The organism is Sorangium sp. KYC3313 (assembly GCF_052075895.1).
Lineage (GTDB): Bacteria > Myxococcota_A > Polyangia > Polyangiales > Polyangiaceae > Sorangium > Sorangium cellulosum_B.
Window position 1 is genome coordinate 9,315,001 of the sequence record NZ_CP197255.1, and the last position, 57,671, is coordinate 9,372,671.

The window sequence follows — 57,671 nt, forward strand, 5'->3', positions numbered from 1 at the left end:
CGTCGATAGAGCAGCCCATGCCGCGCACGCGCACAGACACGCGACGGCCGCGATCGCTCGGCGCCCAGGGCTCACGCGTTACCCCCGCGGGGACGAAGGATCTCCGTGGACGCCTTGAGCGAGAGGCCGCCGATCACGAGGAGGTAGATCGCCTTGAAATCCTGGCGATCACCGAGCGCGTGAACCCCGAAGGCGAAGGAGAACGCTGCGGCGACGAGGAGCAGAACCGCGAACACATCGACTGCGCGGGACACGCCCATGAGTGTACCGCGATTTGGCGAGGAACCGGCGGGGATGCGGGGACACCAGGGAGGGGCGGCAGCCGGGGAGCCACGGCCGCGCCGCCGCTCACCGCAGCGTCATCGCGACCGCCCCCAGGACCGCAAAGACGATCAGGACCACCAGGTGCCGAACGGCTCGGTGGGGGAGCCGCCGTCCACCGCCCGTGTGCCGGCGGCCACGAGCCACCGCGACGCCGGACGCCGCCGTGATCAGCGCGACAGCGCAGGCCACCGCGACGGCCTGGGCCAAGAGGGCGCGCTCCGGATCCCGGATGCGCCAGGCGAGCACGAGGATCGCGAGGCTCACGAGCGCTCCGAACGCGACGATCGCCGTCGCCAGCGGAGGGAGGTGGGCTCGGGCCTGCAGGAGCGGGGCGTCTGGTTCCGGCTCCGGCTGGCGCCGCACATCCCAGCGATCGCGCCAGGAAAGCGCGAAGATACCCCAGGCGATCGCGCCGATCGCCGCGCGGACCGGGTCGAGGCGGGATGGCTGAAGGGAAGGAGAAGCCAGCAGCCAGGTCAGCGTGACCAGCGCGAGGAAGACGGAGATGCCGAGGTGCCGAGCGACCCGGCGGTGCGTGGCGGCGAGCAGCGGCGCAGCGACGCCGCACAGGAAGGCGAGCGTGGCGGCGATGCTGGCGAATACGGGCGCGCCGCGACCGAAGCCCGCGGGCGCGACCGTGATCATCCAGGCGACGACGGCGGCGAGCAACGCCTGCGGGGCGCGCCCGCCGCCCTGACCCAGGTCGAAGCGCGCCGCCCCCGGCAGCGGCGCCTCCGGGGGGTCCGAGCCTGACGCCCCGTCGACTCCGCGCGTCAACGCACCGCCGCGACCGACGGAGGCCGACGCGGTGGACTCCTCTTCGCGCGGAGCGCCGATCGAGATGGCGCCGGGGGCATCCGTGCTCATGAGCGAGCGCTAGGCCAGGTTTCTCAGGAGGTTGCCCACGGGCAGCACGTCCGGCGCTGGCGCACCCACGCCCGCCGCGTCGCCTGCGCTCCCCTCTTCCCGGGCGACCTCGAGCCCGAGCCGCTTCCAAAGGCCCGTGTCAAAGAGGTGGCTCGGGCGCACATTGCCGAGGGCTGCGAGCATGTTCTGCCGCGTCCCGGGGTGGCGCGCGTCGAGATCCGCGAGGAGCTGGCTCACCGCCTTGCGCTGGAGGTTGTCCTGGGACCCGCACAGGTCGCAGGGGATGATCGGGAACCGCTCCTCCGCGGCGAACGCGGCGAGCTCGGCCTCGGCGCAGTAGATCAGCGGACGGATCACGACGTTGTCGCCGTCGTCGGAGATGAGCTTCGGCGGCATCGATTTCAGCTGCCCCGCGAAGATCAGGTTCAGGAGCAGCGTCGTCACGGCGTCATCACGGTGGTGGCCGAGGGCGATCTTCGAGCAGCCGAGCTCGCGCGCGATGCGGTACAGGATGCCCCGGCGCAGGCGGGAGCAGAGGGAGCAGTACGTCTTGTTCTCGGGGATCTTCTCGGTGACGATCGAGTAGGTGTCCTCGGAGATCATCCGGAACTCGTGGCCGCCCGCCGCCATGTAGTCGGTGAGGAGGTGTCCCGGGTAGCCAGGGTGCCCCTGGTCGATGTTGACCGCGATCACGCTGAACCGGACCGGCGCGCGCCGCGCGAGGTCGACGAGCAGCGCGTGCATCGCGTAGCTGTCCTTGCCCCCCGAGACAGCACAGAGGATCCGATCGCCGTCGGCGATCATGTCGAAGTCGGTGATGGCGCGCCCCATGGCGCGCGCGAGCTTGCGGCGGAGTTGCACGGTTTAGCCGGTGAAGCCTTCGACGAGGCGGAGGAAGGTAAGCACGCCGTGGCCCGTCCCGCCCTTGGAGAAGACGCCGTACGGCTTGTTCGCCATGGATGGGCCAGCGATATCCACGTGGACCCAGGGGACATCCCCCACGAACTCGCGCAGGAACAAGGCCGCGGTGATGGCCCCTCCCCAGCGGTCGGCCGTGTGCTTGATGTCGGCCCAGTCGCTCTTGAGGCCGTCGCGGAGCTCTTCGATGAGCGGGAGCTGCCACATCGACTCGCCCGCGGCCTTCGCGGCGCTCCGCAGGCGCTCCGCGAGCTCCTCGCGGTTCGAGAAAAAGCCGGACACGGTCGGGCCGAGGGCCACGACGCACGCGCCCGTGAGGGTCGCGTTGTCGATGATGAGGTCCGGCTTCAGCGCGCGCGCATAGGCGAGGCAGTCGGCGAGGACCAGGCGCCCCTCCGCGTCGGTGTTGATGATCTCCACCGTCCTGCCGTCCAGAGAGCCGAAGATGTCGCCGGGCCGGTATGCGGCGCCGTCGGGCATGTTCTCTGCCGCGCCAATGACGCCGTGCACCTCGACGTTCGGCTTGGCGGCCGAGACGGCGGCCATCAGCGCGATCACGTTCGCGGCGCCACCCATGTCGCCCTTCATTTCTTCCATGCCCGGAGCTGGCTTGATGCAGAGCCCGCCGCTGTCGAAGGTGAGCCCCTTGCCCACGAAGACGAGCTTCCCCTTCGGCTTCCCGGGAGGAGCGTAGACCATGTGGATCAGCCGGGGATCCCTCGCGCTCCCCTGCCCCACCGCCATGATGAGCTTCATGCCCCGCTTGGTGAGCGCGGCCTTGTCGAGCACCGTCACCTTGAGCCCGTGCTGCTTGCCCACGTCCACCGCGACACGCGCGAGCGCCTCCGGATAAACCTCGTTCGGCGGCTCGTTGACGAGGTCGCGCGCGACGCAGATCGCCTCGCCGACCTGCCGGCCGAGCGCGACGGCATCGCGCGCCGCCTTGCCCACCTTGCCCTCGATGACCACGGTGCCGCGGGAGAGCTCGACCTTCGGCAGACGATCGCCCGTGAAGTAGCGGGTGAACCGGTAGGCCCCGAGCACGAGCCCCTCCGCGGCGGCCCGCTCCGCGCGCTCGACGCCGGGAGGCACCACGACCGCGACGCTCTCGGCGCGCACGCCGTTCGCGAAGCGCGCCCCCTTCGCCGCGAGCAGCCTGCACTCGACGTCGGTGACCTTGCCCGACCCGAGCCCGATCAACAGCACCCGGCCGGGCTTCAACGCGCCGTGCGTCGCGAAATCGACGCTCTGATCCCTCTTCCCCGTGAAGTCGTCACGCTTGACCTGGTGAGTCACCGACTCGCCCAGCGCCTCCACGAGCCTCGCCAGCACGCCCTCACCCGTCGAAGCGCCCTCAGGCACGCCGATGACGACGACGTCGACGGCGATGCTCAGCGGGTCGGACGAGGCGAGGTTCACTTTGATCGGCATGCGGTCTCCTGAGCCCGGGATGTGGAGGGTGTCCAGCGCGGCATCTAAACACGAAGGGCTAACCCCGTCGACGTGGACGATGCCCGCAGGCGAACGGCCCGAGGTGCGGGCGGGAGAGCCCTCCCGCTCCCAGGCGCGCAATCCCTCGCGGTTCCTCGCGGTTCCGCGCGGTTCCGCGCGGTCCCACACGGTCCCGCGCAGGCTTCGCGCTCGGCGGCCCGCCGTCGGAGCGCCTCGCGCGACGCTGCCCTCCGGACTGCGGGTCCGAGCCGGCCCGGCCCGAGCGCCGGATCGAGGGGCGTCAGCGCGCCGAGCCGTAGATCTGGATCACGTCGGCGAGGAGCTGCAGCGCCTCGGCGCGAGGGCGCTGGAACGCGTTGCGCCCCATGATCGACCCGAAGGAGCCGCCTGCGGCCATCTCGCGCACCTCCTCCAGGACGGCGTCGGTCGCCTTGGACTCGCCGCCAGAGAAGATCACCACGCGCTTGCCGCCGAACGTCGCCTGCACGACGTGCCGGGTCCGGTCGGCGAGCGTCTGGATGGGAATGTTGTATTTCTCGTACATCTTTTTCGCCTCCTCCTGCTCGATATGAGCGGTCGGCGGCTTGACCTTGATGATGTGTGCGCCGAGCTGGGCCGCGATCGTCGCCGCATAGGCGCAGACATCGATGGCCGTCTCGCCCTGCTTCGACAGCCCGGCGCCGCGCGGATAGCTCCAGACGATGACGACCAGGCCCCTGCGCTTGGCCTCGAGGGCGATCTCGCGAAGGTCCTCGTACATCCGGTTTCTCGCGCCGGACCCGGGGTAGATCGTGTAGCCGACGCCGACGCAGCCGAGGCGGAGCGCGTCCTCGACCGAGCCGGTCACCGCCGACACGGGCTGCTCCACCTTCGCCAGCGTGTCGCTGTTGTTCAGCTTCAGGATCAGGGGCACCTGCCCCGCGAACCTGGCCGCGCCCGCCTCCAGCGATCCGAGCGGCGCCGCGTAGGCGTTGCACCCCGCGTCGATCGCGAGCTGAAAGTGGTAATCGGGGTCGTAGGCCTCGGGGTTCGGAGCGAACGATCGCACCGGACCGTGCTCGAAGCCCTGGTCCACCGGCAGGATCACCATCTTTCCGGTGCCCGCGAGCGCGCCATGGTTGAGCAGCCGGACGAGGTTCGTCAGCGTGCCTGGGTTCTCGGAGGCGTACCAGGAGAGGATCTGCTCTACACGTGTGGTGAGCGCCATGAATCACTCCGTCGAAGGTGCTGCTGCGCCAGGAAACGCGTGGCCCGCCCGGGGCGTGAACCCACCCCGTCACGCCCGCGGCGCCGTGTCAGGGTGCTCGGGCGAGCGGGCTCGGGCCGTATTTTCAGGACTTGGACGAACGTATCGAGCCCAACGCGCGCCCCGAGGAGGATGTTGTACGAAGCCATCGGATACGCAATTCTCGAAACTGCGCCGGTCCTCCCTCGGGGCCACAGCGGCGGACGCGAGCGCGAGCACGTGGCGGGGCGGTAACGTCCTCGCCGACAACGCGGAGGGATCATGTCGGACCAACGGGATCTGAGCTGGAAGCCGCCGGAGGCGCCGTCACGCATCGGGATCACGCTCGAGACGTACATCCTCGAAGGAATGCTCGGGTTCCCCTCGGCGACAGGGGTGTTCACCTCCCTCCTGAACCAGCTCGGCCTGGTGGCGAAGCTCGTGACGTCCAAGGTCCGGCGGGCCGGCCTCGCCAACGTCCTCGGATACACGGGGCAGACCAACGTCCAGGGCGAGGTCGTGCAGAAGCTCGACGAGGTCGCCAACGAGACGCTGCTCAGCGTGCTCGGAAGGCGCGGGCACTGCGCGGCCGTGGTGAGCGAGGAGCTCGGGGAAATGAGGCTCCTCTCCACGGACCCACGAGCGAAGTACATCATCGTCGTGGACCCGCTCGACGGCTCGTCCAACATCGACGTGAACATCTCGATCGGCACGATCTTCGGTGTGCTCCGAAAGAGCGACGCCAAGATGGGCGCCGATCCCTCGGACTTCCTTCGCCCCGGCCGCGATCTGGTCGCGGCCGGCTACGTGCTCTACGGCTCGTCGACGCTGCTCGTCATCACGACCGGCCTCGGCGGCGTGCACGGCTTCACCTACGACCCGACCGTGGGAGAGTTCTTTCTCTCTCACGAGAACATCCGGATCCCGGAGCGCGGCTCGACGTACTCCATCAACGAAGGCCACAGCGCGCGATGGCCGGAGGACGTGCGCCGCTGGAACGCGTGGATCAAGGAGGACAGCAAGCACGAGGGGCGGCCATACGGCGCGCGCTACGTGGGATCGCTGGTCGCGGACGCGCACCGGACGCTGCTCAAGGGCGGCATCTTCGCGTACCCCGCCGATCGTAGCGGTCAGGGCAAGCTGCGGCTGCTCTACGAGGCGAACCCGTTCGCGTTCATCTTCGAGGCCGCGGGCGGAAAGGCGAGCACGGGGGCCGAGCGCGTCCTCGACAGGGTCCCGAGGTCGCTCCACGAGCGCGTGCCGCTCGTCCTCGGCTCGCCCCGCGACGTCGAAGATTTCGAGCAGTTTGTGCGCGGCGAGCGCTGAGGCTGCGAGCGAGGGGCGCCGCCCCCACCGGCACGGGCCGCAGCGCGGAGAGGGGGGCGACCCGCGGGTCAGACCCCCTGCGCGTCGGCTCCCCAGATCACCTTGTGGAGCTGAACCTGCACCCGGACGCGGAGGCCATCGTCCAGCACCCACTGGACGAGCTCCTTCGGCGACAGCTTGCCCCACACGCACGAGGCGAGCAGCGTCACGCCGCGCGCGTCGAGGCGCCGCTCGCGGATGGTGTCCCGCATCCACGCATAGTCCGCCCGATCGGCGAGCACGAACTTGATCTCGTCGCGCGGCGTGAGGTGATCCAGGTTCGACCAGCGGTTCCGGTGGGATTCCCCCGAGCCAGGCGCCTTCAGGTCCATGATCTTGTGCACGCGCGGATCGACGCGCGAGACGTCTGCCTCACCGCTGGTCTCGACGAGGACCGTCCGGCCCGCGTCGCAGAGCTCCGCGAGGAGCGGGAACGACCCGGGCTGAAGGAGAGGCTCGCCCCCCGTGAGCTCGACGAGCGGCGTGCCGAGGGCCAGCGCGCGCTCGAGGACCTCGCCGCGGCGGATCCGCTTGCCGCCGTAGAAGGCCTGCGACGTGTCGCACCAGGCGCAGCGCAGGTTGCACCCGGTGAGCCGGACGAAGGTGCACGGCAGCCCGGCGAACGTCGATTCGCCCTGCACGCTGGCGTAGATTTCGTGGACGACGAGGGTGTCTTCTTTCAAGGAAGCGACGCCTCCGAGGCGCCTCGGTCGGCCTCGGCGGCGCCACGCCGCCGGCGACCCGAGGTGGGCGGGAGCTTTGGCCGCGCCGAGCGCGCAACGCAAGCGGCGCGGGGCGCTCAGCTGGAGATGACGCTGACCTCGCCCGCCGCCACCGCCCGGAGGATGCCGTCCGCGCCGCGGACCAGCAGGTGCCCCTCCGGATCGATCCCCGCCGCGACGCCGACCACGCCGGCGACCTCGACGCGGCGGCCGCGGAGCCAGTCCATCCGGGCGAGATCCTCCGCGAAGGGCGCGAGCTCTCCCGCCTCGAACCTCGCCGCCGCGTCGCCGATCGCCTGGAGCAGCTCCGCGGCGAGACGCTCGCGCGGGACGTCGTCGATCCCGAGCATCGCGAGCGACGTGGCCCGCGCCGACAGATCCGGCGGGAAGCTCGACGCATGGACGTTGAGCCCGACGCCGACGATCACGCTGCTCACCGACTCGCCGCGCAGCTGGGCCTCGACGAGGATCCCCGCCAGCTTGCGGCCCCCGGCGAGCACGTCGTTGGGCCACTTGAGCCGCACCTCGACGGCGGAGCCGCCGCCCGACGCGCCGCGGGACGGAAGAGGCGCGAGCCGTCGCTCGATGACGGACGCGACGGCGAGCCCCATGACCAGCGCGATGGGGGCCACTCGGCTCGCCGGCAGGCTCGGGCGCAACACCACCGACAGGTAGAGGTTCTCGCCGGGCGGAGAGTGCCAGGAGCGCCCGCCGCGCCCCCGACCCTGGGTCTGCGCGTCGGCCAGGAACGCGGCCCCATGCGGCGCGCCGGCTGCCGCCGCGCTCCGCGCGTCGTCGTTCGTCGACGCGGTCTCGGCCGCCACGGCGAGCGGCCGCCCGAACGACGCGCCCAGCCGCGAGAGCTCGCGCTCTATCGCCTCCCGGTCGAGCCGCCTCACAGCGAGAGATCCAGCGCGATGTCGGCCGCGCGCGCCGAATGCGTCAGCGCTCCGACGCTGATGATGTCGATGCCCGCCGCGACGAGCTCGGGGATGCGCTCCAGCGTGATGCCGCCGGAGACCTCGAGGAGAGGCCGGCCGTGCTGCACCGACCGCACGCGCGCGGACGCGGCCTTGACATCGGCCAGCGTGAAGTTGTCGAGCATGATGATGTCGGCGCCGGCGGCCAGCGCCTGATCGAGCTCCTGCAGCGATGCCACCTCGACCTCGACCTTCGTCGTGTGCGGGGCGCGCGCCCGCGCGCGGGCGATGGCGGTCGTGATGCCGCCCGCCGCGACGATGTGGTTGTCCTTGATGAGCACGGCGCTCCCGAGGCTGTCGCGGTGGTTGTGCGCGCCGCCCACGCGCACCGCGTAACGCTCCAGCCCGCGGAGACCGGGCGTCGTCTTGCGGGTGTCGGTGATGCGCACGCTCGACCCAGCCGGGATCGCCTCGGCGTAGCGGCGCGCCTCGGAGGCGACGCCGCTCATCCGCTGCGCGAGGTTGAGCGCGGTGCGCTCCGCGCTGAGGAGAGAGCGCGCTCGGCCGCGCACCGTCCACAGCACCGCGCCGGCGCCGACGGCGGTGCCGTCCGCGACGAGCACCTCGCCCTCCACCTGCCGATCCAGGCGCTGAAAGACGCGCAGGAACACGTCGCCCCCGCACGCGACGAGCGGCTTGCGCGCGACCGCCTTCGCGGTCGCGCGCGCGGAGGCCTCGACACACGCCTCGGTGGTGAGATCGCCTCCCGCGAGGTCTTCTTCCAGAGAGCGATCGATCAGGGCATCGAGCAACGGCGCAGCCAGCACGGGCATCTCCTCGGCGCCGCTCCCACGCGGCGCTCCCAGGTATACTCGGTCCCGCACGCGCGCATCAGCGCTGTCGCACCCACACGCGCCACGACAACGCATCGCATCATCATGCGTCCTTGTGGTGGCACGTGCGCCCTGGAGCGTACGACCTCAGCCGTATGGCGCCCTGGACGGGACGCGGGCGGACATGGATGGGGTCCGCTGCGCCGAAAAGCAGGGTGGATCGCGATCATCGCGACGCTCTGTCGCACAAATGGGGCTGACGTTCGTCTACCAGCCTGTGAGACTCTCCGAGCAACTCCAGCGCCCTCAACGGAGATCGATGCGTCCGCAGGCAGGCCAGGTCATCAACAACAAGTACCGACTCGTGCGCCTCATCGGCGATGGCGGCATGGGGAGCGTCTACGAAGCCCGCCACGAGGTGCTGGGGACGACGGTCGCCCTCAAGTTTCTCCACCCCGAGCTGTCCCGCCGCTCCGGCCTGGTGCAGCGCTTCCTTCAGGAGGCGCGCGTCTCCGCGCAGATCCAGAGCGCGCACGTGGTTCGCGTCAGCGACGTCGACCAGACGGCGTCCGGCCTGGCGTTCATCGTGATGGAGTACCTGGAGGGGAAGACGCTCCAGACCCTGTACGAGGAGCTCTACCGGGCAGGCGTTCGTCTCGGGTACCCCGACGCGCTCGAGTACACGATGCAGATGCTCGAGGGCGTCGAGGCCGCCCATCGCGCGGGCGTCGTCCACCGGGACCTCAAGCCGGACAACGTGATCATCACGAAGTCCGCCAAGGGAGAGCCGCTCATCAAGCTGCTCGACTTCGGCATCGCCAAGCTGAAGGTCACGGGCGAGCTCGATCGCGGGTTGACGCGCCCCGGCGTGATCATGGGCACCCCCGAGTACATGGCGCCCGAGCAGGCCTACTCCGCGGACTCCGTGGACGCGCGAGCCGACATCTTCTCGCTGGGCGTCATCATCTTCGAGATGCTGGCCGGCCGCCGGCCGGTCGGCGGCGACGAGCCCCAGCAGATCGCGGGAGCCTACCTTTCGGGCCAGATCTCGCGGCTCTCCGACCTGGCGCCGGAGCTCGCGCCCGGGCTCTGCGCCGCCGTCCACCGCGCCATGGCGGCCTCGCCGCCGGATCGCTTCGCGACCACCGCCGAGTTCCGCAGCGCCCTGGAGCCGTTCGCCCGAGCCGCCCGCGCCCCGTCGGCGCTCACCCCCGCGCCGGCCGAGGTCAGCCTGGCGCGGTCGTCCGGGGCCGCCCTGGCGGCAGCCCTCGCGGCGCCCGGGATGCTCACGCCTTCCGCGGCGGCGCCCGCGACCAACGCGATGGGGGACGGTCGCGCCAGCTCCGTTCCCAAGACGATTCCGCCGGAGGACGGCGGCGCGCAGCACGCGTCGAGCGGCCTCCCGGGCGGCCTCGGGCCCTCGACCCCGATGGGCGGCTTTTCCTCGGATGCCCGTGGTCCCTCGGCGTCAGCGCCAGGGTTCACGCCGAGGCCGGAGCCCTCCTCGGGCCCGTACTTCGCCCAAGGGGGCTATCCCCAGATCGCGCAGCCGGCGACCGTGAGCGCCGCCCCCTACGCTCTCCCCCAGGGGATGCCCGGAGTGCCCGCCACGAGCCACGAGCCGGGCCCCTTCGATGTGTCGCCGCGCCCGGGAGGGACGGCGGTCGGAGGCGCGCCGTTCATGGACCGGAGCGCGGCCCCGGGCGGCGGATTCAACGGCGGCCCAGCGCCCGGATACGGCGGCGCGCAGGGCTACATCCCTGGGACGGCGCCGATGGATCCGCTGCCGAGGATCTCGCAGAGCGCCTCGGCGCACGGCGCGCAGCGGCCCTCGCGAGGCGGGACTTCGCTGTTCGCCATCCTGCTGCTCGCCACGGGGATCACGGGGGCCGTCGTCGGCGGTCTGTACATCGCCAACGAGCTGGGCCGGACGGAGCAGGCCGACGTGGCGCCGGCCCTGCCGACCCTCCAGCCGGCCAGCACGGTGCCTTCGGATCCCAGCCCGCCCGCGACGACGCCCCCCGCCGTGACGCCCCCGGCGGTGACGCCACCTCCTGTCGAGCCGCCGGTGGTCGCCAAGCCGCAGCCCCGGCCGACCACGACGGCGAAGCCGCCGGCGACGCCGAGCACGACGGCAGCGCCGACGACCACGACGGCGCCGACGACACGCCCCAGCGGGACGACGATCATCCCCCAGCTTCCCTGGGTCATCCCGTCGACGCTGCCGCCGTTCCCGTTCCCCGCGCCGACCAGCGCACAGCCGCCGGCCAACCCCCAGCCGAACACGACGAGCCCGCCGACGACGAGCCCGCCGACGACGAACCCGACCACCACCACGCCGCCGGACAGGCCTCGACGGCGCGTGATCATCGTACCCAACAACTGACGCGCCCGGCGCGTACGGTAGGTAGGATGCGATCTCGATGAGCAACCAGAATAGCGGTCCGCCGCCGGGATGGCCTGCGCCCCCCAGCGGCATGTACGGCCCTGGCAAGACCGTGCCCGGCGAGCCTCCGCTCGCAGGGCTCAACTCGCCGCAAGGCGCCTTTCCCGTGCCGCCCGGCACCGCGCCGCACGATCCGAACGCCGCTGGCGCAGCCGTCCCGAGGACGCTCGTCGAAGGCGGGACCAACAGCGCGCCCCCCGGAACGCCCGGCCCGTACGGCGCTCCCGCGGGCCCGTACGGCGCGCCGCCGCCCGGTGTACCCGGCCCGTACGGGCCCGGTGCGACAGCGAATTACGGCGGACCACCTGGAGCAGGAGGCGCTTACGGGCAGCCGCCCCAGCCTCCCAGCCCGTACGGCGGCTCGCCGTTCGGGGCCCCAGGTGGCCCCGGGGCCGCCGGAGCGCCGGGGTTTCACGCCGGCGGCGCTCCCCAGCCGCCGGGCAGCGGCGCGCTGTACCCGGCGCCGGGCCCCGGGCGTCCTCGCGCGAAGAGCTCCGGCGCGACGCTCGCGCTGATCGGCATCGGCGCGTTCGTGATCATCGGCGGGCTGACGACCGTCTTCTTCGTGATGCGCGGCCGAGGATCGTCCGAAGATGCCGCAGCGCTGACACCCATCGAGGCGCCCCCGGCGCCTGCGTCGGTCGCCGGCGATCCGGCGCCTCCCCCTCCGACGGCCACCACACCCGCGGCGACCGCGCCGGAGCCGCCCGCGCCTGCCCCCGTGGCAGCCCCGAAGCCGACGGCGCAAGCACAACCCAAGCCGACGGCGACGACCCCTGCGCCCACCGCCACGTCGACCACCCCTGCGCCCACCGCCACGTCGACCACCCCTGCGCCCACCGCCACGTCGACCACCCCTGCGCCCACCGCCACATCGACCACCCCTGCCCCGACCCCTTCTACGTCCTCGACGGGCCGTCGAAGGATCGTCCTGCCGGGCAGCCGCTGAGCTGTCCTGCGCCGCCCGCTGCGCCGCTGGCAGCGGCGCGGCGGGTCCGTGCCCAGGTTCCCCCTGCCCGCTTGACAGGGCGGTCACGGTGATCAGGTTCCGATGCCATGAGCAAATCCGGGATCGCCGCAGTGCTTTCTTTCCTTATTCCGGGCGTTGGGCAGCTCTACAACGGCGCGTTCCTGCGCTGCATTTTCTGGCTGATCGTCACCCCCGGCCTGTGGATCGGCTCGGGCGGCTGGCTCGGCTGGATCTGCCACCTGATCTCCGCCTACACCGCGTACCAGTACGCGAAGCGCGCCGGCGGCTGAGCCGCGCGCCCCGGGACGGCGCGCCGGTTCGCGCGGCGCGCCCGCTCACGTCGCCTTCGCGAAGATCCGCTTCAGCACCTCGCCCGTCGCCGTCGGCTGACGCGCCACCTCGCGCGGGGTGCCCTCCGCCACGATGCGCCCGCCGCCGGAGCCGCCCTCCGGGCCGAGCTCCACCACGTGATCCGCGCACGCGATGACCGCCGGGTGGTGCTCGATGATCACCAGCGTGTCGCCGCGCTCGACGAGGCGATCGAGCACGCGGACCAGGCGCGTCACGTCCGCCAGATGCAAGCCCGTCGTGGGCTCGTCGAGCACATAGAGCGTGGGCTTCGGCCGCGCGCCGGCCGTCAGCTCCGCCGCGAGCTTGAGCCGCTGCGCTTCGCCGCCCGAGAGCGTGTGCGACCCCTGGCCGATGTGGAGATAACCGACGCCGAGATCGCACATCGTCGAGAGCGGGGCGCGGATCTTCGGGTGGGCCGCGAAGACCTCGACGGCCTCCTCCGCGGTGAGGTCCAGGAGCTCGCCGACGGACAGACCGAGGTAGCGCACGTCGAGCGTCGCCGGCTCGAAGCGCCCGCCGCCGCACGCCTCGCAAGGCGTGGTCACGTCCGGCAAGAACGACATCTCGTGCGCGATGACGCCCTGCCCCTCGCACGCGGGGCACCGCCCGCCGGAGGCCGTGTTGAAGGAGAACCGCGCAGGGCCGTAGCCGCGCACCTGCGCGTCGGGGCAGGCGGCGTAGAGCTTGCGGACCTCGTCCCAGACGCCCAGAAACGTCGCGGGGATCGAGCGCGGCGTCCGCCCGATGGGCGACTGATCGACGGCCACCGCCCGCAGGATGCTCTTCGGCAGCCGCAGCGCCTTGTGCGGGCCCGGCTCGGGCGCCTCCAGCTCCAGCGCGCGGCGCGCGGCGGGGTAGAGCACCTTCTGGATGAGCGTGCTCTTCCCCGAGCCGGACACGCCGGCGACCACCGTCATCCGGCCCGCGGGGATCCGGAGCGTGTCCCCCTGGAGGTTGTGCGCGCGGGCGCCGAGGAGCTCGATGTGCTCGCGCACGGGAGGGCGCGCCGGGCGCGCGCTGAGCAGCGCATCCTCGCCGGCGAGCGCCCGGGCGGTCGGCGAGTCGGGGTTCGCGAGCACCGCGCACGACGGCCCCGCCGCGACGATCCGGCCGCCTTTGCGACCGCCCGAGGGGCCGAGGTCGATCAGGTGATCCGCCGCGCGGATCGTGTCGGCGTCGTGCTCCACCATGAGCACGGTGCTGCCCATCGCGGCGAGCCGCCGGAGGTTGCCGAGCAGCCGGTCGGTGTCGCGCGGGTGCAGGCCGATGGTCGGCTCGTCGAGGACGTACAGCGCCCCGGTGAGGCCGCTGCCGAGCTGCGCCGCGAGCCGCAGGCGCTGCATCTCGCCGCCCGAGAGGGTGGCCGCGCGCCGATCGAGCGTGAGGTAGCCGAGGCCCACCTCGCAGACGAAGTCGAGCCTGCGGCAGAGCTCCTTGTGCGGCGCCTCGGCGATCAGCGCGCGGTCGCCCGTGAACTGTAGCCCCCTCGCCCACGCGGCCGCGGCCGCGACCGACCGGCCCGACGCCTGGTGGTAACGCTCTCCCGCGAGCCGGACCGCCCGCGGGATCGGCGCGAGGCGCGAGCCGCCGCAGGCCTCGCACGGGTCGGGCGTCTCGAGCGCGTCGTCGTCGAAATCCGAGGCGCCCGTCCCCTCGCATGACTCACACCGGCCCTGCTTCGTGTTGAAAGAGAACCAGCGGGGATCGAGCTCCGGGACACCGACGCCGCAGCGCGGGCAGGTGCGCGTGGTCGAGAGCAGCTGCTCACCGCCGCGGCCGCCGACGAGCTTGACCGCCCCCCGCCCGAACGCGAGGGCGCGATCGAAGAGGGCGCGATCCAGGCCGTCCATGCGCCCCTCGTACATCACGAGGTCGATCGAGTGCTCGCGGCGCTTGTCGAGGCGAGGCGGGCTGTCGGTTGCGCACGGCTCGCCGTCGGCGAGCGCGCGGGTGATGCCGGCCCGGGCAGCGGCGGTGAACACGTCGAGGTACGTCCCCTTGCGCGCCACGACCGCGGGGGCGAGGAGCGTCCGCGCGCCGCGCGTCGAGACGAGCGAGCGGTAGACGTCGTCCGGCGAGCGGGCCGCGATCGGCACGTCGCAGTCCGGGCAGCGCGCCTCGCCGACCTTGGCGTAAAGCAGCCGCAGGTAGTGCGCGATCTCGGTCACGGTCGCGACGGTCGAGTTGGCGCCGGAGCGCGTGGTGCGCTGCTCGAGCGCGATCGAGGGGGGGACGCCGGTGACGCGATCGACGTCCGGCCGCGGCAGCGTGGGGAGGAACTGGCGCGCGTAGGGGGTCAGCGTCTCGAGGAAGCGCCGCTGGCCCTCGGCGAAGACCACGTCGAACGCGAGCGTGCTCTTGCCAGAGCCGCTCGGGCCGGTGATGACGACGATCTTGCCGTGCGGGATCACGGTCGAGACCTCGGCGAGGTTGTGCTCGCGGGCGCCCTCGACCTCGATCCGGCCCCGGTCGAGCGACGCGCGCGCGGCGGCGCCGCCGCGCTTGCCGGGCTTCGGGGCGGCAGGGGCCGCTGCCGTACCGCGCCGCGGGCGCCGAGCGCCGCCGTCGCCCCGCTGCGCGAACCACTCGGCCAGCGAGGCGCCGGTCCGCGTCGCCGTCCGGGCCACCTCCTCGGGTGTCCCGTCCGCGACGACGCTCCCGCCCTCGCTGCCCGCGCCCGGGCCGAGATCGACGACCCAGTCCGCCGCGGCGATCACGTCGAGGTCGTGATCGACGACGATCACGGAGGCGCCCTCGGCCACGAGCACGGAGAGCGCGGCGTTGAGGTGCGTCACCTCCTCGGGGTGCAGGCCGGCGCTCGGCTCGTCGAGGAGGAAGAGCGCGCCCGCGCAGGGCTCGCCGAGCGCGCGCGCGATCTTCAGCCGCTGCGCCTCACCGCCGGAGAGCGTCGAGAGCGGCTGGCCGAGCGTGAGGTAGCCGAGGCCGAGCTGCTTGAGCGGCGCGAGCGCCCGCCGGATCGCGGGCTGCCCCACGAAGACCTCGAACGCCTCGTCGATCGAGAGGTCGAGCACGTCCGCGACCGAGCGGCCGTCGAGCTTCACCTCGAGCACCTCGTCGCGGAACCGCTTGCCCTTGCATGTCGGGCAGGTCAGCGACACGTCGGCGAGGAACTGCATCTCGATCGTCTCGCTCCCCTCGCCTGCGCACGCCTCGCAGCGCCCGAGCGCGACGTTGAACGAGAAGTGGCCGGGCCCGAGATCCCGCGCCGACGCTTCCGGCTGCTCGGCGAAGAGCGCGCGGATGCGGTTCCACGCGCCGGTGTAGGTCGCGGGGTTGCCCCGCGAGGTGCGCCCCAGCGGCGCCTGGTCGACGAGCGTGACGGCGCGGATGTCGGCCGTGCCCTCGATGCGCCTGTACAGGCCGGGCGCCTCGACGTCCTTGTAGCCGCGCGCCCTCGCGATGTGCCGGTAGAGCACGTCGGTCACCAGCGTGCTCTTGCCCGAGCCGCTCGGCCCCGTGATCGCCACGACGACGCCGAGCGGCACGTCGACCGTGACGTCGCGGAGGTTGTTCTCGCGCGCGCCGTGGATCGTGATCTTCCCGCTCGGCGCCCGGCGCTCGGCGCGCGCCGACGCCAGCGGGCCGCGCGCGGCGAGCCCGTCGGGCGGGCCGTCGAAGGTGACGCGCCCGCCCTGCTTGCCCGCGCCGGGGCCCAGCTCGACGACGCGATCGCTCGCCCGGATGACGAGGGGCTCGTGCTCGATGACGAGCACGGCATTGCCGCGATCGGCGAGCTCACGCATGGCCGCGATGAGCGGCGGGACGTCCGTCGGGTGCAGGCCGACCGTCGGCTCGTCGAGCACGAAGAGCGCGCCCGTCAGCGACGTGCCGAGCGCCGCTGTGAGCGCGACGCGCTGCGCCTCGCCGCCCGAGAGCGTGCGCGCCTGGCGGGCGAGCGAGAGGTAGCCCAGCCCGACCCGCTCGAGGTACCCGAGCCGCGCGATGAGCTCGCGGCGCGCCATCTCCCCCTGGCCCGTCTGGGGGCGCTCGGCCTCGAGGCGCGCGCGGGCGTCGCGGAGCTCGAGCTCGTGCCACGCGGCGAGATCCAGGCCGCCGACGCGGTAGAGGAGCGACTCGGGGGCGAGCCGCTTGCCGTTGCACGCGCCGCACACGTCGTAGGTGCGGTAACGCGCGAGCAGCACGCGGACGTGCATCTTGTAGGTGCGCGTCTCGAGCCAGCGGAACCAGGCCTTCACGCCGGGGTACTTCCCCTGGGTCCACGAGCCCTCGCCCTCGAGCACGAGCGCGCGCTGCGCGTCGGAGAGGTCGCGCCACGGCTTGTCGGTGCGGATGCCGTTCCGCTCGCAGAACGCGCGGAGCAGCTTCCGCTCCCACGTCGTCGAGCGGCCGTTCCAGGGCCGGATCGCGCCGCCTGCGATCGACTTCGAGGGGTCCGGGATCACCTTGTCGTAGTCGATGCCGAGGGTGCGGCCGAAGCCGCGGCACGCGGGGCACGCGCCGGTCGGGGACTGGTACGAGAACAGCCCGGGGCGCGGCGGATCGAAGGCGCGCGCGCACGAGGGGCAGGCGAGCCCGCGCACGAGCCGGAGCCGCGTGGGCCCCGCCCCCTGGCCGCCCTGCTCGTCGGCCTTGCGCTGGAGGTGGAGCGAGGCGTCGCCCCCGCTGCCCTTCCACGCCTCCTCGATGGCGGCGCCGAGGCGCCGGCGCTCCCGGGGGGCGACCCGGACGCGATCGACGATGACCTCGACCTTGTCCGCGCCGCTCATCGCCTCGGACGGCGCCACGGTGTCGATGTCGCGCGCCTCGCCGCGGACGAGGAGGCGCCGGTAGCCGGCGGCGAGCAGCGACTCGCGCACGTCGAGGAACCGCTCGGTTCCGGCGACCGCGATCGGGTACGTGACGAGCGCGGTCGCCCCCTCGTGCGCGCTCGCGGCGAGGTCGGCCGCGCGCGCCGGGTCGGTCCGCGCGGCCGGCGCCTCGCAGGACGGGCAGACAGGCACCGCCTCGCGCGCGAAGAGCGCGCAGAAATACGGCTCGAGGTCGGCCATCGTGGCGACGGTCGACCGCGAGCTCTTGACCGGCGCGCGTCGATCGACGGCGACGCCGGCCGCCACCGGCTCGAGCGCGTCGATCGGCGGACGCTCGAGCCGCTCGAGGAACTGGCGAGCGTACGGGCTGAAGCTCTCGACGAACCGGCGCTGTCCCTCGGAATAGAGCGTGTCGAGCGCGAGCGACGATTTGCCGGCGCCCGAGACGCCGGCGATGGCCACGAGCTCGCCGGGCCGGAAATCGAGGTCGATGCCCTGGAGGTTGTGCGTGCGGGCGCCGCGGAGACAGATCGAGTGCATAGGACGCGCGGTAGGGTGAACCCGCGGGGACGCCGTCCGGAGTGGACACGGCCGCGTGAAAACCGCGAGTGTTTAGCCCCCTTTCAGCCCATCGTCGCGAACGATCGTACGTGGGCGGCGTGCCGACCCAGCGTGCTGCGGCATTGCGTTCTGTGCCGTCGAATTATCACGGTCGGTGGCGAGGGGTGCGGGCGCGGGTGCGCACGACGCTCGGACGACCCGGCAAGCCGAGCGCGGCAGGCGCGCCGGCAGGCGCGGCGGCCAGCTCTACTGCGGGACGTCGGCCGGGGAAGCGAACCGCCAAGGGCCCATGGGACCTTCCGCGTCATGGCAGGCTCCCGTCGGCTCCGATGAGCCCTCCTCGCATCCGCACCTTGGGTGAGGTCGACGTCCCCTGGTTCTGCGTCGGCTGCCCGAGCGTGAACACCATGCGGTAGCGCGAGCTCCTCGCGACCTCGCCGGCCGTCACCGTCTCGGTCGCCCCGACGCGCCTGGGCGTCTGCGCGCCCCCGCCCTGCCCGCCGCCGTGCCCATCGCCGCCCTGCCCGCCGCCGCCGTGCCCATCGCCGCCCTGCCCGCCGCCGCCCCACCCCCCATCGCCGTCCACGGTGCCGCCGTCCGCGGCGACGCCGCAGCTGCAGCTGCACCCGGGGAGCAGCGCAGAGCTCACCACGATCGCCCCGAGCCAGGCCGAAAAGCGCAGTCCGCGATTCACTGAGTCCTCCAGGCTGACGGCAGGTCGTGCGAAAGGACCATTGGACGAGCGGCGGCGATCGGCGTCAAGCGAGGACGCCGCCACCGCCGCGGGACGCGCCGCGCGAGCGGCGCGCCGCAGCGGCGCCGCTCGCGCAGCCCTGTGAAGCGGTGTGGACAGGCGGCGGCGCGCGCGCTATGCGGCCGCGTGAGCCGCGCTGGCAAAGAGAAGGAGCGAGAGGGGGAGAAGCTCATCGTGCGCAACAAGCGCGCGACGTTCGACTACACCCTCGACGATCGGTTCGAGGCAGGGTTGGTGCTGCTCGGCAGCGAGGTGAAGATGCTCCGCGACGGCGCGGCCGAGCTCACCGACAGCTGGTGCGCCATCGAGAACGGGGAGGCGTTCCTGAAAGGGGTCAACATCCCCGTGATGTCCGGCGCCGCCTTCGGGCACGAGGCGAAGCGCCCGCGCAAGCTGCTGCTGCACGAGAGCGAGATCGAGGCGATCCGCAAGAGCGTGGAGCGGGAGGGCATGACCGTGATCGCGACCCGCCTCTACTTCAAGAACGGGCGCGTGAAGGCCGAGATCGCCCTCGCGAAGGGGAAGAAGACCGTCGACAAGCGCGAGAGCCTGAAAGAGAAGGACGCCACCCGCGAAGCCCGCGCGGCGATGGAGCGGGCCCGCGGCGGCGCCGCCCGCGCGCGGAGCGCCGGGCTGCGGAGGCCGGAATGACGTCGCACCTCACCTGGTCCAAGGGCGGCGAGGCAGAGCTCGTCGAGATCGACGACGATCGCGTCCGGCTCCACTCGACTGCCTCCTCGGCGCCCGGAGCGCGCGTCGAGGGCTCGCTCCAGCCGACAGGGACGGCGATCCGGGTGAAGGTCGCCCGGTGCCGCCTGCGCACATCCACCGAGCCCAGCGACACGGCGCCCGGTGAGCGCACCTACGAGATCGAAGGCCGGCTCATCGATGCGACGCGCGAGGTCCGCGCCGAGCTGGCGCGGCTCGTCGGCGGCGAACGCACGGGCTGAGCCACGACGATCCGTCCAACAGCGAACGCCCAGGCTGTTCTGTAGCGGCGGCGCGGCGCGGCCCGTCCAGCGTCGCGTGTTGCGATGGCTCAGCGCCACCCATACGCTGGCCTTCTATGAAAATTACGTCGCGCCCTCGTGTAATTCTGCGCCGCTGCTCGACGTATGACGTGGCGAAGATCCGCAGCATCGTGCGCAGCGGTCTCGAAGAGCTCTCGCTGCGCCCGCACGGCCGGACGCTCATCAAGCCCAACGTCGTCGCGTCGGGAACGCACTTTCCGCACGCGTACACGCGGCCCGAGTTCGTCGAGGGGGTGATCGGCGCGCTCAAGGATCGCGACGACGGGCGCGTGAGAGAGCTCGCCGTCGGGGAGCGGTGCGGCATCACGCTCCCGACCCGCATGACGTACGAGAGCGCCGGCTACTACCCGATGTTCCGCCGGACCGGGGTCAAGCACTACCACTTCGAGGAAGAGCAGCAGGTCGAGATCCCCCTCACGCACGAGGGCCGGCTGCGCGACTACGTGTTCACGCCGGAGCCCGTCGCGAAGGCCGACTTCTTCGTGAACTGCCCCAAGTTCAAGTCGCACCCCTGGACCACCGTGACCTTCTCGATGAAGAACTACATCGGGATCCAGGACGATCGGCACAGGCTCATCGATCACGATCACCGGCTGAACGAGAAGGTCGCCGACCTCCAGTACATCGTGCAGCCGCAGTTCATCGCGATCGACGCCATCACCGCGGGCGAGGGCCGGATGCTCACGCCCTCGCCGTTCGACCTGGGCCTCATCATCATGGGGAACAACCAGGTCGCGTTCGACTCGGTCTGCTGCCAGATCATCGGCGTCGATCCGAGGAGCGTCGAGCACATCCGCCTGGCGTCGGAGCGCGGCTTCGGCCCGATGGACCTCGGCGAGATCGAGATCACGGGGGACGTGACGCTCGAGGAGGCGAAGCACAAGGCCAAGGGGTTCAAGGTGGGCCTCGTCCGCGTCGAGAAGTACTTCGAGGGCACGAACATCACGGCCTACGCGGGCTCTCCGCCCGAGCCCGAGCGCACCGACTACTGCTGGGGCGGCTGTCCAGGGGCCATCGAGGAGGCGATCGAGATCCTGCGCGAGTACGACAAGGAATGCGACGCGAAGATGCCGCGGATGCACGTCGTGTTCGGCGCCTACGAGGGCCCCATCGACGCGAAGCCGGGCGAGAAGGTGATCTTCATCGGCGACTGCGCGACGTACAAAGGGAAGATCGGCGATCAGCTGGTCAGCATCGAGAGCCTGTACCGGGAGCGGAGCGCGCGGGACCCCTACACCGCGAAGCACGACGACGTCCTCGCGAAGATGGTGAAGGTGACGACCAAGCTCGCGATGGCCCGGAACGAGACCACCCTCCGGCTCGAGGGCTGCCCCGTGAGCGTGGCGGAGCAGGTGCTCACGCTGGTCACGCTGGGCAAGACGAAGAACCCGTACTTCGCCCCCGACCAGCTGCTCGACTTCAACAAGGCGTACGTCGCCTGGCGCGGGGCTTCGCTCGCGAAGCGGATCGCCGGCAAACCCTACCAGGTCCACGGCGCCTGCCCGCGCGGCGACGCGGCGCCCGAGCTCCCGTCCGAGCCGCCTAGCCCGCCGGACGCAGAGTGAGATCGAAGAGGATGTCGAGCTCGTCCCGCACCTTGAAGGCGCCGAGCGGCCCCTTGACCTCGCGCACGCCGAGCGCAGCCATCGACAGCTGACAGGTACCCGTCACCCCGATCGCGCCGTCGCCGCGATCGCGCGAGGAGAGCCGCGCCACCAGCGAGGCGCTCCCCGAGGCGACCTGGACGCGCACCTCGGCGCGGTCACGCGTGGCCCCCGAGGCGCGCACCGCCACGATCTCGGTCCCCGCGAGCACCTCGCCCCGCAGGCGCCGCTCGATGTCGCCGCGATCTCCCGCCGAGAGCGCGTCGGGATCGACGCGATCGCCGCGCAGGACCCCCGCGACGGAGAGCCTGGCCACGGGGACCTCGATCTCGGCGGTCCATGACTCGCCGTCGAGCCGCGCCCGACCGCGCACCTCGGACGCCGTGATCTCGAGGTCGTGCGCCAGGCGCGCGAGCATCCCCACGGCTCGGGTGTGGATCGTCAGGCGGGACGCGTTCGGGTCGATGTGCAGCTCGCTCATGGGATGGAGCTCCTTTTCATCATCATGCAAGGGCGCGCCGGTCAGCGACGCTTGGAGCGGCGGGGGCCGTCGGGCACGAGCACGTAGCGGCTCGACGACGGCTCGGGCTGCCGGAGGAGCTCGGCTCGGAGCAGCGCCTCCGCGAGCCGCGCCTCGATGACCTCGTCCGTGACGCCAGGCTCGAGGGTCACCACAGCAGCCTGGATGTCGCGCGCCAGGGCGTCGAACTCCGCGCTGTCGAAGGCGTAGATGTCGTCGGGGAACAGGAGCGCGAGCGGCTTCCGCTCCACAGCCGTGTTCGTCAGCGCCGCCAGGTCGCTCTCGACGATGAGCATGACGCGAGCCCGCAGGCACATCCCCCTGCAGCGCGCCGCCAGCGCCTCGGACGAGCCGACGAGCAGGACCGATCGAGGCGCGTTGACCGCCTTGGTGGCCTCGTCGTCCCCGTGCTCCTGAGTCATTCCCTGAAGAGTACGTGAACGAGCGGATGAAGCCATCCCTCTTGCGCCGCGCACGCCATCGCGGTGGACGTCAAGCAGCCGGTCGGGGCAAGGCGAGCCGAGCTCCCGCGACCCCGGCCCGCGCGCTACTCCCTGCAGCGAGCCGCCGCGGCGAGCGCGAGGACGAGGGCGCTCGACGCGAGCAGGGCGGCGCTCGCGGGCTGCCCGAACCCGAGCGGCGACGGGCCGCCGAGGAGGTTGACGGCGTTGCCCCGGGGCAACAGTGCGCCGATCACCCCGACCGAGCCACCGAGCAGGAGATCGGCCGCGAGCGGCACGAAGCGGCCGAGGCCGCGCCGGAAGAAGGTCGCACCGAGCGAGAACCAGCCAGCGTAGGCGGCTCCGGTGAGCGCGCCGATCCACCCACTGACGAGCATGTCTCGGATGAATGGCGCAGCGCCGGGGCGATGAGCGACGGCGACGACGACGACGGCGAGCAGCGCTCCCACGAGGGCGGAAGCGAGGGCCGTGGCCAAGGCGATGCCGAGCGCGACATGGTGGGACGAGGCGCCGAAGCGGGCCGCCGGCCAGGCCGCGTCGCGCAGCGTGGTGCGATCGGCGGCGTCGGCGGCGAGGGCGAAGATCGTGAGCGGCGTGGCGAGGCGGAACGTGGAGAGCAGCGCCCGGTCCACGGCCCCGGAAGACCCGAACGCGATCTCGATGACTGCGGCCGCGACCGCGAGCGCGGCGCCGAGCCCGAACGAAAGCAGCGGGCGCCGCGCGCGGAGGCGGCTCAGGGTCATCTCCATCCCGAGGCGAACGCCCGTCAGCGCGCGCCCGCCCCGCTCGGCCCCCCCTTCCGCGGGAGGAAGCGGCCGCGCTGCGGCGCTCGATGCGCTCTCACCCACCATCGTGGCGTCCTGTCTCCGTGGCGTGCGGCGAACCGTCGGCCCCCGGCGGGTCGGCCCCGATCGGCCCGCCGGCAGCGGCATCGCCGTGCGCCGGCAGCGGCACACCAGCGGGCGCGGACGGACCGTCCGACGGCCGGCCGAGCGGCGCTGCCGGGTCGAGCGGCGCCGGCGCGTCGAACGCCGCCACCGCAAACGGCCCCTCGGGCGCGCCCGGCAGCGGGGCAGCGTCGTCGATCGCAGGTGCGCCGAAGGGCCGGCGCGAGCGAACGGCGGCCAGGTGCAGCGCGGTCGCCGCCCGCACGTCGTGCATCGACGGGGGCGGCGAGGAGATCGCGACGAGCGTGACGTCCTCCCTCGCGGCCGCATCCAGGATCGCGAGCGCGGCCGCCTCCCTGTCCGCAGCCCGGATCCGCAGCGTCGACGACGCCTCCGCCGGCCCCTGCTCCCACGCGCCCGCGCGCACGGCGGGAGCGCTCGCGAGCGCCGCGGCGAGCGCGCGAGCGCCGGGCGCGTCGGGCGCCCGCTCGTGGACGAGCACGTGGATCTCGACCTCGGGCCGCCCCGCGCCCGGCGGGTCCGCGCCCGGGGCAGCGGCGAGGCGCTCGCCGGCGCCGGGCTCGGTCCGCGCGATGACGCCGCGATCGAGCACGTGGATGCGGTCGGCGAGGGCGCTCGCGTCGACGGTCGAGGACGTGACGAGCACGACGCACGCGCCAGCCGCAGCGAGGGCGCGCAGGCGCTCTCGGACCGGCTCCGGAGACGGCAAGGCGACGTCGGCGAACGGCTCGACGAGGCAGAGCAGGAGCGGCCGCGGCACCCCGAGGGCAAGCGACAGCTCGACCGCCCGGGCCTCGGAGAAGCTCAGCGAGGCCGTGCGGCGGGCGAGGAGCGGCGCGACGCCGAGCGGCTCGAGGAGCGCCGCGGCGCCGCTCGCGGGCGCGCCGCGGGCCCGGAGCGCGACCGACATGCACGACGCCACCGACGCGCCGTCGGGCAGCTCCGGGGTGGCGGCCAGGACGCCGATCCGCGCCCGCGTCGCCGCGCTCCGGCACGGGTCGCGCCCCGCCACGAGGACGCGGCCGGCGAGGGGGGCCGCGCGCCCAGCGAGCACCTCCGCGAGGGCGAGCGTCCCGTCCTCCGGGGCGCCGAGCACCGCGTGCACGCCCGGGCCGAGCGCCAAGGACAGGCCCGAGAGGCCCCCCCGAGGGCGCCCCTCCTCGCCGGCGCCGTCGCGCGCGCGCACGCCCTCGAGCACCACGACAGGAGCGCCCAGGCTCATCCTGCAGGGCCTCCCGCCGAGCGGGCCGCGAAGGAGAGGAACGCGCCGAGCGCCCCCGGGATCGACCACCTCGAGTCGCCGGCGAGATCGGCGAGCCCCCAGGGGACGAGGGTCAGCACCAGGAACAGGGCGCGCCCTCGCGCCCCGGCGACGCGGCCGCTCGCCGCGGCGAGGCCGCCGAGCGTCACGCCGGAGACCACGCCGAACAGGGCGAGCGCGGCGCCGTACGCGAGGTGCTGGAGGCCGAGCAGCAGCGAGCCGGAGAGGAGCGCCGCGAGCGCCGAGAGCGCGGCCAGCGGGAGCGCGACGACGCGCGCGACCTCGAGCATCGCGGCGAGGCTGCGCACGCCGTGGAGCGAGGCCCGCGAGATCCCCCGCGCGGCGGCGAGCGCCTCGATGCCGTCGCGGCGGTCGGCCCCCGGGCGATCGTGCGCCGCGGCGAGGGCGATGGGGCCAGCGGCCGCCCACGCGAGCCCGCGCGCCGCGGACCCGAGCAGCGCCTCCAGCGACGTCGTCCCGTCGTCCAGCCGGAGCACGAGCGCCGTGACGCCGCACCCCAGCGAGATGAGCGCCGCCATGGCGACGCCGAGCCGCCCGCCCCGCGCGCCGCGGAGCCGCGCGCAGCCGAGCGCGACGGCTGCGCGCCGCCGCGCGGGATCGTCCGGACGCTTGCTCGGCGCGTCGCGCGGTTCGGGGTCGTGCGGGCGGGTCATCGGAGGAGCGTGCGGACGGGGCGGCGGCGACGCGCGCTGCTAGCGCTGCCCTTCCAGGCGCCCGGGCGCAAGGCGAATGTGCCACGGGCCGGAGCGCGCCGCCGGAATGTGGCGCCGCCGCGCGCCAGCGCCACCCGTCGCGACCGCGAGCCCCGGCGCGCTCGTCGCGACGCCGAGGGGCCTCAGTCGTACGAGAGCCCGCGGCGGCCCTTGTGCTTGCGCTTGCGCTCCTTGTCGGCGACGCCGATCTTGCCCCACTCGTAGGTGATCCGACGGCGGAACGCGCCCAGCGCATCGCCGCCGTACAGGAAGAGCTCGCGCGGCGAGTCCGTCTCGCCGATCGTGGGCTCCCAGAGATCCGACGGGACGAACGCGAGCAGCGCCGGCGCGCTCATGCGCATCCGGGCGATGAGGAGCCCGCACGTCGTCCCATCGCCCGGGCGCGCCCGCTTCGCGCGCTTGGCGCGGCCGCGCGGCGCCCCGCTCACCCCGGCCGGCCGCACGCAGCCGCCGCCGAGCACGAGCTCCTCGTTGCCCCGGGGGTGCCAGGTCCACATGCGCTCCACGCGGAACGCCCCCTCGGCCGACCCGGCCCGGGACGCGTTGCGCACCTCCTCCGGCGCGAGCGCCGCGAGCTGCGCCGCCGCGCGCGCGTCGACGAGCCGCTCCAGCCGGAGCGGGCGATCGCGCGTCACCTCGAGCACCACCTCGAAGCTGTTCACCTCGCCGGCACAGCAGCGGACGCCGACCTCGGGGCGGCGCGTGTCCGGCTTGGCGCCGCGCCCGTGGGCGCATCGCCCCACGAGATCGCCGGTCGGCCCGTTGCCTCCGCGCAGCGTGACGAGCCCCGGCTTGCCGCTGTCCCGCTGCCACTGGCTCGAGGTCCAGGTCCATACGCCGCCATGGAGATCGTGCACCCCGAACGCGCTCACGCACCCGGCGTTCACCCCGTTGGGCGTCAGGACCCGGCTCTGCCCGGTCGCGCAGACCGACGCCTTGTACGTGTCGCCGTACTCGTACGTCGTGTTGTCCGGCCCCTTGCAGGCCCGCTCGATCTCGAGCTCCGTGCAGAGGCGCTTGCCCTGCGCCTCGCACAGCGCGCGCGCCTCGTCCTGCGCGATGTTCGTGGTCGGGATCGCGCCGACCTCGTTGGGGTACGAGAAGATGTCGATGTAGAAGCCGTGCATCACGACCTGCGCGCCCGCCATCTCCTCGTCGGCGATGCGCGGCAGCCGGTCCGGCGGCGTGCCCGCGATGAGCACGCCCTTCGGGATCCACGCCATGCCGGGGCGCGGCTCCGGCTCGGTCTGGCTCACGTCCCAGGGCGGGGCGGCGTCGAGCTCGGCGTCCGTGCCCGGCGGGGCGCCGCCGCGATCGCAGCCGGGAGAGGCCGCGAGGAGGCCGGCGAGCGAGGCGGCGGCGAGGGCCTTTCCCCTCGGCGCGCGGACGGAGCGCTGCTCGCCGAGGCCCACGGGCTCACTCGGCGTCGCGCTCGCGGAGGTTCAGCTCCTTCATCTTGAGCTGGAGCCCCTTGCGCGAGATCTTGAGGAGCCGCGCGGCGTGGGTGACGTTGCCGTGCGTCTGCTTGAGGGCGCGCTCGATGAGGTCGCGCTCGAGCTTGCTCATCGCCGCCTTCACCTGCTCCTTGAGGCCGTCGGGCGTCGACGGCGCGGCGGAGGTGTCCGCGGCGGCGGCCGCGAGCGGCAGCGACACGCCGGACGCCGACGTGGCGCCGCCGCGGATCTCCTCCGGCAGGTCGTCGAGGCGGATGCGCGCGCCGTCGGCGAAGAGCAGCGCCCGCTCGACGACGTTCTCGAGCTCGCGGATGTTCCCCGGCCAGGCGTGCGAGGCCAGGCGCTCGAGCGCCTCGGGCTCGATGCTCTCGATGCTCTTCTTGAGGCGCGCGTTGAACTTCGCGACGAAGTGCGCGCAGAGGTGGGGGATGTCGCTCCTCCGGTCGCGCAGCGCGGGGAGCGCGATCGGGACGACGTTGAGCCGGTAGAAGAGGTCTTCCCGGAACGTGCCCGCCGCGATCTCCCGCTTGAGGTCGCGGTTGGTTGCGGCGACGAGCCGGACGTCGACGTGGATGGTCTTGATGCCCCCGACCCGCTCGAACTCGCTCTCCTGCAGGACGCGCAGGAGCTTCACCTGCATCTCGTTCGGGATCTCGCCGATCTCGTCGAGGAAGAGCGTCCCGCCGGAGGCGAGCTCGAAGCGCCCCGGCTTGGAGGCGACCGCGCCGGTGAAGGCCCCGCGCTCGTAGCCGAAGAGCTCCGACTCCATGAGGTCCTTCGGGATGGCCGCGCAGTTGACCTTGATGAACGGCCGGTCGCGGCGGCCGGAGTTCTCGTGCAGCGCCCGCGCGACGAGCTCCTTCCCGGTGCCGCTCTCGCCGCTGATGAGCACCGTGGTCGGCGTGTCGGCGACCCGCTCGAGGATCGCGTAGAGCTCCTGGATGGGCGGGCTCTCGCCGATGATGCCGAACCGGTCGGAGCCCCCCCGGGGCTGCGCCGCGGAGACGTCCCGCGTCGCGTCCGCGCTCGCGAGATCGCGGGTGCGGAGGGCCTTCTTCACGACGACGCGCACCTCGTTCTGATCGAACGGCTTCGTGATGTAGTCGAACGCGCCCGTCTTGAGCGCCTCGACGGCGTTGTCGACGGTCCCGTGCGCCGTGAGCAGCACCACAGGCCGCGACGGGTCGTCGCGGAGCGCGGCGCGGAGCAGGTCCATGCCGTCGACCTTGGGCATCCGGAGATCGGTGATGACCAGATCGATGTGGTGCTCCTTCAGGAACGCGAGCCCCTCCTCGCCGTCTTCCGCGGTGTGGACCTCGTAGCCATCCCGGCCGAGCTGGGCGCTGAGGACCCGCCGGAGGTTCGCCTCGTCATCCACGACGAGGATCTGCTTCTTCTCGGGGAGCATCACCGGGCGAGACTAGCAGAACCGGAAACCAAGCGAGCGCCGGGACCGTTCCTCGACGCGCCGGCCGGCCGCCCTCGCGCCGGCGGCGTTCCCGTCCCGCTCCCGCGGCCGCCGCCTCGCTCGGCGTCCCATGCCGTCCCCCGGCCGTCGCTTCGCTCGGCGCTCCTGTCCCGCTCCCCTGGCCGCCGCTCCGCTCGGCGCTCTCCACGCCGGTCGGCAGGCCGAACGCATTGCCTCGAGGTCCGCAACTATTCCTTTTTCTCGCTGCCGGCGAAGCGGATCAGTATGCTGCGGCCACTTCTCGGAGGGCGGCTCGGATGCGTGTGCTTCGGACTTGGCTGGTCGGTCTCGGCGCGGGGATATTCCTCGCCGCGGGGTTGGCCTTAGCAGGAGATCCGGCCGTCGAATACCCCGAGTGCTACCGCACGGCGACCCCCGCCGATCTGGAAGGCGCCAAGGGGGCGCACAAGGCCGCCACGCAGTTCTACGAGCGCGCTGACTACGATCGCGCCATCCAGTACTGGAAGGACGCTTACCAGCTCGACTGCTCGGCGCACGGCGTGCTGATCAACATCGCCAACGCCTACGAGAAGAAGGGCGAGCGGGCCGAGGCGGTCACGGCGCTGGAGACCTACCTGGCCCGTACGCCGGACGCGAGCGACGCGCAGACGATCCAGGACAAGATCCAGAACCTCAAGAACGCCCTCCGGCCGGCGCCGAGCGCCAGCGCGAGCGCGTCCGCGTCGGCGCCGGCGGTGCTCCCGACGGCCCCCACCGCCTCGGCGATCCCGGACCGCCCCAAGGAGGAGCCTCCGCCGCAGCCGCCTTACGGCTATTCGCCGTGGGTCGCGACGGGCGCCGGGGTCGTCACGCTGCTGGTCGGCGGGATCCTGACCTCGAGCGGCTTCGCGGACATCGGCGCCGCCGAGGATCGTTGCCCGTCGCGCAAGGGCTGCGCGGAGGAGGTGGCCGAGAGGGGCAATCAGGGGCGCACGCACGCGACGGTCGGCGGCGTGCTGCTCGGGTTGGGTGCCGCCGGCGTCGCCGGTGGCCTCATCTGGGAGCTCGGCTTCAACCAGCCCTGGCCCAGCAAGATCCAGCTGACGCCGGTCGCTGGACCGGGCGCGGCCGGGCTCGGCATGGCCGGCCGCTTCTGAGAGCTGGCGACCTGGCGCCGGGCGCGACGGCGACGTGGTCGGGCGCCCCGGTCGCACGGGGCGGAGGGGCGGCAGAGGCTGGCAAGCGACCACCGCGCTCGCGAGCGAGCGCTCACCGGCGCATCGTCTACTCTCCTGTCGTGCTTCTCAGCTCCTACGCCCGCTCGCCCCTGACACGGCGCCGTCTGCACAGGATCGCGCTCCCCTGCGCGCTGCTCGCCGCGCTGACGGGTACGATGACGGCGGTGCTCGCCGATGGCGACGCCCCTGCGCCCGCGATCTCGCGGGTCGGCCGTCTCCTCGTGCCCACGGCCGTCGCGGCGCCCGCCGATCTCTCCGCGCCACCCAGCGTCGCGATCCTCGCGACGCCTCCGGGGGCGGCCCGGACCACGCTCCACATCGCGCCGATCGGCGGAGCCAAGGCCGGTCCCGCGCTCGCCACGCTCCGGCACCTGAGCGACGCCGTGGTCCGCGCCCGCGTCGTCCCGCGGACGCGGCTCGTGGTCGCGACCGCCGAGACGAGCCCGTCCAGCGACCGCTCGTTCAACTCGAGCCTCTTCCGGATCCTGCCGGGCGCAGAGCCCGTCGCGCTCTGCGACGGCGTGGTCCACGCGAGCCGCCCGCTCGTCACCGCCGAGGGGCGCGTCTTCGTCTCGCGCGGCGTCGCCGGCCCGGAGCCGCAGCCCGACAACAACCCCGCGCAGCTCCGGGTCGACGCGCTCACCATCGACGAGGTCGACCTCGCCACCGGCGCGATCCGCACCGTGCACCGACACGCCGGCCACCTCGCCTTCCTCGCCGGCGCGTGGAACGGCGAGCTCGTCCTCTACCGCGTCTCCCCGGCGTCGGCCGACATCGTCCTCGTGGACCCCGACTCCGGCGCGACGCGGGTGATCGCCCCGTCGATCCCGCCGTTCGCGCGCGATTTCTCGATCGACGCCGCGGCGGGCGCGCTCGTGTTCCAGGAGCGGCACGAGACCAACCCTGGCCTGTGGGTCATCGATCGGATCGATCTCGCCCGGGGCAAGCGCACCCGGCTCGAGGCGAGCGCGAGCCACGGCCTCGCCCCGTACGCCTGGCCGGGCGGCGGGCTCGCGTACACGCCCGAGCGCGCCACCGGCTTGTTCGTCGTCGGCGCGCGCGCCACGGTCCGCGGCCCGCTCGGCCCCGGCATCGACGCCATCCAGGCCGTCTCGCAGGACGCGGCGTGGGTGGCGGCGCTGCACACGAGCCCGTCCGCGTTCGCCGTCCCCTTCGCGATCCGGGTGGAGAGCGGCGAGGTCGCCGCGATCCCTGCGCCCCCCGGCGCGCGCATCGCCGTCGCCGGCTTCACCGCCGCGAAGGAGGAGCCGTGAGGGGCCGCCTTCTCCTGATCCCGGCGGCGCTCTCCGCGGCCGCGCTGGTCGCGCCGGCCGCGCGCGCCGCGTACTGCCCCTGCTTCACCGCGTCGAGCGCGTACAACGATCGCGGCTGCGCGATCGAGGCCGTGCCCGGGATCAACCCCTCCGTCGCGGAGTGGAACGCCATCTTCGACCGCGTCTCGCGGGGCCCCGATGCCTGGGGCGACGCAGGCCCGCCGGCCTTCGGCCTCGGCCAGGGCTGCGGTCTGCCCGAGGCGCGGCGCGACGTTCCCGCCACGTTCCCCTGCGAGCTGCTCAAGGCGATCGCCATGCAGGAGTCGGGGTGGCAGCAGTTCTGCGCGCCGGACAGGCCCATGGACCAGGCGGGGGGGAGCTCGAGGACGATCATCTCCTTCGACTGCGGCTACGGCGCCTCGCAGATCACGAGCGGCATGCGGCGCGGCGACAGCCCGGATTTCGATCCGCGCCGCGTGGCCGCGGAGCCGACCTACAACGCGGCCACCGGCACCCAGATCCTGGCCTCGAAGTGGAGGGCCACGCGCTGCGTCGGCGACCGGCAACCCGCGTTCATCGAGCACTGGTACAGCGCCGTGTGGGCCTACAACGGGCTCGCGTACGTCAACAACCCGAACAACCCCAACTACGACGCGGGCCGCGGCGTCTACGACCCGGCGATCGGCGGCGCCGTTCCGTACCAGGAGCGGGTGTTCGGCTGGATGGAGCACACCGGGGGGCGCTGGGAGAGGACCGAGGTCGCCTACCCTGACCTGGGCGAGATCGGCGGCACAGGCGCGCCGCCCGCGCTCTCCGATCCCCGCTGCGCGTCGCCGACGGACTGCACGCGCAAGCGCCCCCTCCATCTCACCCGCTGCGCGGACGACGGCGGCGAGACGGGCGGCGGCGGCGCAGGCGGCGATGGCGGCGCAGGCAGCGGCGGTGAAGGCGGGAGCGGCGGTGAAGGCGGCGGCACGGGCGGCCGCGGCGGCGCAGGCGGGAGCGGCGGCGGCGCCGGTAACGCCGGCGGCGCGCCCATCACGACCGCAGGTCACGGAGGCGCTGGAACCCCTGGAGCCCCGCCGGGCAGCGACGACGACGACGACGACGACGACGCAACGACCTCGACGACGGTCGGCATCTACGGCCGATGCTCCTGCGACGCGCCCGGGAACGGCGCGGCCGCGGGCGCCGCGTCCTGGCTCTCGCTCGGCGCCGGGGCGCTCGCGGTCGCATGGCGCCGGAGGCTTCCGAGGCGACGCCGCGCCGATTAACCTCGCCATCCATGCCGCCTCCGCTGGGATCCGAGCACATCGCGGCGTGGGCTGCCCGGCGCGGCCTCGCCTTCACCGCGCGCCCTGACGAGGCCTGGTTCCGCCGCTGGGAGCCCTACGACACGATCGCGCCCCCCTCCGCCTACCTCTCCGCGTGCACGTGGACGGCGAACCCCGGGCACGCGGTGATCGCCGAGCCCTGGTACGCCGAGGGCGAAGCCGAGCCCCTCGAGCGGACGCTGCTCGGCTTCGCGGCGCACCCGGCGCTCCAGCGCCGCGCCTCGATGCGCGTCGGCGAGCACTTCCTGACGCGCGTCGCCTTCATCGAGAGCGCTCCCCCGCCCCGGGTCACCCTCGACGATGCGCTCTGGGACGCCCACGTGACGACCTTCGCCGCCTCCCAGCGCGAGGCCTCAGGCGCGTTCCATCCGCGGCTGCGCAAGCTCCTCGCCCGCCGCGGCTTCCAGGGGCACCTCGAGCTCCGGCCTGGCGGGCTCGTGGTCCACTGCGCCGGCCTGCGGCCCATCCCGGAGCACTACGAGCGGCTGCTCGGCGTCGTGCGCGAGCTCGTCAACGCGGCGATCCCGCACGCCTGAGCGCGCACGAACGCGGCGCTCGCGACGCCGCGAGCCCCCGCAAGGGCGGGGCCGGCCAGGCCCGCCGACCGGTCGATGTCGACGCGTCCGCCGCGCCGTTCTAGGCTCACCGACCATGGCCAAGGTCTTGGTCGTCGAGGATGAGCCGGCCATCGCCGAGTCGATCGCCTACTTCCTGCGCCGCGACGGGTTCGCGGCCACCGTCGCCACCACGCTCGCGGCCGCGGAGCGGGAGATCGACAAGGCCGACCTCATCATCCTCGATCTCATGCTCCCCGACGGCAGCGGCTTCGACCTGATCGGCCAGGCGCGGCGGAGGGCGGCGCGCGCCGCGATCATCGTCCTGTCGAGCCGCGACAGCGAGGCCGACCGCGTCGCCGCGCTCGAGACCGGCGCCGACGACTACGTGACCAAGCCGTTCTCCCCCCGGGAGATCGTGGCGCGGGTGCGGGCCGTCCTGCGCCGCGCCGCGCGGCCCTCGCCGTCCGCCGGCGCGTCGGCGCCGCTGCCGCTCGTCGTCGACGAGGCCACGCGGCGCGCGTACGTGAGCGGCCAGAAGGTCGACCTCACCCGCGTCGAGTTCGATCTGCTCGCCTGCATGCTGGCCGCGCCGGGCAGGGTCTTCACGCGCGCGCAGCTCATCGATCGCGTCTGGGGCGACGGGTTCGCGATCACCGACCGGACCATCGACTCGCACGTGAAGGGGCTCCGGAAGAAGGTCGTCGAGGCCGGCGGCGACGCCGACCTCATCGAGACGGTGCGCGGCGTCGGCTACCGCGTCGCGGACAAGCCGGGCCCCGCGGAAGGCGGCGGTTGACGCGTGCTGCGCCTCGTCGTCACCGCGGCGGCGGCGGTCTCGCTCATCCTGCTCGTCGCGCTGTTCGCCTCCCGCCTCGTCCGCGCCCGGACGGCGGGGATGAGCATCCGGATGCAGATCTTCATCGCGCTCGGCGGCATCGTCGGCGCGTTCGCGTTCGGGCTCGGGCTGCTCGTCATCGATCGCATCGAGGCGCGCGCGACGCTGCTCGCCGAGGGCAGCGCGCGCGACGAGGCGGCCGCGTTCGCCGCCGTGGCCGCGATGGAGATGGAGGTGCGCGGCGTCGATCTCGCGGCGGTGCGCGCGCTCGACGGCGAGGCCGAGGGCCCGACCGCCCAGAGCATCGCGCTGCTCGATCCCGAGGGCCGCGTGCTCCGGGCGCGCGGCGCCTCGCCGGGCGAGCCCGGGACCGTCTTCGTGACCGCGCCCATAGAGGTCCGCGGCCAGCGCGTCGGCAGCGTGCAGGTCGTGAAGCCGACCATCGTGGTGCAGCGGATGGTCGCCGACTTCGCCCCGCCGATCCTCGTGCTCAGCACGGTGCTCGGCGCCGCGGCGGCGATCTCGTCGTTCCTGATCGGCCGCACCATCGCGACGCCGATCGAGGCGCTCACCGAGTTCGCGGTGCGCGTGAGCGAGGGCGAGGTGCGCGCGGCGACGCCGCCGGCGCAGGGCCGCGAGGTCCAGCGGCTGACGCGCGCCATCGACTCGATGCGGCGCCAGATCGAGGGCCGCCCCTTCGTCGAGACGTTCGCCGCGGATCTCTCGCACGAGCTCAAGAACCCCGTCGCCGCGATCCGCGCGAGCGCCGAGGTGCTCTCCGAGGGCCCGCTCGACGACGCCGAGGAGGCCGCCCGCTTCGTCGCGCGCATCCGCGAGGCGACCACGCGGATCGAGGCGCTCCTCGGGGAGCTCCTGTCGCTCGCGCGCCTCGAGGCGCGCGGCGTCGAGCACGCCGCGGTGGTCGACCTGGTCACGATCGCAGAGGCCGCCGCGGCGCGGGCGCGAGAGCGCGGCAGCCGCGTCGAGCTCGACACGCCGAGCTCGGCGGCGGTGCGCGGCGACGAGCAGTGGCTGTCGCGCGCCCTCGACAACCTGCTCGACAACGCGCGCACGCACGGCGACGCCGCGGCCCCCGTCCAGATCGCCGTGTCTCGCGTGGGCGGACAGGTCGCGATCTCGATCCGCAACCGCGGCGAGATCGGGCGGCACGTCGCGGGCCGCCTTTTCCGCCGTTTCGTGACGACCCGCGCCGACCGGGGCGGCACCGGCCTGGGCCTCGCGATCGTCAAGGCGATCGCCGAGGCCCACAGCGGCTCGGCCGAGTGCACCCACCGCGGGCCGCCCGAGGTCGAGTTCAAGCTCTCGCTGCCGGGGGCCTGATCCTGTGAAAGGATGAGCTCTCTCGCCGCGCCGCCCCTCCCCGGCGCCCCTCTTGGTTTCCGGGAGGTTTCCTCGGTTTGACAGCGCACCGGATCGGTGGTGCGAAGGCGCGGCGGCGGTCGTCCGGCGAGCGGGCGCGGGCGCGTGTGCGTGTCCGTATCAAAGAGCTCGCGCACCCGTCAGCGGGCGAAGCGCCTTGAGCTCTCCCGCGCCATCCTCCACAGAACCTCCACGATCGCACCACCGTCGGCCCCCCTGCCGCGCTCATGCTCGGCGCAGAGTCCGTCGTCGTCCCCACCCAGGAAAGCCCATGACGTCCAGCAATCTCCCCAAGCACGTCGCGATCATCCTCGATGGCAATGGCCGCTGGGCGGCGGCGCGGGGGCTCCCTCGCATGCGGGGGCACCAGCACGGGGCGCAGGCCGTGCGCCTCTCGGTGCGCGCCTGCCGCGATCGCGGCATCCCGTACCTCACGCTGTACGCGTTCAGCGTGGCGAACTGGTCGAGGCCCAAGGACGAGATCGACGCGCTGATGCGCATCTGCCAGGAGTTCGCCGAGGGGGAGCACGACGAGCTGATCCGTCGAGGCATCGCGGTTCAGGTGGTCGGCGATCTCGAGGACATCCCGACGCCGACGCGGCGCGCGATGGAGAAGCTCGTGGAGGACACCGCCGGGGGCACCGAGATGACCCTGGCGCTCGCGCTGAGCTACGGCGGTCGCCGCGACATGGCGAACGCCATGCGCGCGCTCGCGGTCCGCGCGCGGGCCGGGCTGGTCATCCCGGAGGAGATCAACGAGAAGTCGCTCCGGAACTTCCTGACGACCAGCGCGATGCCGGATCCCGATCTCATCATCCGCACCGGCGGAGAGAAGCGCCTCAGCGACTTCCTGCTCTTCGAGGCCGCGTACGCGGAGCTGTTCTTCACCGACACGCTCTGGCCCGATTTCACCGAGGCGACCTTCGAAGAGGCGGTCGCGACCTACAGCCGGCGACAGCGGCGTTACGGCCGGACCAGCGAGCAGGTCCGGCGCCTGGCCGCGTCGACCTGAGCGGACGTCGCCGGGGCGCTCCCCACGCCCACGGCGCTCGTGACGCTCGTGACGCTCGTGACGCTCGATTCCGCGTCCGCGATGCAGTACGAGAGACGCGCTTGTCGTCCAAGCGCCCGTAGCTCAGCTGGATAGAGCAGCGGCCTTCTAAGCCGCGGGTCGCAGGTTCGAATCCTGCCGGGCGTGCCGAACGTCCTCGGTGCGTCGCTTGACGGTCGTGCCCGGCGCGGACCACCATGTCCCTGACGCCATGAACAAGAGGGTCGCGCTCGTGCTGGGCGGTCTGGTGCTGGGCGCGGCCGTCGCGCTCGCGGCGGGACGGGTGCGCGCCCAGGGGCTCACGCCGAGCGTCCCCCCACCGCGGTGGGAGCAGGACTGCGAGCAGGCGCACGGCGTGGACGAGGCCCGCGCCATCGCGAAGGCGCGGGGCGAGGGCGGCTGGGAGCTCGTGGCGCTCGACGCCGGCGTGATGTGCTTCAAGCGGCCGGTCCCGGCGCCTCCGAGGCCGGCCGATCCCTGGCCGGGCTACTGAGGCACCGCCGCTCCCCTGCCCGCCGTTCGAGGCGGAGGAGCGCCTGTGGCGGCGCAGCGACGGCCCTTCTCGGCCCGCGCGCTGCGTGTCAGCGTTCGGCATGATCGAACTCGGCGACCGGCGCTATGCGCTGCCCGCGCGCAAGACGGTGGTGTTCTGCGTCGACGGCTGCGGGCCGGAGTACCTCGACCAGGCGCTCGCGGACGGGCTGATGCCGCGGCTCGCGGGCACGCTCGCCGCCGGCGGCCTGTACGTGCGCGGCCGAGGCCAGGTCCCGAGCTTCACGAACCCGAACAACGTGTCGATCGTGACCGGCCAGCCGGCGCGCGTGCACGGCATCTCGGGCAACACCTACCTCGACGCCGCCACGGGGGAGGAGGTGCCGATGAACGACGCTCGGTTCCTGCGCGTCCCGACGCTCTTCGAGAAGATGGAGCAGGCGGGCGTCAGGACCCTCTGCGTCACGGCCAAGGACAAGCTCCGCGCGCTCCTCGGCGCCTGCCGCGAGGGGGGCCCTCGCCCGATCTCGCTGTCGGCGGAGAAGGCGCACGAGCAGGCCATCCCGGAGCACGGGATCGGCTCGATCACCGCCGCGGTCGGCCGCGAGAACCCGTCGATCTACGACTGGGACATCTCCCACTACGCCATGGAGATGGGCCTCGCGCTGCACGAGCGGCTCTCGGCCACGCTGCTCTACGTGTCGCTGACCGACTACGTGCAGCACAAGGAGCCGCCGCGCGGGCCGATGTCCGATCGGTTCTACGCCCGCTTCGACGCCCTCTTCGGCGAGTACCTCGACGCCGGCTTCGTCTGCGGCATCACCGCGGATCACGGCATGAACGACAAGACCGCGCCGGACGGCTCGCCGAACGTGCGCTACCTGGACGACGCCCTGCGCGAGGCCGGCCTCCCGGGCTTCCGCGTGCTCCTGCCGATCACCGACCCGTACGTCGTGCACCACGGCGCGCTCGGGTCGTACGCGACCGTGTACCTCGGCGCGCCGGACGACGGCGCGCGCGCCGCTCGGGTCCTCGAGCGGCTCCCGGGCGTGGAGCTCGTCCTTCCCCGGGAGGAGGCCGCGCGGCGCTTCGCGCTGCCGCCGGATCGGATCGGCGACCTCGTGGTCCTCGCCGATCGGAGCACGGTGCTCGGCAAGAGCGCGGCCTACCACGACCTCTCCGCCGTGCAGCGCGGGCTCAGGTCCCACGGCGGCCTGCACGAGGCGGAGGTGCCGATCCTCGCGAGCCACCCGCTCCGGCCCGGAGAGCGCGCCTGGCTCCTCGGCGCGGAAGCGGCCAAGGCGGACGCGGACGCGGACGCAGCGCACGGCCGGCCGAGCGCGCTGTCGAACGCGGACGTCTTCGATCTGGTGCTCAACCGACTCTCGACCGCCGTGGCCTAGCGCCGACGATCGAGCGCCTGAAGGGGGGACAGGGATGGGCTCGATGCTCTCAATCGATCGACCAGCGTTCCATTTTCCGTGCCTGATCGGGGGAAGGCCGGTGACCCGGGACGAGCGCATCCTCGTGCGCTACCCGTTCACGGGCGAGGTGATCGGCAGCGTGCCGAGGCTCGACGAGGGGGCGGTGCTGGAGGCGCTCGCGAGCGCGTCCTCCGGCCCGCCGCGGCTCTCTCGCCACGAGCGCAGCGAGATCCTGCTCCGCGCCGCGGCGCACATCGAGGCGCAGGCGGCGGCGGTGGCGCGGCTCATCACGTGGGAGAGCGGGCTCTGCCTCAAGGACACGGCCTACGAGGTGCGGCGCGCGCTCGACGTGCTCCGCTTCTCCGCGTACGAGGCGCTCCGCGACGACGGCCAGTGCCTCGCGTTCGACATCTCGGCGAACGGCAAGCCCCGGCGGGGGTACACGCTGCGCGAGCCGCTCCGCCTGGTGACGGCGATCACCCCGTTCAACCACCCGCTCAACCAGGTCGCCCACAAGGTCGCGCCGAGCGTCGCGAGCGGCAGCTCCATGGTGCTCAAGCCGTCGGAGAAGACGCCCCTCTCCGCGATCTACCTCGCGTCGGTGCTGCACGAGTCGGGGCTGCCGCCGGGCATGCTCAGCGTCGTGACCGGCGATCCGGCGGAGATCGGGCGCGCGCTCGTGACCCACCCCGCCGTGGAGCTCGTGAGCTTCACCGGCGGGGTCGAGATCGGCAAGCGCATCGCCGGCCTGCTCGGCTACCGGCGCGCGGTGCTCGAGCTCGGCGGCAACGACCCGCTCATCGTGCTCGACGACGCGGATCTCGACGAGGCCGTGCGGCTCGCGGCGTACGGCTGTTACAGGAACTCGGGGCAGCGCTGCACGGCGGTGAAGCGGCTCATCGTGAGCGAGCGCGTCGCCGACGAGCTCGCCGGCCGCCTCGCCGCCGCGTCGGCGCAGATCAAGGTGGGCGATCCGCTCGATCCGGCGACCGACATGGGGACGGTGATCTCCGAGGCCGCGGCGCGGCAGCTCGAGGCGGCGGCCGAGGACACGCTCGCGCGCGGCGCCCGGCTGCTGTTCGGGAACGAGCGCCGCGGGGCCCTGTACGGCCCCACCGTGATGGATCACGTCCCGCGGGACGCCCCCTCCGTGCAGCACGAGACGTTCGGCCCGCACGCGCCCATCCTGCGGGTGAAGGACATCGACGAGGCGATCGCGGTCGCGAACGGGACGAGCTACGGCCTCTCCGCCGGCGTCTGCACGAACGACCTGGGGCGCGTCCACAGGCTCGTGCGGGAGCTCCGCTGCGGCACGGTGAACGTGCGCGAGGTGCCGGGGTACCGGTCCGAGCTGTCGCCGTTCGGGGGGATCAAGGACAGCGGCATCGGGATCAAGGAGGGCGTCGTCGAGGCGATGAAGGCCATGACCAACGTGAAGCTCTACACGATCCCCTGGGAGTGAGGGGGCGCCGGCGCTTCCCCGTACCGCCTCGGCGCGCGCCGTTGTAAGCGGATCGGCATGAGCGGAGAGCCCCTATCGGAGCGAGAGTTCGACGACGTGGCCGATCGGTCGCTGCACGCGCTGGATCGAGCGATCAACGAGATCCCCGACGGCGTCGAGGCCGACCTGCAGAGCGGCATCCTCACCCTGGAGTTCGAGGACGGCATCAAGTACGTCGTCAACAGCCACCGCGCGGCGCGGCAGATCTGGATGGCCGCCGAGCGGGCCGCGTGGCACTTCGACTACCGGCCGTCCGAGGACCGCTGGGTGGCCCAGAAGTCGGGCGAAGAGCTCTGGAGCACGCTCGAGGCCGTGCTGTCCCGGAAGCTCGGCCGCGCCGTGAAGCTCGCTCGCTGAGCCGCGCGGTCCGCCGCGCGAGGCGTGTCACAGGGCGAAGCGGACGCCGAGCCCTCCGAGCAGGCCCGTCACGGAGGCGCCGACCCGGAGGTCGAACGCGACGCGGTCCCACGGGCGAAGCGCGAGCCCGATCTCGGGCAGGACGAGCCACGGATAGACGAGCGGCCGCAGCCCTTGAGGCCGCCCCTTGGGACGGGTGAACCAGCTCGGCTCGACATAGCCGGGGTAGTGATCCGCGTCGTAGTCGAGCTGGTTACAGTACCGGAAGCTCCCGACCGGGTTGTTGGGCCCGCGGCATTTCACATAGCGGTACGGGTCCCCAGGCACGAAGGAGCCCGGGTCGCCGGGCACCGCGTCGCCGGGATATGCCTGGGTCCGGTAGAGGTCGCCCATGAACGTCCAGCCCACGCCAAGGCCGGCCCCGACGCGGAAGGCGAACAGCTCGTCCCGATCGAGCGGGATGTTCCAGACCAGGCGGACCCCCGCCTGGAGCGCCTGGAGATCGCTCTCGACGATCTCGTAGTCGGTGTCCGGGTGTCCCTTCGGCTTGAACGGCGTCTCTTGCATCCGGAAGCGCGCGTAGGCGACCGAGAAGACGAGATCGAACCGCCGCCCGAGCCGCGTGGACAGCGAGATGTCTCCGCCGGGGACGAGGACGTCCCGCCCCCCTTCTCCGAGGAGCCCGAACATGAGCTGAGGGATGAAGAAGCCCTGGAAGCCTGCGCCGAGCCACAGATCGCGCTGCCTGCGCGGGCCGGGCTGCGTGGGCTCGGGCATCTCGACGGCGGGCTTCGGTCTCTCGTCGGGGCCCGTCGCGACGCGCGGCGTCTCCTCGGCCGGCTTCTCGGCGGCGCGAGGCGGCTTCTTCGCGACCGGCTTCTCGGCGGCGCGAGGCGGCTTCTTCGCGACCGGCTTCTCGGCGGCGCGAGGTGGCTTCTTCGCGACCGGCTTCTTCGGTGGCTTCTTCTCCGGCGGCTTCTTCGCGATCGGCTTCTCCGGTGGCTTCTTCTCCGACGGCTTCTCTGCGGCCGGCTTCTCCGGCGGCGGCTTCTCCGATGGCTTCTTCGCGACCGGCTTCTCCGGCGGCTTCTTCCCCCCGGGCTTCGGCTTGAGGCGCAGCTTGATCTCGCGCCGCTGCTTCTCCTTCAGCGTGATCTTCTGCGACGTCTCCTCGTGGCCCTCGGCCCTGGCGACGATCACCAGCACCTCGCCCGGATCGAACCGGTGCGGCGCCGACGGCTCGCGGATCACCTCCCCGTCGATCTCGACCACCAGCCCCTCGTACGGCTCCGCCGGCTTGACGACGAGCGTCGGGATGCGCGCATCGAGCTGAGCTGCCTTCTTCTTGGCCGATGTGATGGCCTTGACATCCCGCGCGTTGTAGCCGGGCGCCTTCTTCTCGCTCGCGACCTTGTGATAGATCTCGCTGGCCTTCAGCAGCTCGCCCTGCTTGACGTAGCAGTCGGCGAGCGGAACCGCCGAGCTCGGACGATGCCGCTGGCTCTCGGCGGACTCGAGCAGCGGGATCGCCCGCTTGCAGAAGCCGCCTCTGGCTGCGTTCATGCCCTGGTTCGCCTCCTTGTCGCCGGGTCCGGCGTACACCGGAGGGGCGAGCAGCACAGCCAGGAGGCCGAAGAGAGAAGCGATCAGAAGGCGCAAGAGGCGCTCAGTCTACCATCGCCCCCGCGAGGCGCGCGGGACGGACCGGGCGCTGCGACGCTACGACCACGGATGTCGCGAACGGCGCGGCCCGAGGTAAGGAGCAGCGCCAGGGATCGCCCACATTGGCCCCTGCGTTCCCTGGCGGCTGGCTCGACGGAGCGAGCGGGGCCTGGACCGCCCACCGTCCATACCGCAGGCCCCGGCGAAGGCGCGGGATCTCGTCAGGATCCGAGAGCGCTCCCCGGCGCGCCGAGCGCCGCAGACGAAAAGCTCGACGGATTCCTTTTTACACCTTCGACGCTGGCCGAGAGCCCCTGTAAGCTCCCCCGGAATGGCTTCCGGCGCAGGTATCGAAGGACCGCACGGGCTGGGCGAGAGCGCCAGCGCAGAGGGATCGGGCGGCGGTGTTTTGTCCGGACCCGTGCGACGCACATTGAAGGCAGGCGAGATCCCGAACACGTTGATCGAGTGCATGCACTCGGTCGAGTGCGCGGGCTGTCCGCTCATCGCGGGTGATTACGCGGAGCAGCTCGGCACCAAGCGTGCTCGGGTCGTGTCCGCAGCCGCGCACTACCCATCGCTCGGGCTGCTCCAGACGAGCTCGGTCATCCCGGCCGATCCGATCACCGGCTATCGCGGTCGAGCGAAGCTCATCGTCGCCCCCTCCGGCGCGATCGGGCTGTACGGCCGCACGGGACATCACGAGGTCGTCGACATCCCGGGCTGCCGGGTCCTCACCCCGGCCCTCGCCGCGGTCACCTCGCGGCTGCGCGAGCTGATCGCGTCGCCGCCGCCGGAGGTCCGGCCGCTGCTCCTCCCGTACGACCCGGCGAGGGGCGGCGTGCTCCGCGCCCTCGATCTGCGCGAGGTCCACCTCGCGCCCGGGACGCCGCTCTTCGCGGAGGTGGGCGCGACAGAGGACAACCCGGCGTTCGTGCTGATCACGTTCGTCCTGCAGCGCGAGCGCGCGTGCACGCGCGACGAGCTGCGGGAGGCCGGCCGCGCCATCCGCCCGATGCTCCCGCGCGTCATCGGCGTCGCGGCGAACTTCCACGACGCGGAGGCGCCGCAGATCCTCGGGCCCGAGACGATCGTGCTCGACGGCACCGCGCACGCGGAGGACCGGATCGGGCAGACCTACCACATCGCCGCGTTCGGCTCGTTCGTGCAGGCGCACCGCGCGCAGGCCGCGCGCGTGCACGCCCTCCTGCTCCGCGAGATCGCGTCGCTCGAGAACGACGGGCCCGTCATCGAGGGCGAGGCCGCGCTCGGCCCCGCCTCCCGGCGCAAGGAGCCGCCGCGCATCCTCGATCTGTACGGGGGCTCGGGCGCGATCTCGCTCGCCCTCGCGCAGGGCGGCAACCGGGTCCTGATGGTCGAGTCCTTCGCGCCCGCGGCGGCGAACGCCCGCGCCGCGGCCGAGGCCCAGGGCCTCAGCCAGCGCGTGGAGGTGCGCACCGGCGACGTCGCGGAGATCGTCGGCTCCCTCGTCAACAGCTCGGAGAAGTTCGACGGCATCGTGGTGAACCCGCCGCGCCGCGGCGTCTCCCCGACGGCGCGCGAGGCGATCGCGCGCCTCGGCGCGCCCCTGCTCGTCTACGTCTCGTGTGATCCCGACACGCTCGCGCGCGACCTCGATCACTTCTGCCGCCTCGGGTACTCGTCGACGGAGCTCACGCCGCTCGACATGATCCCGCTCACGGAGGAGATCGAGACGATCGCCGCCCTCCGCCGGACGCCCCCGCCCGCGCCGAAGGTCATCTACGACGACGACGGCGTGCTGGTCGTCGAGAAGGGCCCCCACGAGCCGGTGGCCACGCAGCCGGAGTACCTCGGCTCGCTGCTCGCGCGGTGCGCCCGCATCCCGGGCAGCACGACGACGCCCATCATCGTGCACCCGCTGGATCCGGGCACGAGCGGCCTTGTCATGCTCGCGCGGAGCGAGGAGGCGGCCGCGCGCTGGGGCGAGGCGCTCGCGAAGACGGGGCGCCTCATCTACCTCGCCGCGGCCAAGGGCGTCACGCCGGGCAAGGGCGCGATCACCCGCGATCTCCGCGAAGGGACGCGCACGTACACGGCGCGCACGCGGTACCGCCGCCTCGCGGTCGCCTCGGGCCACTCGATCCTCCGTGTCATCCCGGACGGCGGGCGCACGCACCAGATCCGGCGGCACCTCGCCGCGATCGGGCACCCGATCCTCGGCGACGAGCGCTACGGCCACGTGCCCACGAACCGGTACTTCGAGGAGAAGCACGGGCTCGATCGCTCGTTCGTGCACCTCGTGCGCATCGAGATCGAGCACCCCCGCACCGGGGTGAAGATGATCATCGAGTCGACGCTGCCCGGCGATCTGCGCTCCGCGCTGGAGCGCTCGACCGGCCCCTCGGTCCTGCGCTTCCTCGAGCAGAAGCACGCCCTCGGCGAGCAGCGCGCCGTGCCCGTCCTGACGACCGCGAGCGACGAGCCCGCGCCGAGCAGCAGGATGATCCCGCTCCGCCCCGAGGACGCGGAGTCCGCGCCTCCTCCCTCCATCCGCAGCCCCGGGCCCATCTCGATCCGCGTCCCGGATCTGGACGAGTCACCCCGGACCATCCGGCACCCCATCATCTCGACCGGCGACGAGGACTGAGCGGCGCGCGCGCGCCGTGTGGATCGGCCGCCCCGGCGAGGCGGGTCCGCTCCTGTGCCCGCCCCGCCCACCTTGGTGCGATGCGCTGCGAGCGGATCTGGTAGGCTTACCGGCCGCATGTCCACGTTTCCAGAAGACCGCCCTCGCATCCTCGTCGTGGACGACGAGAAGGTGATCCGCGACATGCTGGCCGACTTCCTCGGCATGGAGGGCTACTACGTCCGCACGGCGGAGGACGGCTCCAGCGCGCTGAGCGAGCTCACGAAGGGTCACTACGATCTCGTGATCAGCGATCTCAAGATGCCGCGGATGGGCGGCATCGCGCTGCTGGACGAGATCGGCAAGACGGCGCCGAACGCGCTCACGGTCATCATGACGGGCTTCGGCACCGTCGAGACCGCGATCGACGCGATGAAGCGCGGCGCCTACGACTACGTGCTCAAGCCGTTCAAGCTGGACGAGGTGGTGCACGTCGTCCAGCGCGGGATCGAGAAGCAACGGATGGCCGCCGAGAACATCCGGCTGCGCGAGGCGGTGTCGCTCTACAAGGTGAGCGAGGCCATCGCGGCGAGCCTCTCGCTCGACCAGGTGCTGGAGACCGTCGCGGACAGCTGCCTCCACGAGGTGTGCGGGGATCTCATCTCGACCTGGCTCGACGACGGCGAGGGGGGCTTCTTCGAGCGCCAGCACCTCCGCGGCCCGTCCATGCCGGCGGGCGCCGACCTCGGGCGGCTCGACCCGGCGCTCGTGCTCGAGCACTTCCGCCCCGACGCGCAGCTGCTCGAGCAGGGCGTGAAGGGGCTCAGGTTCTTCGCGGCGGAGCCGGCGCTCCCGCTCCAGTCGCTCGTCGCCGTGCCGCTCCGCATCCAGAAGCGGCTCATGGGCTTCCTCGCCGTCGCGTCGTTCACGCGGACGAGGCGCTTCGACGAGGGGCAGCGCAAGCTGCTCAGCATCATCGGCTCGCGCGCCGCCGCGGCGATCGAGAACGCGCGCCTTTACCAGGATCTCCAGGCGACGTTCCAGCAGACGATCGAGGGCCTCGCCAAGGCGATCGACAAGATGGACCGCTACACCTCGGGCCACTCGGATCGGGTCGCCGTCTACGCCGTGCTGCTGGCGCAGCGGCTCGGCCTCGGCCCGCACGAGATCGAGATCGTCCGGCAGAGCGCGCTCATGCACGACATCGGCAAGATCGGCTGCGTGCTCAACCTGAACAAACCGGGCAAGCTCACGAACGACGAGTACGAGGTGTTCAAGCGGCACCCCGCCTACGGGCGTGACATCCTCGACCCGATCAAGTTCCTGCACCCGCTCATCCCCGGCGTGCACCTGCACCACGAGCGCTGGGACGGGCGCGGCTACCCGCTCCGGATGCGGGGCAACGAGATCCCGATCATCGCGCGCATCATCTCCGTGGCCGACACGTACGACGCCATGACGAGCGACCGCTCGTACCGCCGCGCGCTCCCCCACGAGGTCGCGATCACCGAGATCGAGCGGTGCTCGGGCTCGCAGTTCGACCCCGAGGTCGCGGCCACCTTCACGACGCACATCGAGGCCTACCGCGACGAGCGGCGGGCGCGGGGCGAGAAGGTCCCGGAGTAGCCATGCCGACCACCTCGCTCCGCGACCTCCTCCAGCCCGCGGACGGCCAGGCGACGGCCGTCGAGGCGCCCCGGCCGAGGCGCGCGCGCGCCGTGTGGATCGGCCGGCGCCGCTATGCCCCGATCCACGATCTGCAGAAGCAGCTCGTCGAGGCGCGCGCGCAGGGGCGGCTCGGCGACACGATCCTGCTCCTGGAGCACGATCCCGTGATCACGCTCGGCCCGCGAGCGAACCCCGAGAACGTGCTCCTCGACGCCCGCGCGCTGGACGAGCGCGACATCGACCTCGTCGCGACGGGGCGCGGGGGCGACGTCACCTACCACGGCCCCGGCCAGCTCGTGTGCTACCCGCTGCTCGATCTCAGGCCGGACCGCTGCGACGTGCGCAGGTACGTGCGCTCGCTCGCGGAGGTGATGATCCTGCTCGCGCGCGAGCACCACGTCGAGGGCGGCGTGGTCGACGGCATGATCGGCGTCTGGGTCGATCGCGCCGCCCCGGAGGCGTGGGGCGGCGCCGAGTGGGCGCGCGAGATCGCGAAGCTCGGCGCGATCGGCGTGCGCCTGTCGCGATGGCTCACGATGCACGGCTTCGCCTTCAACATCGCGGTGGACCTCAAGGCGTTCGAGCTGATCGTGCCCTGCGGCATCCGAGAGCACGGCGTGACGTCGCTCCACCAGCTCACCGGGCGGAAGCTCACCGTCGCCGAGGTCGCCCTCGCCAGCGCGCCGCAGCTCGCCCGCGGGCTGGAGCTCGACGTCACCGGCGTCGAGGATCTGTCGGCGGTCGCGGATCTCGCGGGCGCGCTCCTCGCCCCGGACGCCGGCGCCGCCGAGGGCCGGAGCGCGCCCTAGCCGCGCGCGCCGGGTCGGCGCTCGTCAACGTCGCACGGCGCGCGCTCCGCGGGTCACGCCGGCTCCCGGGACGTGGCGCGCGCTGCGTCGCGGAGGCAGTGTCGCTCGGCCGTGCCGTGGGCTAAAAGCCGTCCCGTGTGCGCGCAGCCCACCCCACGGCCTCGTGAGCGCGACGGGAGCTCCCCGCTCCACCGCGACGCCTCGCCCGCGCGGCCGCCCTGGCGGCAGCCCCTCGCCCTGGCGCTCGCGGCGGCGGCCGTGGCGGTGCCCGCGCTCGCTCTCCTTGGCCCTGTCGCGGCGGTCCTCGTGGGCACGCGCACCGCCGCCGCGTGCCTCGCCTCGATCGAGGCGCCGCGCGGCCCGGCGCTGCCCGACTGCAGGCCCGAGATCCGCTGGTTCGCGCTGCCCTCGCGGCTGCCCTGGACCTACAGGGCGGCGAGCGCGCTGGCCGAGGAGCTCGGCGTGCGCGCAGCGGTCGCCGACTACACCGACGCCGCGGTCGGTCGGCCGGATGGCGCGGCGCTCGCCGGCGCGAGCGAGGCGGTGGCGACGGCCCAGGCCACGGTCGCCGCCGGGACCGGGCGCGTCACGTTCGATGAGCTCGGGCCCGCCTGCGGCGCGCCGAACCTCGGCCGCGAGGCGGCGAGGCTCGGCGATCGCCGCACGCTCCTCTCGCAGCCGGACCGCTGGACCGACTGGCACGTGCGCGTGCACACCCTCCGCGCCGCGCTCACCGAGGGCGACCTGCAGCGCGCGCTCGCGATCGCCAAGGGGTACGCGGCGATGGAGCCCCGCGACGAGGACCTGCGCACGACCACCGGCGCGATCCTCTGCCTCGGCGCCAGCGCCGAGGCGAAGCGCGGCATCGAGCTCCTGACGCTCAACCAGGACGACCGGGCATCGAGGCGCTACGCCGGCATGGCGCGCAACTGGGGCGAGGTCCGCGCCGTCCTCGTCGCCTGCGCCGCGCGGGCCGGCGTGGAGCCACCGCCGATGCCGGAAGCCCCCGAGGCCGGCGTGGCCGACGCCGTGGAGGTGCGGCTCGCGCAGCGCGCCCGCCTCGCCGCGGCCAGGAAGGGCGCCGCCGAGGCGACGCAGCGCGCGACGCGCGCGATCCGCGACCTGCTCGGCGCCTCGGCCGCGCTCGATCCCGAGGCCCGCGGCGATCTGCTCGCCGTCGTGCTGGCGGAGGACGAGGCGCTCGACGCGGCCGAAGCGGCCGCGCTCGCGCGGCCGGACGACGATGGGGACGAGCCCGCGACCGGAGAGGCAGGCCTCGACGGCGCCCCGGCGCGCGCGGCCCCCCGCGCGCCGGCGGGGCTGCCCGCGGGCTCGCTGCGCGCGCTCGACTGGCTCCCGGAGCGCGGGCTCGCGAGGCCCGCGATCGCCGGGTCGTTGCGCGCGCGCGCCGCCGCGCGCGCCGCCGAGCTGGCCGCCGCCCCCCAGCTCTCGCCGTCCCAGGCCGACGCGCTGCGCGCCGCCGCGGGCGCGCTCGCGCTGCGCGCCGCCCGCGAGCTCGCGCTCGAAGGCGACGCGCCCCGGGCGGTCGACACGCTGGATCGCCTTGGCCCGCTCGCCCCGGAGCTCGCGCCGGAGGCGGCCCGCGCGCTCGCGCGATCGAGCGCGTGGGCCCTCGCCGGCGCGCGCGATCGCGCGCTCGATCTCGTCGAGCGCATCGACCTCGCCTCCGCGCCGCCAGCGCTCCGCGCGGCCGTGCTCCTGCAGCGCGCCGAGCTCCTCGCCTCGCGCGGGCGCCGGCGCGACGCCGCGCGCGCGGCCGTGCTCGCCGACGAGGAGGCCGCCGCCGCGCGCGCGGCGGTGTCCACCGGCGAGGCGACGCCTGCCCGCGCCGAGATCGCCCTGCTCGACGCGCGATCGCGCTGGACCCGGCTCTCCCTCGCGCTCCGTCCGGGCGACTCGCCGCTCCGCCAGGGCAGCCCGCCCGCCCAGCTGCCCGCGGACCACGCCGCCGCCTGGCCGTGGGTCGGCTTCGCGAGCCTCGATGCGCCCTGGGCGCGCGACGGCCAGCCGGCGCTCTCGCGCGCGCTCTCCACCTGGAGCGCCGCGCGCGACGCGCCGCCGCCCGCGCGCCGCGCGCTCCGCTACGCCGCCCTCCGCCGGCGCGGCGACGCGCCGCCCGCGCTCGTCCCGTACGCCGCGCTGTCGGCCCAGCTGCTCGGCGACGGCGAGGGCGATCCCGAGGTGTGGCTCGACGCCTTCCTCGCGCTCGACGCCTCGCGCTTCTCGCTCCGGCGCTACACCTTCGCCCGCGCCGAAGCGGCGCGATGGCGCGGAGATGAAGGCAGCGCGGCCGCATGGCAACGCCGGTACGACGCCCTGCGCGCCGTGGCCTCCGACCCGGCCCGCGCCGAGATCGCGCGTTACCTCGGAATCTGACGCTGGCCGACGCTGGCTGACGCTGGCCGACGCTGGCTGAAGCTGGCCGACGCTGGCCAACGCTGGCCGACGCGACCCACGCCGACCCGCGCCGCGCGCCCTCGAAAAACCTGGAGATCCCGCGGCCGCACACCTGGCGGCGGAGGGGCTTCATTCCTACGCTACGGCCTGGCTCGCGAAGATCTGCTCGCGGGGGAGTCCTCATGTGTCCTCATTGCGGAAAGAACGCGCCGGTCATCCACCGCGGGCTCGCGGCGTACTGCACCGCGTGCGGTCGGGAGCGCCTGCCGTTCGCGGGCAAATCGGTCAGCCTGGCGGGGCAGCCGTCCAGGGTCGGCGGCGCGGTCGCCGGCGTGCTCGGCTGGCTGGTCCTCATCGCCGGGACCGCGCTGGCGCTCCTCCTCGGCCTGGGCGCGGCCGCGCTGTTCCCGGGGTCGATCGCCGGCCTCGCGATCGGCCTGCCGATCGGCTTCGTCGCCCTCGCCGTCGGCCTGCTCCTCCTGCTGGGCGGGCGGAAGCTCTCCCGCTCCGGGGCGAAGGCCTCGCGCGACGCCCAGGTTCAGGCGATCTTCTCGCTCGCGTCGCACCGCCGCCGCCCGCTCACCGCGCAGGAGGTCGGCGTCGCGCTCGACCTGCCGGCCCCGGAGGCGGACGCCCTGCTCACCGAGCTCGCCAAGGAGCGCCCCGGCGACGTGGGCGTCGAGATCGGCGAGCGCGGCGAGATCCTCTACACCTTCCCCGGGATCTCGGGGGCGGCCGCCGTCCGCTTTCCGCGGCCGTCGCTCCGCATCGATCCGGGCGAGGGCGCGGCCGACCCTGCGGCACGCATCTACGCCGACGAGATCGACGACGAGGACGCGGGGGCGTCGCGCGCTCCCCGTCGCCGCGAGCAGCTCCGCTGAACATGTCCTGCGGCGCGCGTGCTAGCCTCGCGCCGCGCGCCCCCATCGAGCGCCCGGCGCGCGCCGTCGTCGCCCTCGATCCATGGTTCGTCGCGGGGGCGCTCCGGGCTGCTCGCCGCAACCGACCATGAGATGCCCCCCTGTCGCCCTGCTGACCTCCGCCGCGCTCGCGCTCCTCGCGCTCCTGGCCCCCTCGCGGGCCGACGCCTTTGAACGGCAATGGCATGCCGGCGCCGGCGTCGGGTACGCGCTCCTCGCGGACGGCGGGACGTACCCGGGGATCGGCGGCAGCCTGCACCTCGCCTACGGGCTCACGGACGCCTTCAACGCGGTCGCCGAGGTCAACACCGCGTCCCACCCGGGGGGCGATCTCATGCTCCTCGGCGCATCCGCCGGCGCCACGTACGTCATCGATATTCTGCAGTGGGTCCCCTACGTCGGCCTCATGACCGGCGCATACGACAGTGTGCGCCTCGCGCCCTGCGGCTCGTCTGGCCAGCCGGGCTGCCACCGGGGGCAGTTCGGGGTCTCCATCCCGTTCGGCATCGACTACGCGTTCAATCGCGAGTTCGCCGCCGGCTTCGCCGGCAAGTACACGCTGCTCCTCCCTGGCGCGGGCGACGGTCCGGGGAGCTATTTCACGGCGTTCGCCCGCGCGGAGTTCCTCTGGGGATACTAGAGCAGCGCGCAGGCTCGTAGGATACGGGCTGAGCCGCGAGGCAGGCGAGCGAGGCGCGCGAAAGTACGCCGCAGCGAGCCGAACGGCGCGGAGGATCCCGTAGCGCACGAAGATGCGCCCCACTCTGGGCCGTGTGCGCCTGGAGAGAGGAGGAGCGGACCGTGGAACAGCTCTGGCAGCGCATTTCCGAGGGCCGGCACACGGCCTTGCTGAACATCGTCCCCGGGGATCCGCCGGCGCGGCTCGGGCTGCGGATCGTGCGCGTGCGCTGCGACGTCCCCGAGACGACGCTCGGGCCGCTGCGCGACGCGCGGACCCAGATCGAGCGCCTCGCCGGCGGGGCGCTGCCGCCGCTCGATCAGGCGCGCAGCCGCGCCGCCTCGGGGCTCCGGCGCCGCCTCCTCGGCGACGTGCACGAGCTGATGGTGGACGCCGAGTTCATCGAGACCGCCAACCGCCTCGCGCAGCAGGCGGATCGCACGTGGGCCATCGTGTTCGACGCGGTCGAGCACGCCGATCCTGCCACGCTCGACGTGCTGCGCCGGGTGGTGTCCCGGCCCGACGCGCTCCGCGTCGCGCTCGTCCTCTCCTTCCGCCTGCACGCGCCGACCGGCCCCGCGGGCGGCCTGGTCGACGCGATACGCGCCGCCTGCGGAGCCGACGCGCTCCTCCGGCCGTCCGACGGCGCGATCACGCTGACGAGCGCGACCACGCCCCCGCCGCCGCCGCCGCCGCCGGTCGCGGTGCGCGAGCTGCCCGGCGAGGTGCTCCGGGTGCTCCGGGCCGGCGCGATCGTCGGCTCGGGGTTCGAGAGCGAGCTCGTCGCCGCGCTCCTCCGCGTCGACGCGCTCGACGTGCTCGAGGCGCTGCAGCGCGCCGCGGACGCGGGTGTCCCGGTCGAGGACCGCGGCGACGGGCGCTTCCATCTCCCGCAGGAGACCGTCGATACGCTCCGCGGCTCGATCCTCCCGTCGCTCGCCCGCGTGTGGCACCGGCGGCTCGCGACGCTGCTCATCGAGGAGCGGAGCGAGCCGGACGCCCCGGCCGCGCGCGAGCCGCGCGCCGCGCCGGGCGTCGTCGCGGCCGATCACCAGGCGGCCCATGCCGCGGCGCCGCCGGCCCATGCCGCGGCGCCGCCGACCCAGAGCGCGGCCATCCTCACGTCGGCCGTCGAGCGGCACGTCCTCGGCGGAGCGAACCTCGGCGTGCCTCGCGGCGACGACCCGACCACGAGGGCCGCCGCCGCGCAGGCGAAGGCCGGGGTGCCGCCGCTCTCGACGGCGCCGCCGTCCGCGTCGTTGCCCGCCATGGCGACGCCGCGCACGATGGCCGCCGCGCCCCCGCCGGTGGGCCCGTCGCCGGCGACGGCGTCGCCGGCGGCCGCTTCGCCCGGCGCGCCCGTCGCCGGCGGGCCGACCCCCGAAGCCGGCGGCGCGTCGACCGCGGACGACTGGGAGAAGACCGCCGACCCCACGCTCTCGGTGGCGCGCGGCGGGGAGCCGCGGGCGGCCGAGACGCTGAGGCCGCCGCCAGCCGTGGCCCCCACGGGCGGTGCGTCCATGAGCAACTCGCGCCGCGCGCCGCCGCGCGTCACCCAGGACAGGCCCGCGCCGATGGCCTCCGCGGGGCCCGGCAATCCCGCGTGGCCCTACGCCGATCTGTTCCACCGCGGCCCCGAGAGCCGCCGCGTCTCGGAGCCGCCCGAGTCCATCCTGTTCGACGCCCCGCCCGACTCGCTCGACGCGCCCATCCCGGGGCCGATGCGGGTGCCCCGCGATCTCGCGTCCCTCAGCGGCGCCTTCCCGGACGAGCCGAGCCGCTCGGCCCGCGGGGCCTCGGTGCGCGTCCCTGCCGCGCTGTCCGAGCGATCGTCTTCCGGCTCCCGCCACGCCTTCTCCTGGCCGGCGGCGGCCGACTCCGTCGCCGGGCGCGCCGCGGCCGAGTCCCTGCGCGCCGCCGCGCCGCTCGGCGTGTCCGTGTACCCGGCGCCCGCGGCGCCCGATCGCGCCGAGGCAGCGGGCGCCGCGAGCGCGGCGGCGCACGGCGCTGGGCGCCACCTCCACGACGTGCGCGCGGCGGCGCACCTGACCGAGGCGGGCGAGCACGAGGAAGCGGCGCGGCGCTACTGCGCGGCCGCGGTCGAGGCGGCGGCCATGGGAGCGTACGCCCAGGCGCTGAGCTACGGGCGGAAGGCGCTCTCGCTGCTCGACGGCATGCCGGCCACGCCCGCGCGCCGCCGGCTCCGCATCGGCGCGCTCGCGGGCATCGCCCGGGTGCAATGGCAGGCGGCCGGCCCGGACCCGGCCAGCACGCTCGCGGGCGCGCTCGATGTGCTCGACGCCGCGCGCGCGCTCCTCGCGCACGGCGACCCGCCGGAGCTGCACGCCGAGGTCGCCGCGCTCGTCGCGAGCGTCTGTTACGACATGGGCGATGCGCGCTCGCTGGAGCGCGCGCTGGAGGAGCTCGCGACCGCGAGCCGCCTGCTGCTCGACGCCGGGGACGCGCTCGGCGCGGCCCGGCTGCTCAACGATCAGGCGGCGGTCCACGTGCGCATGGGCGATCCCGTCCGCGCGACGCACCTCCTGGTCGAGTCGCGCCGGACCTTCGAGGAGCGGGCCCGGGTCGATCCGTCGGCGCGCGTCGAGCTCGCCGAGACCGACCACCTCTTCGCGCGGATCCCGCTCCACGTCCCCGCCCGCCCCGGGCGCGAGTCCGACGCGCTGTCGATGGGCCTCGACCACGCGCTCGCCGCGGAGCGCGCCTACAAGCAGCTCGGCGACACCCGGGAGCTCGCCCGGGTGTGGGAGACGATCGGCCGGCTGGAGCTCCGCAACGGCCGCCTCGACCGCGCGACGCAGCGCCTGACCGCGGCGATCGAGGCCGAGGAGGCGCTCGGCGACCTGCTCGGCCTGGCCCGCTCGACGGCCGCGCTCGCGGAGGTGCTCTCGGCGAAGGGGTTGCACCGGGAGGCGCTGGCGATGCTGGCCGAGTCGATGGTGATGAACCTCGAGAAGGGCTCGCCGCTCGGGCTCGCGTACAACCGCCGCGCCCTGAACGCCCTCGTCCCGAACATCTCGCTCCAGGGCGAGGAAGCCGAGGAGCTGCGGAAGCTCGCGGCGCAGCTGGCGGCGGCGGAAGCGGCCCTCGGCCGCGCGAAGCTCCCGGGCGAGCCCGACTGAGGCGGGCCCGCGCCGCGCGGCCTTCGACCTTGCCTGCGCCGCGCGGCCTTTGGCCTTGCCGGCGTGCGCCCGCTCCGGCGAAATGCGCCGCATGTCGTCCTCCTCGACGCGGCGCGGGCGCCATGGCGCCGCGCGGCGCTCCTTGCTCGGCTTGCTCGGCTCCCTCGCCCTCTCCGCGGCGTGCGCGCCGGCCCCTCCGGCGGCCGCGCCTCGGCCTGCCGCGTCCGCGCCCCCGGCGCCGCCGGAGCCGCGATCGCCCGCCGGACCGTCGCGGCCTGCGCCCGCGCCGGAGCGGCCCGGGTACGCGGGGCACGGCGCGGCGAGCGTCTCTCCGGAGATCCTGGCGCGCTACGCGCCGCCTCCGCTCCCGGACGACGTCTCGCGCCGGATCCAGGCCATGCTCGACGTGCGCGCGCCTTCCGGAGGCGTCCTCGGGCCGGATGGCAAGGCGCTCTACTTCACCTGGACGATCACGGGGACGAGGCAGGTCTTCCGGCTCGACGGGCCGCAGCGCTTCCCGCTCCAGCTGACGGGCGGCGAGGATCCGACCGTCGTGGCGGACGTCACGCCGGACGGCGCGCGCCTCGTCCTCTCGCGCGACCGCAAGGGCGAGGAGAACCCCGGGCTCTACTTGCAGGACACGAAGGGCGGCCCGCTCGTCGCCATCCAGCACATGCCCGGCGTGCAGACGCAGCTCCAGCTCGTCTCCGACGACGGGCGGCACGTTTACTATCGGGCCAACGACGTCAAGAAGGACGCGTACGTCATCTACCGGTACGACATCGCGTCGAGGCAGCGAGAGGTCGTGTTCGATCGCGAGGGCATCTGGCGCGCCGTGGACGCCACGGGCGACGGCCGCCTGCTGCTCGCGAAGGACGTGGGCTCCAACATGAGCGAGCTCTTCGAGTGGGCGCCCGGCGCGAAGGCCGCTCCGGGCGCCGACGCGCTGACTCCCCTCTTCGGGCAGGGCGAGCGCGAGGACTACGAGGCCCTGTACGGCGCGGCGCCCGGCGAGGTCCTCGTGCTCACGCCGCGCCTCGGGGAGCACCGCCGGCTCTACAGCTGGAAGGCGGGGAAGCTCACGCCGATCTCGCCCGAGATCCCGTTCGACGTCAGCGCGTTCTCCATCGATCGGGCGAGGAAGAGGATCCTGTATACGGTGAACGAGCGGGGCTACACGCGGCTCCGCGCGCTCGACGCGAGGTCGCACCGCGAGCTCAAGCTGCCCGCGCTCCCGGCGGCGGATCACGTGATCCCGGGCTCGACGACGCGGGACGGCCGTTTCACGACGCTGCTCCTGGAGACCTCGACGTCACCGGCGACGGCGCATGTCCTCGACTGGACGACTGGCAAGCTCTCGCAGTGGCACGCTCCGAGCATGCCCGAGATGGCGCCGGGCGCGTTCTCGGCGGCCACGCTGGAGTCCTATCCGGCGCGCGACGGCGCGCAGATCCCGATGTTCGTGCGCCGCCCTGCGCGGTGCGAGCGGCCGTGTCCCGTGATCGTCCATTTTCACGGCGGCCCGGAGGCCCAGACCAGGGCAGGGTTCAGCGCGCGGGCGCAGATCTTCGTGGACGCCGGGTTCGTGTTCGTCGAGCCGAACGTCCGCGGGAGCGACGGTTACGGCAAGACATGGCTGCACGCCGACGACGGCGCGAAGCGGCTCGACATCATCACGGACATCGAGGACGCCGCGAAGTTCGTCAAGGCGAGCTTCGGCCACGAGGGCCGGCCGCCGAAGGTCGGCATCTTCGGCGGCAGCTATGGCGGCTATTCTTCGCTGATCGGCATGACCATGTTCGCCGGCGCGTACGACGCGGGCGCCGCCGTCGTCGGCATGAGCAACCTCGTGACGTTCCTCCAGAACACGGCGCCTTACCGGCGCATCCTCCGGATCTCCGAGTACGGTGATCCCGACAAGGACCGGGACGCGTTGCTCAAGCTCTCGCCGATCACGTACCTCGATCGGGTGAAGGCGCCTCTGCTGATCGTGCAGGGCGTGTCCGATCCGCGGGTCCCCGCGGGCGAGTCGGTGCAGATCCAGCAGGCGCTGGAGGCAAGGAAGATCCCGTCCGAGCTCATCCTGTTCGCCGACGAGGGCCACGGCGCGCAGAAGCGGGACAACCAGGTGCTCCAGTACGGGCACCTCGTGCGTTTCTTCCGGGCGCACCTCGGGGGCGGGGACGGCAGGTAAGGAGAGAAATGAACCGCCATGACGCCAAGGACGCCACGATTCTTTCTCTCCTTGGCGTCCGTGGTGTCATGGCGGTTCTAAATTCTGCTCTCTTCTGGCGGTTTCAACCCGTCAAGCTCCGGCGTGAGCAGCGGAATCGTCACGCGGGCGCGGGCGCGCTGGCCGGCGGGCGTCGCGCGGCGGTAGCCACCGCGGCGGCGCGGGGGGCGCGCGGGAGATCGCCGAAGATCTCCGGCATCAACGACGTCTTGCCGTGGAGCCGGAGCACACACTCCACGAGGAGCTTCGCCGCGCCGTAGGTGGTGAGCCACTCGTCGCGCGCGGCCTTCATCTCCGGGGTCATGGTGCGGCGCGCGAGCCGCGTCTTGCGCACGCTCCGGATGAGCGGCTCGAGGGCGTCCCGGGAGCGCTCGAGGTCGGCCGTCCACGCCTCGCGCTCGGGCAGCTGCCCCTCGTGCTGCTCGAGCGCCTCGATCGCGCGCGTCAGCGCCGCGGCGAGCGCCGCGGGGCGGCGGCGCAGCACGGTGGCGAGCGTCTGGCCCTGGAGGAGCTCGCGGGCCAGCGCGACCCCGTTGGGCCGCGAGGCGGCGTGCTCCACGAGGCGGCGCAGCAGGCCGCGGCCCGCCGCGACCGGGTTGGCCCGGCCGCCCCTCGAGCCGCGGGACGCGCCGGGAGGCACGGGAGCGGCCGTCGCGTCCAGCTTCGCCTTGCGCAGGGCCTCGGTCGCGGCGTCGAGACGCGCCGTGACGGTGCGGAGCGCCTTGTCGAACCCCGCGTCGACCGGCAGGACGAGCTTCTGGATCTGCGACGCGGTGAAGCGGCCGTACGTCTCGATGTCACGCTGGTAGATGTAGGGATCGGGCATGGGAGCGACTCCACCGCGCGCCGGCGCGTTCAGGGCGGGCGCCATGATACCTGTCGCCGGCGTTGACGAAAGGAGTCGATCTCGCTGCCCCCTCGGACGCAGCCGGCGCTGCTCGCGCGGAGGCGCCTGCGCCGCCCGAGCCGAGCGGGGCGCACGCGCAGTTGCCCCGGATCGGCAGAAAAACCGCCATGGCGCCAAGGTCGCCAAGGGGAGAGAGGACGCGCCGTCTCGGCGTTATTTCCTACCATTCCCCTGGTTTCTTGGCGCCCTTGGCGGCATGGCGGTTCGCTTCCCCGTCCGACTTCCCGCAGTATCGCCTCGACCTCGCTCGTCTCTCTCCTGAGCCAGAGGCCTCGACCTGACCAGCCCCTCGTGTCCAACCTGCCGTCGAGATCGCGACCTGGCCGAGCCCTCCTCGGCCAGCTGCCGTCGAGATCGCGACCTGGCCGAGCCCTCCTCGGCCAGCTGCCGCCAAGGTCGCGACCTGGCCGAGCCCTCCTCGGCCAGCTGCCGCCAAGGTCGCGACCTGGCCGAGCCCTCCTCTGCGCACCTGCCGCCAAGGTCCCGTCCTCGCGGAATCCTCCTCTCGGACCCGCCCCAGAGGTCTCGACCTCCCCAGGGCACGCGCCACGACGCAACCCCCAGGTCTGGATCTGGGCGTTGCTTCAAAATTCTACCAAACCCCAGATCCTGACCCTCTCACGCCCACGGTGATGAGCGCCCGCCACGGTCGCGACGTTCCGGATCCCCGCTCTGCACTCGGGCGACGCGGCGCTGGTTCTGGAGCTCCTGGCCCACGCAGCCGAGGCCCCCTCCGCGCGCTGAATATCGCATCACCCGCAGGCTGTGGCGTGTACCCCTGTCGATTCGATGGGGACCCTGACGTGCGAGGCGACCCGAGCTCGGCGCCCTGGGTCAGCTCCGTCGAGCCGAGGCGCTCAATGGCAGACCACGTTCGCGCAAGGGTCACAGGCAGCGGGCAGGCAGTAGCGGTCGACCACGACATTCCTCGCGCAGAGGGCGTCCAGCACGCTGCCGAACGAGCTTTCACCGGGGTTCCCCGCGAGAGAGACCTGCGCGCAGCGGTTGAATACGACGTCGTTCAGCGGAGACGCGTCCTCGATCAGGTTGTCCGACAGATCCAGCGTGACGATGAGCCTCACGCTCAGGAGGGGCGTGAGGTCGGAGATGGAGTCGGAGCGCGCCTCGATCCGCTCGAGGCCCGCGAGCCCCGTGACCCAGCTCAGATCCGCGCCGCTCGCGCCGATCTCGCTGATCGTCACCCCCCTCAACTGCGGGTAGGTGGCGAGCAGGGACGTGTCCTTCAGCGGGTTGCGAGCGAGCCCCAGGTGCTGCAGGTTGGGCACGCTCGCGGGATCGAGCCCT

At 73.4% G+C, this 57,671-nt stretch carries 46 protein-coding genes and 1 tRNA gene (1 of these 47 running past the window's edge); 26 read left to right on the forward strand and 21 right to left on the reverse strand.

Annotation, left to right across the window (positions count from 1 at the left end; genetic code table 11):
• Positions 1-71: 71 nt before the first annotated feature.
• The 5 genes from ACSRUE_RS35230 to ACSRUE_RS35250 form a co-directional block, all read right to left on the reverse strand.
• Positions 72-254, reverse strand: a complete 183-nt coding sequence (locus ACSRUE_RS35230) for a hypothetical protein (RefSeq protein ID WP_437768582.1) — start codon at positions 252-254, stop codon at positions 72-74.
• 94 nt (positions 255-348) lie between these two features.
• Positions 349-1,191, reverse strand: a complete 843-nt coding sequence (locus tag ACSRUE_RS35235; protein WP_441287421.1) for a hypothetical protein — start codon at positions 1,189-1,191, stop codon at positions 349-351.
• 9 nt (positions 1,192-1,200) lie between these two features.
• Entirely contained in the window at positions 1,201-2,052 is an 852-nt protein-coding gene (gene ttcA, locus ACSRUE_RS35240; RefSeq protein ID WP_441287422.1) for a tRNA 2-thiocytidine(32) synthetase TtcA, read from the reverse strand.
• A 3-nt stretch (positions 2,053-2,055) separates the two neighbouring features.
• Positions 2,056-3,540 (reverse strand): leucyl aminopeptidase, encoded by a 1,485-nt coding sequence (locus ACSRUE_RS35245; protein WP_441287423.1) that lies wholly within the window; start codon positions 3,538-3,540, stop codon positions 2,056-2,058.
• A gap of 301 nt (positions 3,541-3,841) precedes the next feature.
• Complete coding sequence (locus ACSRUE_RS35250) at positions 3,842-4,768, reverse strand: class I fructose-bisphosphate aldolase (RefSeq protein WP_441287424.1); 927 nt, start codon at positions 4,766-4,768, stop codon at positions 3,842-3,844.
• 300 nt (positions 4,769-5,068) lie between these two features.
• Between ACSRUE_RS35250 and fbp the strand changes: the two genes are divergently transcribed.
• Positions 5,069-6,112: a class 1 fructose-bisphosphatase gene (gene fbp, locus ACSRUE_RS35255; RefSeq protein WP_437768587.1), complete on the forward strand. Its 1,044-nt coding sequence runs from the start codon at positions 5,069-5,071 to the stop codon at positions 6,110-6,112.
• A 68-nt stretch (positions 6,113-6,180) separates the two neighbouring features.
• On the opposite strand, the gene ACSRUE_RS35260 is transcribed toward fbp, so the two are convergent.
• The 3 genes from ACSRUE_RS35260 to nadC all read right to left on the reverse strand — a co-directional run bounded on the left by ACSRUE_RS35260 (position 6,181) and on the right by nadC (position 8,620).
• Positions 6,181-6,834 (reverse strand): radical SAM protein, encoded by a 654-nt coding sequence (locus ACSRUE_RS35260; protein WP_012235209.1) that lies wholly within the window; start codon positions 6,832-6,834, stop codon positions 6,181-6,183.
• Between the two features lie 116 nt (positions 6,835-6,950).
• Positions 6,951-7,772 (reverse strand): biotin--[acetyl-CoA-carboxylase] ligase, encoded by an 822-nt coding sequence (locus tag ACSRUE_RS35265; protein WP_437768588.1) that lies wholly within the window; start codon positions 7,770-7,772, stop codon positions 6,951-6,953.
• Positions 7,769-8,620, reverse strand: a complete 852-nt coding sequence (gene nadC, locus ACSRUE_RS35270; RefSeq protein ID WP_441293163.1) for a carboxylating nicotinate-nucleotide diphosphorylase — start codon at positions 8,618-8,620, stop codon at positions 7,769-7,771. The genes ACSRUE_RS35265 and nadC overlap by 4 nt, the downstream gene beginning before the upstream one ends.
• A 325-nt stretch (positions 8,621-8,945) precedes the next feature.
• Between nadC and ACSRUE_RS35275 the strand changes: the two genes are divergently transcribed.
• A complete protein-coding gene (locus ACSRUE_RS35275; RefSeq protein WP_441287425.1) occupies positions 8,946-11,012 on the forward strand; it encodes a protein kinase domain-containing protein in 2,067 nt (688 codons plus the stop codon).
• A 471-nt stretch (positions 11,013-11,483) separates the two neighbouring features.
• Here the strand turns inward: ACSRUE_RS35275 and ACSRUE_RS35280 are convergent, their stop codons facing one another.
• Positions 11,484-11,954 (reverse strand): hypothetical protein, encoded by a 471-nt coding sequence (locus ACSRUE_RS35280; RefSeq protein WP_441287426.1) that lies wholly within the window; start codon positions 11,952-11,954, stop codon positions 11,484-11,486.
• 174 nt (positions 11,955-12,128) lie between these two features.
• Between ACSRUE_RS35280 and ACSRUE_RS35285 the strand changes: the two genes are divergently transcribed.
• The gene (locus ACSRUE_RS35285; RefSeq protein ID WP_012235204.1) at positions 12,129-12,332 is read left to right on the forward strand and encodes a hypothetical protein; all 204 of its coding nucleotides are present in this window, start codon (positions 12,129-12,131) and stop codon (positions 12,330-12,332) included.
• A 45-nt stretch (positions 12,333-12,377) separates the two neighbouring features.
• Here the strand turns inward: ACSRUE_RS35285 and uvrA are convergent, their stop codons facing one another.
• Positions 12,378-17,723 carry an excinuclease ABC subunit UvrA gene (uvrA, locus tag ACSRUE_RS35290; protein ID WP_441287427.1) on the reverse strand — a complete coding sequence of 1,782 codons (5,346 nt, stop codon included), beginning with the start codon at positions 17,721-17,723 and terminating at the stop codon, positions 12,378-12,380.
• Between the two features lie 325 nt (positions 17,724-18,048).
• On the reverse strand, positions 18,049-18,438 hold the full coding sequence (locus ACSRUE_RS35295; protein ID WP_441287428.1) for a hypothetical protein: 390 nt from the start codon (positions 18,436-18,438) through the stop codon (positions 18,049-18,051).
• A 186-nt stretch (positions 18,439-18,624) separates the two neighbouring features.
• Here ACSRUE_RS35295 and smpB point away from each other — a divergent pair, with 186 nt between their 5' ends.
• From smpB to ACSRUE_RS35310, 3 genes are all read left to right on the forward strand, one after another.
• A complete protein-coding gene (gene smpB, locus ACSRUE_RS35300) occupies positions 18,625-19,149 on the forward strand; it encodes an SsrA-binding protein SmpB (RefSeq protein WP_441287429.1) in 525 nt (174 codons plus the stop codon).
• A complete protein-coding gene (locus ACSRUE_RS35305; protein ID WP_437768594.1) occupies positions 19,146-19,448 on the forward strand; it encodes a hypothetical protein in 303 nt (100 codons plus the stop codon). The genes smpB and ACSRUE_RS35305 overlap by 4 nt, the downstream gene beginning before the upstream one ends.
• 116 nt (positions 19,449-19,564) lie before the next feature.
• Entirely contained in the window at positions 19,565-21,094 is a 1,530-nt protein-coding gene (locus ACSRUE_RS35310) for a DUF362 domain-containing protein (protein WP_441287430.1), read from the forward strand.
• Here ACSRUE_RS35310 and ACSRUE_RS35315 read toward each other — a convergent pair.
• The 7 genes from ACSRUE_RS35315 to ACSRUE_RS35345 form a co-directional block, all read right to left on the reverse strand.
• Positions 21,072-21,614: a hypothetical protein gene (locus tag ACSRUE_RS35315; protein WP_441287431.1), complete on the reverse strand. Its 543-nt coding sequence runs from the start codon at positions 21,612-21,614 to the stop codon at positions 21,072-21,074. The genes ACSRUE_RS35310 and ACSRUE_RS35315 overlap by 23 nt on opposite strands.
• Positions 21,615-21,655: 41 nt before the next feature.
• Positions 21,656-22,075 carry a hypothetical protein gene (locus ACSRUE_RS35320; RefSeq protein WP_272103474.1) on the reverse strand — a complete coding sequence of 140 codons (420 nt, stop codon included), beginning with the start codon at positions 22,073-22,075 and terminating at the stop codon, positions 21,656-21,658.
• A 125-nt stretch (positions 22,076-22,200) separates the two neighbouring features.
• Positions 22,201-22,965, reverse strand: a complete 765-nt coding sequence (locus ACSRUE_RS35325) for a hypothetical protein (protein ID WP_441287432.1) — start codon at positions 22,963-22,965, stop codon at positions 22,201-22,203.
• The gene (locus ACSRUE_RS35330; RefSeq protein ID WP_441287433.1) at positions 22,955-24,244 is read right to left on the reverse strand and encodes an ABC transporter ATP-binding protein; all 1,290 of its coding nucleotides are present in this window, start codon (positions 24,242-24,244) and stop codon (positions 22,955-22,957) included. Before ACSRUE_RS35330 ends, ACSRUE_RS35325 begins: the two co-directional genes overlap by 11 nt.
• Entirely contained in the window at positions 24,241-24,957 is a 717-nt protein-coding gene (locus ACSRUE_RS35335) for a hypothetical protein (RefSeq protein WP_441287434.1), read from the reverse strand. Before ACSRUE_RS35335 ends, ACSRUE_RS35330 begins: the two co-directional genes overlap by 4 nt.
• 182 nt (positions 24,958-25,139) lie before the next feature.
• Positions 25,140-26,429 carry a formylglycine-generating enzyme family protein gene (locus ACSRUE_RS35340; protein WP_441287435.1) on the reverse strand — a complete coding sequence of 430 codons (1,290 nt, stop codon included), beginning with the start codon at positions 26,427-26,429 and terminating at the stop codon, positions 25,140-25,142.
• Positions 26,430-26,433: 4 nt separating this feature from the next.
• Complete coding sequence (locus ACSRUE_RS35345) at positions 26,434-27,879, reverse strand: sigma-54-dependent transcriptional regulator (RefSeq protein ID WP_437769859.1); 1,446 nt, start codon at positions 27,877-27,879, stop codon at positions 26,434-26,436.
• 377 nt (positions 27,880-28,256) lie between these two features.
• Here ACSRUE_RS35345 and ACSRUE_RS35350 point away from each other — a divergent pair, with 377 nt between their 5' ends.
• From ACSRUE_RS35350 to cyaY, 12 genes are all read left to right on the forward strand, one after another.
• Entirely contained in the window at positions 28,257-29,036 is a 780-nt protein-coding gene (locus ACSRUE_RS35350; protein WP_441287436.1) for a tetratricopeptide repeat protein, read from the forward strand.
• Positions 29,037-29,176: 140 nt separating this feature from the next.
• The gene (locus tag ACSRUE_RS35355; protein ID WP_441287437.1) at positions 29,177-30,391 is read left to right on the forward strand and encodes a hypothetical protein; all 1,215 of its coding nucleotides are present in this window, start codon (positions 29,177-29,179) and stop codon (positions 30,389-30,391) included.
• Positions 30,388-31,665 carry a hypothetical protein gene (locus ACSRUE_RS35360; protein ID WP_441287438.1) on the forward strand — a complete coding sequence of 426 codons (1,278 nt, stop codon included), beginning with the start codon at positions 30,388-30,390 and terminating at the stop codon, positions 31,663-31,665. Before ACSRUE_RS35355 ends, ACSRUE_RS35360 begins: the two co-directional genes overlap by 4 nt.
• 11 nt (positions 31,666-31,676) lie before the next feature.
• Positions 31,677-32,261 carry a hypothetical protein gene (locus ACSRUE_RS35365; protein ID WP_437768605.1) on the forward strand — a complete coding sequence of 195 codons (585 nt, stop codon included), beginning with the start codon at positions 31,677-31,679 and terminating at the stop codon, positions 32,259-32,261.
• Between the two features lie 115 nt (positions 32,262-32,376).
• Positions 32,377-33,078, forward strand: a complete 702-nt coding sequence (locus tag ACSRUE_RS35370) for a winged helix-turn-helix domain-containing protein (protein WP_437768606.1) — start codon at positions 32,377-32,379, stop codon at positions 33,076-33,078.
• Positions 33,079-33,081: 3 nt separating this feature from the next.
• The gene (locus tag ACSRUE_RS35375; protein ID WP_441287439.1) at positions 33,082-34,458 is read left to right on the forward strand and encodes a histidine kinase dimerization/phospho-acceptor domain-containing protein; all 1,377 of its coding nucleotides are present in this window, start codon (positions 33,082-33,084) and stop codon (positions 34,456-34,458) included.
• A 310-nt stretch (positions 34,459-34,768) separates the two neighbouring features.
• Positions 34,769-35,509, forward strand: a complete 741-nt coding sequence (uppS, locus tag ACSRUE_RS35380) for a polyprenyl diphosphate synthase (RefSeq protein WP_437768608.1) — start codon at positions 34,769-34,771, stop codon at positions 35,507-35,509.
• Between the two features lie 112 nt (positions 35,510-35,621).
• A tRNA-Arg gene (locus ACSRUE_RS35385) sits at positions 35,622-35,695 on the forward strand.
• A 64-nt stretch (positions 35,696-35,759) separates the two neighbouring features.
• Positions 35,760-36,041, forward strand: a complete 282-nt coding sequence (locus ACSRUE_RS35390; RefSeq protein ID WP_437768609.1) for a hypothetical protein — start codon at positions 35,760-35,762, stop codon at positions 36,039-36,041.
• Positions 36,042-36,141: 100 nt separating this feature from the next.
• Positions 36,142-37,443 carry a phosphonoacetate hydrolase gene (gene phnA, locus ACSRUE_RS35395; RefSeq protein ID WP_441287440.1) on the forward strand — a complete coding sequence of 434 codons (1,302 nt, stop codon included), beginning with the start codon at positions 36,142-36,144 and terminating at the stop codon, positions 37,441-37,443.
• 43 nt (positions 37,444-37,486) lie between these two features.
• Positions 37,487-38,926: a phosphonoacetaldehyde dehydrogenase gene (phnY, locus tag ACSRUE_RS35400; protein WP_441287441.1), complete on the forward strand. Its 1,440-nt coding sequence runs from the start codon at positions 37,487-37,489 to the stop codon at positions 38,924-38,926.
• A gap of 57 nt (positions 38,927-38,983) precedes the next feature.
• Complete coding sequence (gene cyaY / locus ACSRUE_RS35405; RefSeq protein WP_441287442.1) at positions 38,984-39,322, forward strand: iron donor protein CyaY; 339 nt, start codon at positions 38,984-38,986, stop codon at positions 39,320-39,322.
• A 27-nt stretch (positions 39,323-39,349) separates the two neighbouring features.
• Here the strand turns inward: cyaY and ACSRUE_RS35410 are convergent, their stop codons facing one another.
• Positions 39,350-40,981 carry a hypothetical protein gene (locus ACSRUE_RS35410; protein WP_441287443.1) on the reverse strand — a complete coding sequence of 544 codons (1,632 nt, stop codon included), beginning with the start codon at positions 40,979-40,981 and terminating at the stop codon, positions 39,350-39,352.
• Between the two features lie 424 nt (positions 40,982-41,405).
• Between ACSRUE_RS35410 and ACSRUE_RS35415 the strand changes: the two genes are divergently transcribed.
• The 8 genes from ACSRUE_RS35415 to ACSRUE_RS35450 all read left to right on the forward strand — a co-directional run bounded on the left by ACSRUE_RS35415 (position 41,406) and on the right by ACSRUE_RS35450 (position 55,420).
• Positions 41,406-43,613: a pseudouridine synthase gene (locus ACSRUE_RS35415; protein WP_441287444.1), complete on the forward strand. Its 2,208-nt coding sequence runs from the start codon at positions 41,406-41,408 to the stop codon at positions 43,611-43,613.
• 117 nt (positions 43,614-43,730) lie between these two features.
• A complete protein-coding gene (locus tag ACSRUE_RS35420) occupies positions 43,731-45,218 on the forward strand; it encodes an HD domain-containing phosphohydrolase (RefSeq protein WP_437768615.1) in 1,488 nt (495 codons plus the stop codon).
• 2 nt (positions 45,219-45,220) lie between these two features.
• The gene (lipB, locus tag ACSRUE_RS35425) at positions 45,221-46,069 is read left to right on the forward strand and encodes a lipoyl(octanoyl) transferase LipB (protein ID WP_441287445.1); all 849 of its coding nucleotides are present in this window, start codon (positions 45,221-45,223) and stop codon (positions 46,067-46,069) included.
• 135 nt (positions 46,070-46,204) lie between these two features.
• Positions 46,205-48,466, forward strand: a complete 2,262-nt coding sequence (locus ACSRUE_RS35430) for a hypothetical protein (protein WP_441287446.1) — start codon at positions 46,205-46,207, stop codon at positions 48,464-48,466.
• Positions 48,467-48,669: 203 nt separating this feature from the next.
• Positions 48,670-49,368 carry a hypothetical protein gene (locus tag ACSRUE_RS35435; RefSeq protein WP_437768618.1) on the forward strand — a complete coding sequence of 233 codons (699 nt, stop codon included), beginning with the start codon at positions 48,670-48,672 and terminating at the stop codon, positions 49,366-49,368.
• A 127-nt stretch (positions 49,369-49,495) separates the two neighbouring features.
• Entirely contained in the window at positions 49,496-50,047 is a 552-nt protein-coding gene (locus tag ACSRUE_RS35440) for a hypothetical protein (protein ID WP_437299583.1), read from the forward strand.
• 161 nt (positions 50,048-50,208) lie between these two features.
• Complete coding sequence (locus tag ACSRUE_RS35445; RefSeq protein WP_441287447.1) at positions 50,209-53,226, forward strand: hypothetical protein; 3,018 nt, start codon at positions 50,209-50,211, stop codon at positions 53,224-53,226.
• Positions 53,227-53,317: 91 nt separating this feature from the next.
• The gene (locus ACSRUE_RS35450) at positions 53,318-55,420 is read left to right on the forward strand and encodes a S9 family peptidase (protein ID WP_441287448.1); all 2,103 of its coding nucleotides are present in this window, start codon (positions 53,318-53,320) and stop codon (positions 55,418-55,420) included.
• Between the two features lie 139 nt (positions 55,421-55,559).
• Here the strand turns inward: ACSRUE_RS35450 and ACSRUE_RS35455 are convergent, their stop codons facing one another.
• On the reverse strand, positions 55,560-56,285 hold the full coding sequence (locus tag ACSRUE_RS35455) for a hypothetical protein (RefSeq protein WP_441287449.1): 726 nt from the start codon (positions 56,283-56,285) through the stop codon (positions 55,560-55,562).
• A 938-nt stretch (positions 56,286-57,223) separates the two neighbouring features.
• A protein-coding gene (locus ACSRUE_RS35460) for a leucine-rich repeat domain-containing protein (RefSeq protein ID WP_441287450.1) crosses the window boundary here: on the reverse strand, positions 57,224-57,671 show its 3' end. The gene runs 908 nt beyond the window's last position; only the last 448 of its 1,356 coding nucleotides appear in the window; its start codon lies off the right edge, out of view; it ends in the stop codon at positions 57,224-57,226.

Bases quoted from the DNA above. Each gene is read 5' to 3' on its own strand.
- ACSRUE_RS35235 (WP_441287421.1), bottom strand. From the start codon at position 1,191: ATGAGCACGGATGCCCCCGGCGCCATCTCGATCGGCGCTCCGCGCGAA.
- ACSRUE_RS35245 (WP_441287423.1), bottom strand. From the start codon at position 3,540: ATGCCGATCAAAGTGAACCTCGCCTCGTCCGACCCGCTGAGCATCGCC.
- ACSRUE_RS35250 (WP_441287424.1), bottom strand. From the start codon at position 4,768: ATGGCGCTCACCACACGTGTAGAGCAGATCCTCTCCTGGTACGCCTCC.
- fbp (WP_437768587.1), top strand. From the start codon at position 5,069: ATGTCGGACCAACGGGATCTGAGCTGGAAGCCGCCGGAGGCGCCGTCA.
- ACSRUE_RS35275 (WP_441287425.1), top strand. From the start codon at position 8,946: ATGCGTCCGCAGGCAGGCCAGGTCATCAACAACAAGTACCGACTCGTG.
- ACSRUE_RS35285 (WP_012235204.1), top strand. From the start codon at position 12,129: ATGAGCAAATCCGGGATCGCCGCAGTGCTTTCTTTCCTTATTCCGGGC.
- uvrA (WP_441287427.1), bottom strand. From the start codon at position 17,723: ATGCACTCGATCTGTCTCCGCGGCGCCCGCACGCACAACCTCCAGGGC.
- ACSRUE_RS35305 (WP_437768594.1), top strand. From the start codon at position 19,146: ATGACGTCGCACCTCACCTGGTCCAAGGGCGGCGAGGCAGAGCTCGTC.
- ACSRUE_RS35310 (WP_441287430.1), top strand. From the start codon at position 19,565: ATGAAAATTACGTCGCGCCCTCGTGTAATTCTGCGCCGCTGCTCGACG.
- ACSRUE_RS35315 (WP_441287431.1), bottom strand. From the start codon at position 21,614: ATGAGCGAGCTGCACATCGACCCGAACGCGTCCCGCCTGACGATCCAC.
- ACSRUE_RS35320 (WP_272103474.1), bottom strand. From the start codon at position 22,075: ATGACTCAGGAGCACGGGGACGACGAGGCCACCAAGGCGGTCAACGCG.
- ACSRUE_RS35325 (WP_441287432.1), bottom strand. From the start codon at position 22,965: ATGGTGGGTGAGAGCGCATCGAGCGCCGCAGCGCGGCCGCTTCCTCCC.
- ACSRUE_RS35330 (WP_441287433.1), bottom strand. From the start codon at position 24,244: ATGAGCCTGGGCGCTCCTGTCGTGGTGCTCGAGGGCGTGCGCGCGCGC.
- ACSRUE_RS35335 (WP_441287434.1), bottom strand. From the start codon at position 24,957: ATGACCCGCCCGCACGACCCCGAACCGCGCGACGCGCCGAGCAAGCGT.
- ACSRUE_RS35345 (WP_437769859.1), bottom strand. From the start codon at position 27,879: ATGCTCCCCGAGAAGAAGCAGATCCTCGTCGTGGATGACGAGGCGAAC.
- ACSRUE_RS35365 (WP_437768605.1), top strand. From the start codon at position 31,677: ATGCCGCCTCCGCTGGGATCCGAGCACATCGCGGCGTGGGCTGCCCGG.
- ACSRUE_RS35370 (WP_437768606.1), top strand. From the start codon at position 32,377: ATGGCCAAGGTCTTGGTCGTCGAGGATGAGCCGGCCATCGCCGAGTCG.
- uppS (WP_437768608.1), top strand. From the start codon at position 34,769: ATGACGTCCAGCAATCTCCCCAAGCACGTCGCGATCATCCTCGATGGC.
- ACSRUE_RS35390 (WP_437768609.1), top strand. From the start codon at position 35,760: ATGAACAAGAGGGTCGCGCTCGTGCTGGGCGGTCTGGTGCTGGGCGCG.
- phnA (WP_441287440.1), top strand. From the start codon at position 36,142: ATGATCGAACTCGGCGACCGGCGCTATGCGCTGCCCGCGCGCAAGACG.
- phnY (WP_441287441.1), top strand. From the start codon at position 37,487: ATGCTCTCAATCGATCGACCAGCGTTCCATTTTCCGTGCCTGATCGGG.
- cyaY (WP_441287442.1), top strand. From the start codon at position 38,984: ATGAGCGGAGAGCCCCTATCGGAGCGAGAGTTCGACGACGTGGCCGAT.
- ACSRUE_RS35420 (WP_437768615.1), top strand. From the start codon at position 43,731: ATGTCCACGTTTCCAGAAGACCGCCCTCGCATCCTCGTCGTGGACGAC.
- lipB (WP_441287445.1), top strand. From the start codon at position 45,221: ATGCCGACCACCTCGCTCCGCGACCTCCTCCAGCCCGCGGACGGCCAG.
- ACSRUE_RS35435 (WP_437768618.1), top strand. From the start codon at position 48,670: ATGTGTCCTCATTGCGGAAAGAACGCGCCGGTCATCCACCGCGGGCTC.
- ACSRUE_RS35440 (WP_437299583.1), top strand. From the start codon at position 49,496: ATGAGATGCCCCCCTGTCGCCCTGCTGACCTCCGCCGCGCTCGCGCTC.
- ACSRUE_RS35450 (WP_441287448.1), top strand. From the start codon at position 53,318: ATGTCGTCCTCCTCGACGCGGCGCGGGCGCCATGGCGCCGCGCGGCGC.
- ACSRUE_RS35455 (WP_441287449.1), bottom strand. From the start codon at position 56,285: ATGCCCGATCCCTACATCTACCAGCGTGACATCGAGACGTACGGCCGC.